Source organism: Vibrio sp. T11.5, from assembly GCF_027587155.1.
GTDB lineage: Bacteria > Pseudomonadota > Gammaproteobacteria > Enterobacterales > Vibrionaceae > Vibrio > Vibrio neptunius.
Window position 1 is genome coordinate 1 of the sequence record NZ_JAPPTP010000028.1, and the last position, 53,669, is coordinate 53,669.

The 53,669-nt window shown below is 44.7% G+C and carries 57 protein-coding genes and 2 pseudogenes; 13 read left to right on the forward strand and 46 right to left on the reverse strand.

What is annotated here, in order from left to right; translation table 11 throughout:
- On the forward strand, window positions 1-651 hold a 651-nt coding region (locus OH455_RS19940; protein ID WP_269982579.1), incomplete at its 5' end, for an IS110 family transposase.
- Window positions 652-1,079: 428 nt separating this feature from the next.
- On the opposite strand, the gene OH455_RS19945 is transcribed toward OH455_RS19940, so the two are convergent.
- On the reverse strand, window positions 1,080-1,355 hold the full coding sequence (locus OH455_RS19945) for a hypothetical protein (RefSeq protein WP_045978053.1): 276 nt from the start codon (window positions 1,353-1,355) through the stop codon (window positions 1,080-1,082).
- A 123-nt stretch (window positions 1,356-1,478) separates the two neighbouring features.
- Here OH455_RS19945 and OH455_RS19950 point away from each other — a divergent pair.
- From OH455_RS19950 to OH455_RS19965, 4 genes and pseudogenes are all read left to right on the forward strand, one after another.
- Window positions 1,479-1,628 (forward strand): annotated as a pseudogene (locus OH455_RS19950) (IS110 family transposase); the annotation flags it as partial.
- A gap of 84 nt (window positions 1,629-1,712) precedes the next feature.
- On the forward strand, window positions 1,713-1,997 hold the full coding sequence (locus OH455_RS19955; protein ID WP_269982580.1) for a type II toxin-antitoxin system RelB/DinJ family antitoxin: 285 nt from the start codon (window positions 1,713-1,715) through the stop codon (window positions 1,995-1,997).
- A complete protein-coding gene (locus OH455_RS19960) occupies window positions 1,994-2,272 on the forward strand; it encodes a type II toxin-antitoxin system RelE/ParE family toxin (RefSeq protein ID WP_269982581.1) in 279 nt (92 codons plus the stop codon). Before OH455_RS19955 ends, OH455_RS19960 begins: the two co-directional genes overlap by 4 nt.
- Before the next feature lie 147 nt (window positions 2,273-2,419).
- Window positions 2,420-3,949 (forward strand): transposase, encoded by a 1,530-nt coding sequence (locus OH455_RS19965; RefSeq protein ID WP_269982582.1) that lies wholly within the window; start codon window positions 2,420-2,422, stop codon window positions 3,947-3,949.
- A gap of 281 nt (window positions 3,950-4,230) precedes the next feature.
- Here the strand turns inward: OH455_RS19965 and OH455_RS19970 are convergent, their stop codons facing one another.
- Window positions 4,231-4,623 carry an SMI1/KNR4 family protein gene (locus OH455_RS19970; protein WP_269982583.1) on the reverse strand — a complete coding sequence of 131 codons (393 nt, stop codon included), beginning with the start codon at window positions 4,621-4,623 and terminating at the stop codon, window positions 4,231-4,233.
- 129 nt (window positions 4,624-4,752) lie between these two features.
- Entirely contained in the window at window positions 4,753-5,247 is a 495-nt protein-coding gene (locus tag OH455_RS19975; protein ID WP_269982584.1) for a DUF695 domain-containing protein, read from the reverse strand.
- Window positions 5,248-5,562: 315 nt separating this feature from the next.
- On the opposite strand from OH455_RS19975, the pseudogene OH455_RS19980 reads away from it, so the two are divergent.
- Window positions 5,563-5,847, forward strand: a pseudogene (locus OH455_RS19980) (site-specific integrase); the annotation flags it as partial.
- A gap of 78 nt (window positions 5,848-5,925) precedes the next feature.
- On the opposite strand, the gene OH455_RS19985 reads toward OH455_RS19980, so the two are convergent.
- The 5 genes from OH455_RS19985 to OH455_RS20005 form a co-directional block, all read right to left on the reverse strand.
- A complete protein-coding gene (locus tag OH455_RS19985; RefSeq protein WP_269982586.1) occupies window positions 5,926-6,237 on the reverse strand; it encodes a hypothetical protein in 312 nt (103 codons plus the stop codon).
- 182 nt (window positions 6,238-6,419) lie between these two features.
- Window positions 6,420-6,914: a hypothetical protein gene (locus OH455_RS19990; RefSeq protein ID WP_269982587.1), complete on the reverse strand. Its 495-nt coding sequence runs from the start codon at window positions 6,912-6,914 to the stop codon at window positions 6,420-6,422.
- Between the two features lie 563 nt (window positions 6,915-7,477).
- Window positions 7,478-8,152 carry a hypothetical protein gene (locus tag OH455_RS19995; protein ID WP_269982588.1) on the reverse strand — a complete coding sequence of 225 codons (675 nt, stop codon included), beginning with the start codon at window positions 8,150-8,152 and terminating at the stop codon, window positions 7,478-7,480.
- Between the two features lie 86 nt (window positions 8,153-8,238).
- Window positions 8,239-8,991, reverse strand: coding sequence for a hypothetical protein (locus OH455_RS20000; RefSeq protein ID WP_269982589.1), 753 nt, complete (start codon window positions 8,989-8,991; stop codon window positions 8,239-8,241).
- 112 nt (window positions 8,992-9,103) lie between these two features.
- Window positions 9,104-9,490, reverse strand: coding sequence for a hypothetical protein (locus OH455_RS20005; RefSeq protein WP_269982590.1), 387 nt, complete (start codon window positions 9,488-9,490; stop codon window positions 9,104-9,106).
- Window positions 9,491-9,666: 176 nt separating this feature from the next.
- Between OH455_RS20005 and OH455_RS20010 the strand changes: the two genes are divergently transcribed.
- Window positions 9,667-9,939 (forward strand): hypothetical protein, encoded by a 273-nt coding sequence (locus OH455_RS20010; RefSeq protein ID WP_157634086.1) that lies wholly within the window; start codon window positions 9,667-9,669, stop codon window positions 9,937-9,939.
- A 143-nt stretch (window positions 9,940-10,082) separates the two neighbouring features.
- Here the strand turns inward: OH455_RS20010 and OH455_RS20015 are convergent, their stop codons facing one another.
- On the reverse strand, window positions 10,083-10,664 hold the full coding sequence (locus OH455_RS20015; protein WP_269982591.1) for a hypothetical protein: 582 nt from the start codon (window positions 10,662-10,664) through the stop codon (window positions 10,083-10,085).
- Window positions 10,665-10,791: 127 nt separating this feature from the next.
- Between OH455_RS20015 and OH455_RS20020 the strand changes: the two genes are divergently transcribed.
- Complete coding sequence (locus OH455_RS20020) at window positions 10,792-11,481, forward strand: ArsR/SmtB family transcription factor (protein ID WP_269982592.1); 690 nt, start codon at window positions 10,792-10,794, stop codon at window positions 11,479-11,481.
- Window positions 11,482-11,628: 147 nt separating this feature from the next.
- The gene (locus tag OH455_RS20025) at window positions 11,629-12,348 is read left to right on the forward strand and encodes an SIMPL domain-containing protein (protein WP_269982593.1); all 720 of its coding nucleotides are present in this window, start codon (window positions 11,629-11,631) and stop codon (window positions 12,346-12,348) included.
- Between the two features lie 355 nt (window positions 12,349-12,703).
- Here OH455_RS20025 and OH455_RS20030 read toward each other — a convergent pair whose 3' ends face one another.
- The 13 genes from OH455_RS20030 to OH455_RS20090 all read right to left on the reverse strand — a co-directional run bounded on the left by OH455_RS20030 (window position 12,704) and on the right by OH455_RS20090 (window position 23,100).
- On the reverse strand, window positions 12,704-13,645 hold the full coding sequence (locus OH455_RS20030; RefSeq protein ID WP_269982594.1) for a hypothetical protein: 942 nt from the start codon (window positions 13,643-13,645) through the stop codon (window positions 12,704-12,706).
- Complete coding sequence (locus OH455_RS20035) at window positions 13,642-13,938, reverse strand: antibiotic biosynthesis monooxygenase family protein (RefSeq protein WP_269982595.1); 297 nt, start codon at window positions 13,936-13,938, stop codon at window positions 13,642-13,644. The genes OH455_RS20030 and OH455_RS20035 overlap by 4 nt, the downstream gene beginning before the upstream one ends.
- A gap of 365 nt (window positions 13,939-14,303) precedes the next feature.
- Entirely contained in the window at window positions 14,304-15,461 is a 1,158-nt protein-coding gene (locus tag OH455_RS20040; RefSeq protein WP_269982596.1) for a PKD domain-containing protein, read from the reverse strand.
- Between the two features lie 92 nt (window positions 15,462-15,553).
- Window positions 15,554-17,173 (reverse strand): ATP-binding protein, encoded by a 1,620-nt coding sequence (locus OH455_RS20045; protein ID WP_269982597.1) that lies wholly within the window; start codon window positions 17,171-17,173, stop codon window positions 15,554-15,556.
- Between the two features lie 10 nt (window positions 17,174-17,183).
- A complete protein-coding gene (locus OH455_RS20050) occupies window positions 17,184-17,888 on the reverse strand; it encodes a winged helix-turn-helix domain-containing protein (protein WP_269982598.1) in 705 nt (234 codons plus the stop codon).
- Window positions 17,889-18,163: 275 nt separating this feature from the next.
- A complete protein-coding gene (locus OH455_RS20055) occupies window positions 18,164-19,396 on the reverse strand; it encodes a hypothetical protein (protein WP_219347943.1) in 1,233 nt (410 codons plus the stop codon).
- 633 nt (window positions 19,397-20,029) lie between these two features.
- The gene (locus OH455_RS20060) at window positions 20,030-20,281 is read right to left on the reverse strand and encodes a TIGR03643 family protein (protein WP_045975802.1); all 252 of its coding nucleotides are present in this window, start codon (window positions 20,279-20,281) and stop codon (window positions 20,030-20,032) included.
- Window positions 20,282-20,348: 67 nt separating this feature from the next.
- Window positions 20,349-20,660 carry a hypothetical protein gene (locus OH455_RS20065; protein ID WP_269982599.1) on the reverse strand — a complete coding sequence of 104 codons (312 nt, stop codon included), beginning with the start codon at window positions 20,658-20,660 and terminating at the stop codon, window positions 20,349-20,351.
- Between the two features lie 110 nt (window positions 20,661-20,770).
- Window positions 20,771-21,184, reverse strand: coding sequence for a hypothetical protein (locus OH455_RS20070; protein WP_045975800.1), 414 nt, complete (start codon window positions 21,182-21,184; stop codon window positions 20,771-20,773).
- A 115-nt stretch (window positions 21,185-21,299) separates the two neighbouring features.
- Window positions 21,300-21,638, reverse strand: coding sequence for a DUF952 domain-containing protein (locus tag OH455_RS20075; RefSeq protein ID WP_206371972.1), 339 nt, complete (start codon window positions 21,636-21,638; stop codon window positions 21,300-21,302).
- 6 nt (window positions 21,639-21,644) lie between these two features.
- Entirely contained in the window at window positions 21,645-22,034 is a 390-nt protein-coding gene (locus OH455_RS20080) for a hypothetical protein (RefSeq protein WP_269982600.1), read from the reverse strand.
- Between the two features lie 71 nt (window positions 22,035-22,105).
- Window positions 22,106-22,390: a MazG nucleotide pyrophosphohydrolase domain-containing protein gene (locus OH455_RS20085; RefSeq protein WP_045975797.1), complete on the reverse strand. Its 285-nt coding sequence runs from the start codon at window positions 22,388-22,390 to the stop codon at window positions 22,106-22,108.
- 353 nt (window positions 22,391-22,743) lie between these two features.
- Window positions 22,744-23,100, reverse strand: a complete 357-nt coding sequence (locus OH455_RS20090; protein WP_045975796.1) for a PilZ domain-containing protein — start codon at window positions 23,098-23,100, stop codon at window positions 22,744-22,746.
- A 296-nt stretch (window positions 23,101-23,396) separates the two neighbouring features.
- On the opposite strand from OH455_RS20090, the gene rarD reads away from it, so the two are divergent.
- Window positions 23,397-24,287 carry an EamA family transporter RarD gene (rarD, locus tag OH455_RS20095; RefSeq protein ID WP_269982601.1) on the forward strand — a complete coding sequence of 297 codons (891 nt, stop codon included), beginning with the start codon at window positions 23,397-23,399 and terminating at the stop codon, window positions 24,285-24,287.
- A gap of 105 nt (window positions 24,288-24,392) precedes the next feature.
- Here the strand turns inward: rarD and OH455_RS20100 are convergent, their stop codons facing one another.
- The 6 genes from OH455_RS20100 to OH455_RS20125 form a co-directional block, all read right to left on the reverse strand.
- Window positions 24,393-25,739, reverse strand: coding sequence for a DUF1501 domain-containing protein (locus tag OH455_RS20100; RefSeq protein WP_269982602.1), 1,347 nt, complete (start codon window positions 25,737-25,739; stop codon window positions 24,393-24,395).
- Between the two features lie 5 nt (window positions 25,740-25,744).
- A complete protein-coding gene (locus OH455_RS20105) occupies window positions 25,745-27,229 on the reverse strand; it encodes a DUF1800 family protein (RefSeq protein WP_269982603.1) in 1,485 nt (494 codons plus the stop codon).
- A 598-nt stretch (window positions 27,230-27,827) separates the two neighbouring features.
- Entirely contained in the window at window positions 27,828-28,106 is a 279-nt protein-coding gene (locus OH455_RS20110; protein WP_206376482.1) for a hypothetical protein, read from the reverse strand.
- A 239-nt stretch (window positions 28,107-28,345) separates the two neighbouring features.
- On the reverse strand, window positions 28,346-29,764 hold the full coding sequence (locus tag OH455_RS20115; protein WP_269982604.1) for a basic amino acid/polyamine antiporter: 1,419 nt from the start codon (window positions 29,762-29,764) through the stop codon (window positions 28,346-28,348).
- A 334-nt stretch (window positions 29,765-30,098) separates the two neighbouring features.
- Window positions 30,099-30,323, reverse strand: coding sequence for a hypothetical protein (locus OH455_RS20120; protein ID WP_045975790.1), 225 nt, complete (start codon window positions 30,321-30,323; stop codon window positions 30,099-30,101).
- A gap of 87 nt (window positions 30,324-30,410) precedes the next feature.
- A complete protein-coding gene (locus OH455_RS20125; protein ID WP_269982605.1) occupies window positions 30,411-30,887 on the reverse strand; it encodes a Dps family protein in 477 nt (158 codons plus the stop codon).
- A gap of 216 nt (window positions 30,888-31,103) precedes the next feature.
- Here OH455_RS20125 and OH455_RS20130 point away from each other — a divergent pair, with 216 nt between their 5' ends.
- The gene (locus OH455_RS20130; protein WP_269982606.1) at window positions 31,104-31,970 is read left to right on the forward strand and encodes a patatin-like phospholipase family protein; all 867 of its coding nucleotides are present in this window, start codon (window positions 31,104-31,106) and stop codon (window positions 31,968-31,970) included.
- 81 nt (window positions 31,971-32,051) lie between these two features.
- On the opposite strand, the gene OH455_RS20135 is transcribed toward OH455_RS20130, so the two are convergent.
- The 7 genes from OH455_RS20135 to OH455_RS20165 all read right to left on the reverse strand — a co-directional run bounded on the left by OH455_RS20135 (window position 32,052) and on the right by OH455_RS20165 (window position 38,409).
- Window positions 32,052-32,390: a DOPA 4,5-dioxygenase family protein gene (locus OH455_RS20135; protein ID WP_269982607.1), complete on the reverse strand. Its 339-nt coding sequence runs from the start codon at window positions 32,388-32,390 to the stop codon at window positions 32,052-32,054.
- Window positions 32,391-32,474: 84 nt separating this feature from the next.
- Window positions 32,475-33,113, reverse strand: a complete 639-nt coding sequence (locus OH455_RS20140; protein WP_045975787.1) for a response regulator — start codon at window positions 33,111-33,113, stop codon at window positions 32,475-32,477.
- Window positions 33,106-34,461, reverse strand: coding sequence for a cache domain-containing protein (locus OH455_RS20145; RefSeq protein WP_206376479.1), 1,356 nt, complete (start codon window positions 34,459-34,461; stop codon window positions 33,106-33,108). Before OH455_RS20145 ends, OH455_RS20140 begins: the two co-directional genes overlap by 8 nt.
- Window positions 34,462-34,540: 79 nt before the next feature.
- Window positions 34,541-35,824, reverse strand: a complete 1,284-nt coding sequence (locus tag OH455_RS20150) for a TRAP transporter large permease (protein ID WP_045975785.1) — start codon at window positions 35,822-35,824, stop codon at window positions 34,541-34,543.
- A gap of 10 nt (window positions 35,825-35,834) precedes the next feature.
- Window positions 35,835-36,374, reverse strand: coding sequence for a TRAP transporter small permease subunit (locus OH455_RS20155; RefSeq protein WP_269982608.1), 540 nt, complete (start codon window positions 36,372-36,374; stop codon window positions 35,835-35,837).
- A 138-nt stretch (window positions 36,375-36,512) separates the two neighbouring features.
- Window positions 36,513-37,604 carry a TRAP transporter substrate-binding protein gene (locus OH455_RS20160; RefSeq protein ID WP_206371962.1) on the reverse strand — a complete coding sequence of 364 codons (1,092 nt, stop codon included), beginning with the start codon at window positions 37,602-37,604 and terminating at the stop codon, window positions 36,513-36,515.
- Window positions 37,605-38,037: 433 nt separating this feature from the next.
- On the reverse strand, window positions 38,038-38,409 hold the full coding sequence (locus tag OH455_RS20165; protein WP_045975782.1) for a hypothetical protein: 372 nt from the start codon (window positions 38,407-38,409) through the stop codon (window positions 38,038-38,040).
- Window positions 38,410-38,630: 221 nt separating this feature from the next.
- Between OH455_RS20165 and OH455_RS20170 the strand changes: the two genes are divergently transcribed.
- On the forward strand, window positions 38,631-39,308 hold the full coding sequence (locus tag OH455_RS20170; protein WP_269982609.1) for a DUF2982 domain-containing protein: 678 nt from the start codon (window positions 38,631-38,633) through the stop codon (window positions 39,306-39,308).
- A gap of 52 nt (window positions 39,309-39,360) precedes the next feature.
- Here OH455_RS20170 and OH455_RS20175 read toward each other — a convergent pair whose 3' ends face one another.
- The 9 genes from OH455_RS20175 to OH455_RS20215 all read right to left on the reverse strand — a co-directional run bounded on the left by OH455_RS20175 (window position 39,361) and on the right by OH455_RS20215 (window position 48,513).
- Window positions 39,361-40,017, reverse strand: coding sequence for an MBL fold metallo-hydrolase (locus tag OH455_RS20175; protein ID WP_045975780.1), 657 nt, complete (start codon window positions 40,015-40,017; stop codon window positions 39,361-39,363).
- Window positions 40,018-40,100: 83 nt separating this feature from the next.
- A complete protein-coding gene (locus tag OH455_RS20180; RefSeq protein ID WP_045975779.1) occupies window positions 40,101-40,640 on the reverse strand; it encodes a YcbK family protein in 540 nt (179 codons plus the stop codon).
- Window positions 40,641-40,824: 184 nt separating this feature from the next.
- On the reverse strand, window positions 40,825-42,378 hold the full coding sequence (locus tag OH455_RS20185; RefSeq protein WP_269982610.1) for a L,D-transpeptidase family protein: 1,554 nt from the start codon (window positions 42,376-42,378) through the stop codon (window positions 40,825-40,827).
- A 109-nt stretch (window positions 42,379-42,487) separates the two neighbouring features.
- Window positions 42,488-43,570: a DUF1513 domain-containing protein gene (locus tag OH455_RS20190; protein ID WP_269982611.1), complete on the reverse strand. Its 1,083-nt coding sequence runs from the start codon at window positions 43,568-43,570 to the stop codon at window positions 42,488-42,490.
- A complete protein-coding gene (locus OH455_RS20195) occupies window positions 43,560-44,591 on the reverse strand; it encodes an imelysin family protein (protein WP_269982612.1) in 1,032 nt (343 codons plus the stop codon). Before OH455_RS20195 ends, OH455_RS20190 begins: the two co-directional genes overlap by 11 nt.
- Window positions 44,592-44,600: 9 nt before the next feature.
- Window positions 44,601-45,989: a di-heme oxidoreductase family protein gene (locus OH455_RS20200; RefSeq protein WP_206371956.1), complete on the reverse strand. Its 1,389-nt coding sequence runs from the start codon at window positions 45,987-45,989 to the stop codon at window positions 44,601-44,603.
- A gap of 117 nt (window positions 45,990-46,106) precedes the next feature.
- The gene (locus OH455_RS20205; protein WP_269982613.1) at window positions 46,107-47,369 is read right to left on the reverse strand and encodes an imelysin family protein; all 1,263 of its coding nucleotides are present in this window, start codon (window positions 47,367-47,369) and stop codon (window positions 46,107-46,109) included.
- 167 nt (window positions 47,370-47,536) lie between these two features.
- Entirely contained in the window at window positions 47,537-48,175 is a 639-nt protein-coding gene (locus OH455_RS20210) for a GTP cyclohydrolase II (RefSeq protein ID WP_045975773.1), read from the reverse strand.
- Window positions 48,176-48,336: 161 nt separating this feature from the next.
- Complete coding sequence (locus OH455_RS20215; protein WP_045975772.1) at window positions 48,337-48,513, reverse strand: hypothetical protein; 177 nt, start codon at window positions 48,511-48,513, stop codon at window positions 48,337-48,339.
- Window positions 48,514-48,934: 421 nt separating this feature from the next.
- On the opposite strand from OH455_RS20215, the gene OH455_RS20220 reads away from it, so the two are divergent.
- A complete protein-coding gene (locus OH455_RS20220; protein WP_269982614.1) occupies window positions 48,935-49,702 on the forward strand; it encodes an alpha/beta hydrolase family protein in 768 nt (255 codons plus the stop codon).
- Window positions 49,703-49,779: 77 nt separating this feature from the next.
- Here the strand turns inward: OH455_RS20220 and OH455_RS20225 are convergent, their stop codons facing one another.
- Both OH455_RS20225 and OH455_RS20230 read right to left on the reverse strand, forming a co-directional pair.
- Window positions 49,780-51,150 carry an SPFH domain-containing protein gene (locus tag OH455_RS20225; RefSeq protein WP_045975770.1) on the reverse strand — a complete coding sequence of 457 codons (1,371 nt, stop codon included), beginning with the start codon at window positions 51,148-51,150 and terminating at the stop codon, window positions 49,780-49,782.
- Between the two features lie 412 nt (window positions 51,151-51,562).
- Window positions 51,563-53,122 (reverse strand): methionine--tRNA ligase, encoded by a 1,560-nt coding sequence (locus tag OH455_RS20230; protein WP_269982615.1) that lies wholly within the window; start codon window positions 53,120-53,122, stop codon window positions 51,563-51,565.
- Between the last annotated feature and the right edge of the window lie 547 nt (window positions 53,123-53,669).

Here is a 53,669-nt window from a genome sequence, read left to right on the forward strand (position 1 = left end):
TTGAAAGATCTTAAAGACGCTAAGTTCCAACTCAAGGGCTTCCTACTTCGCAATAATGTGCAAGCAACAGTGAATGACAACTGGTCTAAAAAGCATCTACGGTGGCTCACAGACCTCATCCTACCTCACCATAGCCAACAGATCGTTCTGCAAGAGATGATCATTACTATCAGTGAACGAATGAAAAGACTTCAGAGACTCGATAATGAACTGCTCCATCAGATAAAAAATTGGCGATACTATCCTGTCGTCAAAGCAGTTCAAGCCATGCGTGGCGTACGGTTGCTGGTCGCCCTCGGCACCATTGCAGAACTTGGTGATTTACGGCGGTTCGATCATCCCAGAAAGCTCATGGCTTACCTTGGCCTCGTTCCCACAGAAAGCTCTAGTGGCGGGAAAACTCGGCGTGGTAGTTTAACCAAATGCGGGAACAGTCGAACAAGACGATTATTGGTGGAAGGCGCTCATACCTACAAACATAAAGCCAATATCTCTATTGAGATCCAACGACTGCTTCAAAAAGGGAAGCATAGAAATGTTGTTGTCGTGGCCATCGCTAGAGAAATGATTGCTTATATCTGGGCTATCGCAAGAGAGGTTGTCGTAAGCGACGTCGATCCTAAAACTCGCATCGCAAGGCTACCTGCATGAACAACGAATTAGTGTTATCGCAAAGGATGAAGCATCGGGTGTGGCACAACCGCCGACGGCGTTAGGACGGCAATCGAGCGTAAGCTGTATTGAACCACGAGCATAGACTGAAGACAGGTGCCACGACGGAACAAGTAAGGTAGGCTCTGCTCACCAACGGTGAGTAATCCACGTATATCAGCATGAGAACTGACGACATTACTTGCTTCACCTATGCGGTAACACTACTACTGATTTATTAGTAAGGCTCTGGAAATGTGGGAGCAGAAACTTCTACTTTTTAACTGACAGTGGGGGTCATATCAACGCCGCGTTAAGTAGTGAGCGACGCTTCCACCTCACCTAAACCATTAACCGTAAACACAAAACTCAATTTGAACTGAGAACGCCGAGCGTTGGCAGTCCGTCTTAAGCAGTTTGTTATATATTCATTCTTCTAATTTATCGACTACCCATAGTGAATCCAGCGTAGAACGACTTGCACAGGTACCTGGTTCCAATGCCGTCAACTCATTAATGGTTGCGTCCTCTGCCACAAGGTGACCCACACCAATATGATGAGGGCGACCACTTTCTACGCATCCGTCAATACCACACAGAAACTGCCAATCTCCATCAAAGTCTCTTACAGAAAAGAGCACTGGCCTAGTTTTCTTAAATACATGCGCGCACACAAACACGCCATAATCGTTTCTAAATTCCATAAACACCCTAGAATATATAACATTCTTAATAACAGGCAGTCTCGTTTTTGTCTCTACCTGACTTTTTATCAACTTATCATAACTCATTAAAAACTATTGTAAATTCAGGACACACACCAAAAGCCTGTATTTAAGGCTACTTATGAACGATTACTTGCGGCAGGAAAACCTAAAAAAGTAGCGATAGTTGCCTGCATGAGAAAGATGGTTGTGACGCTCAATTCAATGCTAAGAGACGGCACAATGTGTGACAAAGATTGCGTCAAAAATTAACTATTGACGCCATAGTCTCTTGTTAGTTGCCCAACTACAAACCTGGTGCTAACATTTGTACACACACAAGATATGGAGCACATCATGGACACTAGAATTCAGTTTCGTGTTGATGAAGAAACGAAACGACTAGCCCAGCAAATGGCTGAAAGCCAAGGCAGAACACTAAGTGATGCTTGTCGTGAGCTGACTGAACAACTGGCTGATCAACAGAGAAAGACTTTATCTCACGACGCGTGGTTAACTGAACAAGTTAACTTAGCTTTTGAGAAGCTTGACTCAGGAAAAGCCACTTTTGTTGACCACGAGTCAGCTAAATCTCGTATGGCCGAGCGTAAAGCTAAAATCCGTAACCGAGGCAAGTTATGATTTTGTGGGAAGAAGAGTCTCTTAACGATCGCGAAAAGATCTTTGAGTTTCTTTACGACTTTAACCCCGAAGCTGCTGACAAAACCGACGAAATTATTGAAGCAAAAGTTGAGAACCTTCTAGAGCAACCTCATATGGGAGTCCAACGAGACGTAATTAGAGGACGATTGCTTATTATTCCTGAGATTTCAATGATTGTTTCCTACTGGGTTGAAGGCGATATCATTCGCATCATGCGTGTACTGCATCAAAAACAAAAATTCCCTGCGGACTGATTATGTCTACTGGGAAACTAACGAGCCTGTAGGATTTCTTCCTTACTCGTTCTCAATTCTGATCTTACCTATATTTCATCATGATATGAACTTGAACGCATCAACACCTTATGATCTAATCTAAATTATTCGTCATGAGACACGGTTATGCCCAACTTCAAAACCGATTACTCGCACCAAAACATGTTTGTCCCTGTCATCATCGATGAGCAACTCATCCCTGGCACTATCGAGTATGCGATAGCCCATATCGTCGATAATCACCTCGACCTATCACCTTTTGATGTCCACTATTGCAATGACCAAAACGGAGCGGCCGCCTACCCGCCTTCCATCATGCTCAAGGTTATCTTTTATGCCTATTCTCTCGGCATGCTATCCAGTCGACGCATTGAAAAAGCTTGTATCAACAATGTCACTTTCATGTGTCTATCTGGCGATGTCAGACCACACTTCACAACCATCGCTGCCTTCATCGCTAAAATGAAAGACACCATTGAACCACTCTTTACTCAAGTCTTGATGATATGTGATGAACAAGGTCTTATCGGGCGTAACATGTTTGCCATTGATGGATGTAAAATATCATCCAATGCCAGTAAAGAATGGAGTGGCACACACGAAGAACTCCAACGCAAAAAAGAGAAACTAGAGCGTGCGAGTCGCCGCATTATCGAACGCCATCAAAATCAAGACGCCCTACCTAACGAGGTTCTCGCACAAGACTTAAGACAAAAACAAAAGCTCGATAACAGCGCCAATAAAATAGGTACATTTCTCGCGAGTACCCACGACAAGTTAGGCTCTAATAACAAACCCATAAAAAGCAACATAACTGACAACGATAGTGCAAAAATGACTACCTCGAAGGGCACGATTCAAGGCTATAACGGCATTGCTATCACTGATGACAAACACCAAGTTATTTTGTACAGCCAAGTATGGGGCAGTGTCGGTGAGCAGCAAACGCTCAAACCTGCGGTACTCGCTTTAAACGAACAGATGGACAAACTGCCGAATTCTACCGAGCACACGATCAAGTTCACGGCTGACAGTGGCTTTCATAGCAAAGCCAATCTCAAGTTCTTGGCGGGCACTCCGTACGATTGTTACATCGCTGACACGGCATTTCGCAGCCGCAATCCACTCTTTCAAAGCAGTGAAACCTACCAAACCGAGCAAGCAAAGAAACGTAAGAAGCGGTCCAAAACAGGCAAAACCTGTTATCCCATTGCCATGTTCGAGTTTGACCAAGATGCGATGACTTGCCGATGTCCCGCTGGGAAGATGATGCGCCTTAGCAGCAAAAATGCCGTAATACGTGGAGAGCGAGGCGCTCAGTTTTGTGGCTACCTCAACGACTGTCGGCAGTGCATTCACCAATCTCAGTGTATGAGGAAGCCTCCCGGTAAACAGCAAGGCCGACAAGTCTTCTTTATCTACAAAAACACCAAAAACTTTGACCATATGCAAGCTATGAAAAGCAAAATTGATAGCCCAGAAGGAAGGCGGCAATACAGTAAGCGCCTTGGGTGTGTTGAACCCGTTTTCGGCAATATCACCGTTAATAAACAGATGAATCGATTCACTCTGAGAGGTAAAGAGAAAGTCAACGCACAATGGGCGATGTTTAGCTTGCTTCACAACATAGAAAAGCTGAGAAATTACATTCATTAGAGGGGGAAACCCCTCTAAAACCTGCCAGAACCAGCAACGACGCCTATATCTTAAATTATCACCGTAAGCACCAATATCACGGCTCAGTATTTAAGCCAATTTAGACAGGGAAAGTTGTCGAAAAATCAGGTGAAATTGGAGAAAAACCAAGAAATTCTACAGCCTCAACGCCCTGCTAAGTGGCTGACAACATAACACAAAACGTAAACAAGCCGCCGTAAACACAGAACAAACTTTGAAGTAAATTCGCCGAGCGTTGGCAGTCCGTCTTAAGCAGTTTGTTATAGCTTTCCTATCTTGGCAAATGAACTTGCAAGCAACTGAGTCTCTCCGGTTTCATGAAGCCAAATATAAACTTCTGGTTTGAACTGTGCTGATTCTTTTAAGAAAACCATTTGATCTCCAAGACCATTGCTGGCAATTGCCAATGCATTGTGTGGAAAGTTGCCAAAACCAGAACACGACTTGGTTTCTGCAATAATGTGGTTACACGTACGAGCTAGCCTATTTCGATCGGAGTTGTCCTTGATTGGGTAAAGCTCCCAATCATCTTCTTCAGTCGTTGCCTCCCCACCATTGTCAGTCTTCATTGATTCACGGTAATCATGGGGGAGCCTTGCACCAAGCTCAACCTCAGTATTAACTAACTGTTCTTCTGTTAAGTTGAATCCCATTTTTACTCCAAAGCTATAACGCCTGCTTAAGCGGCTGCCAATGCACGACACCCAAACAGACCACCGTAATCACCAAACCCAAACCGAACCAAAAACGCCATAGGTTGGCAGTCTGACTTTAAGCACTTGTTATGCTCGTAACTGCTTGAGGTACCAATTAACTTGTTCCCATTCTAGATCTTGTTCCATATGCCAATCAAATTGTCGCGGATAACGATAATGGTCAACAATGTGCTGAAGATGTTGATGCGCAATTTCAGGGTCATATACTCGCCATACTAAACGACGAGTGTTATTCCATGTTTCTCTCACAAGAAAGAGCGCATTACCACCCGCTTTAATCTCTTGGTCCAATTGTTCACAAAATGGGTCAACGATAGCTCGCTCATCTTCCGAAGGCATTCCGTTCTCGACTAAGCCATCAAGATCGATTATTACAGAAAGATGCCAGCCAAAAATTTCGCGATGTTCAAAACCATTGAGTCCAGAGTTCAACATACCTATGCATGGTAAATCATCTTTTTTCCATTCAAGTAAGGTGTAAGACTCTTCAGGAAGCACTATTCGGACTTCGTTTTCTTTTAGTTCTCTATCTTTACCCCTGCCAAATATTTTCCCGAACATGAAATTCCTCCTAGAACATAACATTCTTAATAACAGGCAGTCTCGTTTTTGTCTCTACCTGATTTTTTATCAACTTATCATAACTCATTAAAAACTATCGAATATACGTCATATTGCACACCCTACCATCACATAAAAACGAGACTGCGCGTTATACCAGGAAGGGAGAGTGCCAATCCTTTGATTAACAATAACTTACTTAATCTTCTGTTGACAATAGCGAGACTGAACTCTCAACAAAACAAGCCATTTTTCATACTCAAACCGAACTCAAACCCAATAAACTATGTAAATACACAGTTATGGAGCGTACAGATGGCAAGCAAATTTTTAGAAGAAATTCGACGACATATGCGAATGCGGGGATACAGTCTCAAAACAGAAAAGGCTTACTTATATTGGATTAAATACTTTATTCGCTTCAACAAACTAAAACATCCAAAAGATATGGGCGAAAATGAAGTAACGAGTTTTCTTTCTTATCTTGCCAACGAGCAGTACGTAGCAATCAACACTCAAAAAGTAGCGCTCAACGCAATTGCTTATCTTTACAATCAATTTTTGCAAACGCCGCTAGGTGATTTGGGATTTAGCTACGCCAACAATTAAATTCAGGACACACACCAAAAGACCCTTGTAAAATTAATGCAAGGCTTAACTTGGTGACGACCAGTTATTTTAGTTGTTCTTTAACGCAGTTGCGATTGGCTCCATTTTCAACTTATTCAGAAGGTATTCCAATGCGTCACTTTCTGAAGCAAATTCAACCCTGGAGTTTTTATTTCCTCGCTCGGCATAGAACACCTCCCATTTATCGCCACATAATTCTAAACAATACTTATCACTGGAAGCACCGTTTAAATTAAAAGCTGATGGGTCAATACCAATTACCTTGATAAGTTTTAAAAAATTGATTCTATCCATTTCACCGACAAACATAACACTCTTAACAACAGGCAGTCTCGCTTTTCTCTTTGCCTGACTTGCCATTACCCTATCATAAGTGACTAAAAATTAATTCAAACGCATCGAACCATACATCATATCAATATATAAAAGCGTGCGTGGGGGTATATTAGCAAGAAGAGTGAAAATTCTATTACTAACAATAATTTAGAGCAACCACCCTACCCCAAACTTCAGTGATTCTGTGCCTGCTCGTTGATGGCCAATCAACGCGAGGTGAGAGTTTGATCTTGCTTAAGCGTCTTAACGATCCCATCTCGCTGACTATCGCTCAATGGAAACCAACGGTTCTTCTGGATCTGCGGTTCAGACAGTACCTCAAGCAGTGCGTCTGGGCTGAGTTTCGCTTTCCCGTATGCCACCAGCTCAATCGGCTGCGCACACAAAGACTGCAAACGACAAATACATTGGTCAACGTCTTGGGTAAAACACAAATTATAGGCATTTTGGTTCTGCATCTTAACTAAACAAAGATCGGGAGTGCCACTAGATGGGGAGCAGTGCTCAGTAAAGCGATTGAGTTGCGCTTGTCTAATAATCGCTTCGAGCCAGCTATATTTAGACGTTTGTTTAGGGTCGGGCCCATTGAGCAGCGTCGATAAATCACGCATATGCGAGCGAATCGATTCAGGCTCGGTGTGAATGCGATAGCAAATTGAATTGAGAACCTTCAGAACGTGATCGTCTGTGAGCTTTGGCATGGTAACCTCCAACAGGAAAACATTTCCATCACCACACAGAGACCCCATAACAAAGGGTGGTGAACTGAACAAGGTTGATACTACCGCACACATGGAAACGGCCAGCCTCCCCGAAAGGAGCTGCCTCGCCCAGCCCACCGTAATACCGAATCGAAATGCGCATTAAGTCATGCGATTTAGATTTCTACAGATGTGCCTAGGCCGCACATGATGGAGGCTAAGGTTCAGCCGGCATCTATGCGCCATGTGTAAGGTGCGGGGTATCAATCCCGGCACTGGATTTTGCCAGTGCTTTTGCAGGATATCGCTGGGGTTCAGAAGAGTCAACGCTTTCAGCGCGTAGGCCGATTAACTGGTCAAAAATCAGTACCTTGTAAAGAGGTGTGTTAACAATGTGTCGAGTAAAGGATGAGGTTTAGACAAGGCCGTCACAGAAAACGGCTTCTATTGTTTAAGGCTGAGAAGAGATTCAGAACACAACAAAAAGATACAGCTGCATTTGGACATAAAAAACCAATGTTTTCTTGCTCAGCTATTAACTGAGTTTATTAAGCCGCCTTTTTCTACGGAGCAAAGTATCGAGCACACTCTGAAGCTGTAAGCCCAACACAAGTGACGGCTTTCTCATCGAGTGCCTTGCTAGTCTTCTTTTTATGCAGATCTTGAATAACTAAATACCCCCAATAACCTTGTCGCGTAGTGGCAATAATTTCTTCTCCAATCGAAAAATAATGAGATGCTATGTCGTTTGCATCATATTTAAGGTCTCTTTCTCCGTCGTTGATACACAAATACTTTATTGTTCCACCTTTAACGGAGCGTTCACCTTTACAAGTAACTATGAAGTTGATTTTAACAACCTCGTCACCTAGATATCTTTCATTGGGAGCTGTTATACCTATTCTTATTAAGATAAACAGCAGAAGAACAACAAGTGGTAACAAACGGGTTGTTGAATTAGGGCGCTTTCCAAAATTACCGTGTTCCACAATCATTGTTTCGGCGCGTTTAACTCTTCTAATTTTATAGATGTAAAAAATCGCTGTAAAAATGACTGCCAGGAAAGCTGAAAAATAAGTTAAAACGCCATTGTCGAGGGTATTTTGATATACCGAAAACCTTGCCTTAAACACGATAAACGAGACAAAAATCAATGGGGCTATAAATGTTATAATCTGAATACTTCCTCCTCGAGTGCTAACTGACTTGTAACATACCACAAAACGAATCCAAGCCACCTAAAACACAGAGCAAGCTTTGAAGTAAACTTGCCGAGTATTGGCCTTTTAATCAAACACTTACTTAAAGACAAGCTTCAAGTTTCTTATTCATATCCTGTTTTCTCGGAGGCTACAACGTCTTGCATAGGTAGCTCCTCGTATGTCATGACGTGAGTATGCTCACTCGGTATCAATATGACTTTCCCCCGAGGTCGATAGTTTTTGTTAGTCACTAGGTACATCTCATCAATATCCATACCCACATTTGAAAACTTGCCTATCACTATCACGCTCATACCTTTTTTAGCGGCGGCCCAAATCTCTTTGTCTCCGTAGCAAATACGCTCAAACCTTTCTAAATATAAGCCACCTTTGCACGCCGGTTTTGCTCCTGTTATAAATCGACTTGTTTTCCCTTTCACTGCTAAATGCAACGCCGCTTCCTTACTATTGTAAATGTGCACGACTTGCACAAAAAGGGTTAACACGCCGGCAAAAAGGAAGCCGTGTATCATTAAAAAACCCACAAATGAGTAGCACAACTCTTTGCAAGATAATTTCTCATCTGAAGAGCACTGTTTTCTAACTAGCCACGCAAAGCAGACTACGCCAGATGATATATACAGCATCCAGTTGATATCCACTATCTGCTCTGGCCAATCAAACTTATACCAATTGTCTGGCCACATAAGAACCACAAACCCAATCAAAGACAGCATCGTCCAAATAAAAACCAGTCCGCCTAACAATGTCTTGGGTTTTATTCGTGCTATCAGCAGTTTCCAACCACTTTGGTCGTTGTTGTCCAAATTTATTGTTTTTTTGTCCAATCCCATATGTTCACTGAGTTTAATCATGGTTTCGTCAAGGTCATCTCTAGGTCAGCCAACTGGTGAACTAAATTATTCCAGACCACCAAATGTAACCAGTCATCTGGATTGGGAAACGTCATTGCCAATCTTGCCATTACTACCAAATATTAAGTACCGTAATAAACCTGCGCTTTTCAACGGAGTGCCTGCCAATCATTTTAACTTGCGAAGGAACAAAGCTATTTTCTTTGTAAACGGGTTGGACCTCTAAGCGATTAATCAGCTTATCCTTGATTAAACTAAGTACATTCTGTGTATTTTGTTCGTGTGCCGCCGAAATATCTTCAGGGACGAACACGATATTCCTAGGTTCATTTTTGCCACCTAATTCAGTCGGTAAGAGCAGCACTTCAAATAATTGTCCTTGCTGTACGAGTTTCAATGCTTTTTCTCGCGTATCTACCTCAGAAAAATCAGGAGTTGGTTCTGCATTAACCACAGCAATCAATAAAAAACTGAAAGCCACTGCGATGAGCTTTTTCATGTATTCTCCGTTAGGTTTTAATTAGGTCGTGAGCAGCGACAATCGCAATTGTGCTGCAAACACTGAAGCGGGTACATACCGAAAGTGACAAACGTTGCGAATCCGCTTAAATAGATTGCTAAATGCAATCGATTAATTATCCTTTCTATTCAATCACTAAACAACCGAGCTCAACAATGGAATTCGAAGATTTAGCCAAGATACTTTGCAGAGAACTCACGCTAGAGTCAAAATCAGGCCATACTTTCAACTGGAATTATCGAGGTGATAATAAAATTGCCATAAAACCACAAGGTTTTGATACTAACGCACTGACGTTACGTCAAACAACATCAGACTTGGTTATTGAAGTCACAGACTCTGGAACCAATGACTACTTGTATAAAGAAACCAGTATTACAAAGGCGACTGCCCTCGGCCTTAAAGCACTGTCAAACAAAATCAAATAGTCATACCTATATCACCGGACGTTACCGAAATAGCGAGACGAGATAGATAATTTTGTTGTTTGAAAAGCATTGGCTGCTATCGCAGCCAATAGAGTGTGGTAGCCTTAAAACGGGCTGAAAGCAGATATGTGTTAGGTGTAAATCTAATTGAGTAGTCGCTCTTCATCACCTTGCTGTTGATGATAGAACTTTGCTTCTTCTATTTTTTGCTTTGATTCTTCTTCAGTCAAAACTTCTTGCTCAGCTAACCATCTGAACTTATTGATTTCATTAGTTAGATCATTGTCAACGTTAACATCGGCATACCAAGCTAGGAGCTGTGCCTTGCGTCGACTCATTAATTCGTTAACGATAGCATCATGCTGTTTATCATGAATGATGTGCAATCTAGCATTGTCAGTTTTGTATATTGTGTAGGTAACTTTTGATATTACTGACCAAGCCAAACAAGCGGCGCCTATAAGAATCCACATCAGATCGATATAAAGTGACTCTCGAGTAATGCTACCGTAAACACTCTGGAAGACTCCAATGACAATCCAAAGCAACCCAACATTCCTTAACCACTCGTTTTGTTCAATGAACTCAGAGCTTTTCTTAGATAAATCACCATAGTAAAGGTCTATATCACCTTTTTCTGTTGACTCTTCATAAGCGTAATTTAATTTATCTTGCTCGAAACTAAACGTATATTTAATTTTGCCTTTTTTTTGTACAACTTCCATTCTTATGCCTTATATAAATATTGCCGTACAATTAGACCAATAAATACGCGAGCAAGTCAATGATGGTTCGCCATTGAACCTAATGCCTTACTAAGTTGCCGTTGAAAACTCGATAACCAAGGAAACCATGGAACCGAATATTGCCATTTTGGCTAGCCTCATCGGCGATCAAGCACGCGCTAGGATGCTAACTGCGCTGATGGGAGGCCAAGCGTTAACAGCCACGGAGTTGTCACTAGAAGCAGACATCACCGCCCAAACGGCCAGCAGCCATTTGAACAAGCTGGTGTCAGGTGAACTGCTCGTCGTGCGCAAGCAAGGTAGGCATAAATATTTTCAGTTGAAAGACGCCCAAGTTGCCGAGTTATTAGAGCAGTTGCTTACCGTCACTGCTGCAATCCCTCGCCTGAGGGGAACAACCGATCCACGCCTTAGACGTTCACGCGTGTGTTACGACCACTTGGCTGGCGAACTCGGCGTCCGCTTGTTCGATGCCATGGTCGAGAACCAATGGCTGGTTGAGACAAGTCATCACGCCCACCTAACCGACAAGGGTCGTCGCCAGTTCGAACGTTTAGGGGCGGATGTTGAAGCCCTGACCACTGGCCGGCGTCCTCTTTGTAAAGCCTGCTTAGATTGGAGTGAACGGCGTAGTCACCTTGCGGGCAGTTTAGGTCAATGGATACTGGACGATCTCCTCAAACGCCAGTGGGCTAAGCGTGATTTAGACTCGCGAGCGATAACGTTTTCGCCACAGGGCTTAACTGCTTTTAGCAACAACTATCAACTGGGCACGGACAAGACGAGCGCAGACTGAATCACGTTTTATTTCTTTAGCTTTATAGATCGAAAGTCGCTATGTCGAGAATAACGGCAAATCTTAACCTTTCTATGCCACATTATTGACATGCCTTCGTTATGATAGTGATTCCATCGATTGACATCGAAGCAAAAAGGAGGAGAGATGGAGCGAATGTCCACTAAGTCATCAATGTGGTTAGGGCTGTGCCTTATTATCGGTTTGGGCGTACTAGGGTTCTTTATCCAGCAAACCGCTATCCAGTACAAAGCGTATGAGCGCGTTGTTACCGTTAAGGGGCTATCAGAACGTGAATATCCTGCTGACACTGTAATTTGGCCGATTCAGTTCACCGTCGCAGGTAATGATATGACCGCCCTGTTTAGCGACATTGACAAACAGACGGCCCTTGTTCAGCAATTTCTGAATAGCAAGGGAGTGGAATCATCGAGTGTTTCGCTGTCATCCCCTGCAGTCACTGACCGTAAAGCCCAGCAATACGGCGGAGAGACAAACATTGAGTACCGTTACTTAGCTACCCGAACCCTCACCGTGTACAGCCAGAATATTGAAATGGTGCGGACGGCCATCAACGAAATCGGGGAACTAGGCAAGCAAGGTGTGTTGCTCAATCAAGATCCCTACACCAACCGTGTCGATTACAGTTTTACTCAGTTAAATGACATCAAACCCGACATGATTGAAGAGGCAACCAAAAATGCGCGTGAGGTAGCCGAGAAATTTGCCAAAGATTCCGACAGTTCGCTGGGGAAAATAAAGCGTGCCACACAAGGACAGTTTTCAATTTACGATCGTGACAGTAATACACCGTACATTAAAAAAGTACGTGTCGTGTCAACCGTGCAGTACTACCTGTCTGATTGATCAGTCAGTCACTGATACAACAAAGCCAGCGCGATTACGCTGGCTTTTTTTATACTCGGTCGTGCACAAAACGTTCATGAATATTGCACGACAACCAGCAGTACAAACCAGACCAAGGGCAAACATTGGGCAATCCATTCCACACGCTTAGCAGCTCTCGTGGCGACTGTCATACTCTCATCCTGTTACCGTTAAAAAGACGGTAACAGTCTAGACAGTTTTTTTAAATTTATATGAGCAGTTGCGCATATAAATTTAAACAATAATTATCACTTCTAACAGTATAAGCGCTGGCCGGTATACCACACCCGTCGCCGTTCTTAGCTGTCACGCTCCGCGAATGGCCATTGTGTGTTTACTTGACTGCATGCATACGCTGTTGAAGCATTCTGACCCGAAAAGGATAATCGATAGTCGCTATCATCCGGTGGATGAAAGTGGCAGTCCCACCCGAACAATAATGCGCTCCACCTTCCAACAATAAACTTCCGGCTTCTTGCCCTACTTTTAAATCGAGCCCATAGCATTGCTCACCACCAATGAGTGACTCCTCAGCCGAAGAGAAGTACAAGACGTCAAGAGCGTATTGATTGACCCACTGTTCATTCTCTTCTGGTATTCCCTCAACTGGCACGACATTTTTTACGTACAACACTGGCAATTGCAAATAGGACTGCATTCCCTCACTGCGTAGCTGGGGGCCATCACGTTGTCCTCCGATAAGGTTAGGTTCATTATCCTTTAACCCGATACACGCGACTTCATGAAACAACGGGTTGTTGTCGCGCCAAGAGGCTGGTATCGCAGACAGACTCTCGTAGCCCGCGATCGGACAGGGTTCAGGAGACACAAACTGAGTATCTAATGCTCGACTACATTGGTTCACATTGGTTTGCAGCGCGCTTTCTGCCCTGGGTGAATAACGTGAACGATCACTCACCATCCAAGAATGATACACCTCATCGTCCAACGACAAACAGGCTAAAAGCTGGTTGGTTTTGCGGTAATAAAGCATCAAATCGCTGATCAACCAGAGCCCCTCATTGAGGACAGCGTCCGACTTTTGCGCCATGGTGTAGAAGTCGCATTTCTGATCATAAAAGGTACTGAGTTGGTGGGCTGCATCGCCGACTTCATTGGCCTGATAAGCGACCAGTGCGCTATTGCGTATAGCGCGGATCTCGCCAATCTCGCACGCTGCGCTCAGTGCCGAGGTGAACATACCAATTGCCAAGACAACCCATCTTATCCAGTGCCAATCACCCAAGTGGAAGTGGCTGATTTGTTGTGCTCTCATCGTGTACGATCTTCCACTTCGTCAAACGTCTCGACACTGACCCGCTCACCCAACTGGCGCATAGGGCGCATGGACTCAGGGTCGCTTTGTCCCCAAAAGGCCTCCCAGTCTTGGCGAGTTTGCCATTTAGCGATAGTGAGCACCTTGTCTGGCGTTTGCGTCGACCGGTATAAGGCGCTGCCAAGCGCGCCCGGCACCGTTTCATGTATGGTGTCCGTCACTGCTTGCCAAGCAAGCTGAAACTCGGTCATCTTCTCAGCGGCGACACGCCATTCGTAAATCACTCGAAACACCCTAAACTCTCCTTATCTTTGTTTATTGAACCCTGTCTCAATGCGGCGGAGGCTGCCACCTTGCCCTATCGGATCTTGATGGTCGTGAACAACGGCGCGCCTTTCAGTGTGGGTGAGCTTAACGGTATTCTTCTTCTCAACCCATCATAGGGCTAAAAGTAAGTATCTTTTCCACTTACCTTTAGCCTAAACCCCTGACAATCCTATCAAATTTCTTCAAATTCAGGGGTATCTTTCGTTCTCAAAACAGGAAAATATCGATAAACAAACGGGAGTATTGGCAATACTGAAGCAGACCACACTGATAGCCTGAATGGTTCCCGCTTGCCGCAAACTATGCCGCGGCGGCGCGCAATTATCATGGCTTAGAATGAGACAACCGAGTCAACATACGGTGACATGACACCCCAAAGTCTCGTCTCTAGCCTTCCACTACCCTGTCCTAGTGCCCAGTCTGGGTAAAGCAACACGGACGCTGCCCCTGCCTCTTGTGCGGCCAAAAATTGCGTTAACATCGAGCTCTCTTGGCTATCAGTCCGGACAGGCTTGCCTGCTAGCAGCTCGTTGGCAGGGAGCGTATAACACTCAGGTTCTGCCGAGCGACGCCACAAACATACCGATGTGTCTTGGTAGGCAAAAAGCTTAAAAAGAGTCAACCAAGTCTGCAGGTCAGTGTCATAAGCCGTCAGGCCCGTCAATTCCCACTCTTGAGCATTAGGGTATAAGTGAAGTTCATTGAGGATGGCTTGTTCAAGTTGGTGTGGTTGCCCACTGGGTATCCCTAGGATACGCAACGTCACGATACCATTGGCGCTGTGACTCTCTACCCATGCCCCCTGCTCCGTATTCGGTAAGATTGTCTGCTCACCTTGTACCTGTGCTCTAAGATCCATCAATAGCTGGCCCCATTGTGCCTGTGAGTCAATGGCACTGGCTCTAAGCAAATACGGCTGATAGAGTTGTTGCCATTGGTCTTGAATTGCCTCGTACTGAGCATAGTGATCGGTCACGGATGTCCACATAACGTCAAAGTCATCGGCATAACCGCGTGTGTTCGCTGCCTTGCTTTGAGCGACAGCCTCATGCAGAACAATGGTCACAAGGTCGGTGTTAGTTCGGCCGAGACTATCTTTGGCGTAAAGTTCAAACTCATAGGTGCCCGCTGCAGTTGGGTTGAGTGCGGTCGCTGTTAGCTCGTCCTCATTCAACAATGCCAATTGCTGAGGCCCCGATACCTGACGCCAACGCGTGTCTTTGATCGAATAAAGATAAGCAGGATAAGTCTTAGCGGATCCGCTTAAGGTTAGGCTGTCGATCGGCAGGGTATGAGCTTGATCACTACCTGCATTCACTGTCGGTTTGACGTACTTTTCGCCATCACTAACATCGCCGCCACAGCCAACCAATAATGCCAGCACCAGCGTAGACAATAACCGCCGAATGGTGGCCAGCAGCGCGCGCTTTGGTGAGGCAAAGAATAAGCGAGGGACGAGGCTGATTCGCGTCGAGAGTTTGAGTTCCATGTGAGGTCCTTTTGAGTCACTGAATAAACGTTGTCTCAAAATTACATTCACACAAAGAATAAATCGTTGGCGTTTTATGGACCGATTGTGTCCTATTTGGTCACAAACTCTTCGTCCTCACTAGGGCGTGACGTTTGGCAGGGCCAGCGTAACTCAAACTTCGCTCCGCCAAGAGACGATGTGCCCACCTGAACACTGCCCTCATGCCACAACATGATTTGCTTGACAATGGCCAGTCCCAGGCCGTGGCCTTTGCCGCTCGCGCGCGTTTGGTTATCGAGTTGAACAAAGGGCTCAAACAATCGCTCAGCATCCTGGTGTGAGACGCCAACGCCATCATCTTCCACCCCGATCACGTAGTCACTCTCGTGTTGTTCAAAGGTCAAGCGTACTGTCGTACGGGCATATCGCCCAGCATTTGAGAGCACATTTTTCACCGCTCGCATCAGCCCCGTGTGATCGATAAACAGGACATGTTGCTCTAAGGTATGGGGGGACAACCACTCCACCGTCAAATGCGGATGCACCAAGCGATATTCTTCCACTTCTTGCTGCAATGCAGGAACCAGGTGGGCGTGCGAAAACTGGCGCCAATCCGTCATGCGACTGTAGCGCGCCAAGAGCAGATTTTGGTTGATCAAGTGATCCAAATCCTCAATGCTGTTTTGCACTGAACGTTGGTATTTAGCTTTTTGCGCGACGGCAAGCGTATCATCCTCAAGCATTTCTAGCGCAAAACGCAGACGGTAGAGAGGGGTGCGCAAATCGTGAGCAATCGCATTGGTCAATTCTCTCTGACCTGCGATCAGGGTTTCAATGTTATCGGCCATGGTGTTAAAAGAAACGCTCAATTGGGATACCACAGACAATCGACTCGCTTTCGCCCGTTGGGAGAGCTGCCCGTGGCCGAAGGCATTGGCGGTAACCACTAAGCGCTTCAGGTCACGCCACAACGGGTACACCCAGATCACCAAGGCCAGTGAAACAGACAGAAAGAACAAGCTGCCAATGGCACTGGTGAGTTTGACTTGGGTGGTCTGCGACAAATGATCTGCCACCTGCAACCACACCCCCGGTACAACAGGCGCTAGCAGTTCGACCAGCCCCTCTTGGTTGAGATAACTCACTGCCTCACCCGGAGCAAAGGCAATTGCCTCCTGCGCTTGAGGCTGTAATTGATCGTCTCTCATCAAGCTCACCACAAACGGAATGGAAGCGGTTTGCACAGCCAAATGTTCCTCCCATTGCGAGGAAGGCTGCGCGCGCAGAGATTCTGCCATCAGGTACAAGGTACCTTTCGCCTGATTCAGCGCCGCCTGCTGCGTCGATTCATTGAGGGCAAAATAGATCAGTTGCTCACTGTCCCCTACGCGCTGCAACAGCGCCATTGGGTCACCGTAGAGAAACGTGATCCGGCCTTCGACTAAACTTGGATACTTAACCTCGTTGTCCTGATATTGCACTAGGGGTTGTAACTTGAGCGGATAAGCAAAGTGCTGCGCGTATTGCTTTACCACAGACGGCCATTGTGTTTGCGGATAAGTCAGCAGCGTTTGTGTCATTGTCGAGACATTGTTCGCGTAGATTTGCTGATAGAACTCTTCAGAAAAGCTTTCGTTGAGACGTTGAATGGGGCTCCACTGTGTAGGGATGAGAAGCAGAATAATAGGGACAAAAACCGCTAGCCAAAGCACAGAAAACGCGCGGATCATGTTGGGCTCCTTAGCTGGCAACACACAGTTGGTATCCCACGCCGCGCACCGTCTTGATCAGTGCCGGATCATGGGGGTCATCATTGAGTGTTCTGCGCAAGCGAGAGATACGCCGGTCAATCGAACGATCCAGCCCATCGTACTCAAAGCCACGGATACGCTGAGCAATGTCATCTCGCGATACCACTTGCCCCACATGCTGAGCGAGCAACAGCAGCAGCTCAAATTCCGAGGTCGTTAGCTTCAGCGCTTGTTGGCTAAGGGCGACACTGCGATGTTGCAGATTGATGACCAAGTCTCCCAGCCTGAGTTCATTCGTCTCTTCTCCACCCAAACTTCGAGCATGACGACGGAGTAAAGCCCGTATGCGAGACAGGAGCAACCGCGGCTTGACCTGTTTAACAATGTAGTCATCGGCGCCCAGTTCTAAGCCCATGACTTGGTCTAAGTCATCGTCTAACGCCGTTTGCATTAAAATCATGCCCTCGAAATGCGGCCGGACAGCACGACATACTTCCATTCCGCTTTGTCCCGGTAGCATGATGTCCAGTACTACCAAGTCAGGGGAGTCCGTAAGAATGCGGTCGACAGCTTCCAAGCCATCGGTCACTATGGTTACGGAAAATTCGTAGTTCTGCAAAAAATCTCTGATCAATTCAGCGAGTTCTACGTCGTCTTCAACGAGCAGGACTCGATGGGCCGATTGCACCGTCATAGCCACCTTCCAGTGAATGCTTTTAGTGCAAACTATACATTTATAAGATGCTAATCAGTGTGACCATTTGTGACCAATCCGCAAACTTGTGACACGTCTTGGACAAATGCAGGGCTCGATAGCCTTGATGAGAGTTTACCTACTGGATGTAACCCACCCCATAGTTAGGGCGAATCGATAAAAAACGCTCAACCTAGGCATGTTGAGCGTTTTATTTAACCGCTTTGACACTAAATGTCATTATGCAGTCTTGATTGAAGAGTAAGGTAATCTGCCTAGAAATCTCGATTATTGACTTCGATGAGCTCCAAAATGAGTTGACCTTTTTCCCCTACGTAATCCATGCTGACAGCACCAGACGCTTTCTGTGTGATCGTATCTGCCGTCGGCACCGCTCGTCTCACACCATGTCCGGTTTGGTAGATCGAGTAGTACCAAGAGTCAACCAGCGCATTGAGCTTGCCGACAAAAGCCTTATTTATTGCTTTAACACCAGCGTGTTTTTCCGTGTCTTTGACGCTCTTGTAGAAGCCTAACCAACGATTTTTCTGGGGCACACCTAACTTATTACTGATATGGTGGATTAGAGTTCCCGGCCGGATAATACTGCCTGTGGCCACGACAACTAAACCTTCCAGTAACAAGCCGGGGGAATTTCTCGCTAGGTTTTTACCCCCAGTCTGCACACATGGGATATTAAGCGACATGACTTTCAGCTTTTCTTCATCAAGACTAAAACTGGTGTTCATCAGCTTATCTAGGTATTTTTCGTGACGCTTCAAATTGTGCTGGTTAGAGGTTCCACCTGATTTGTGTTGATTATAGTCACCAAAAGTATCGACTGAGTTACCCCATTTTAAACGGTGCTTATCTTTGGCTTTATGAAATAGACAGATCACTTTTCCTTTGCGGATACACTCGCCGACACTTTTGTGCCAGTAGTCAGACGTAGGCATAAGTTGCGGACCAAAATCGTTGGCGATCCGTTTTACAATCGGGAACGCATTACCTTTGTATACAAACTTTACGACGATGGGTTCTTTTTTGCATGCCGCTAAGATAAATAGCCGGCGTATTTCTTGTCTCGCATCCACCTTGTCGAAGGTGACACCGCCATGAAAACCATAAATCTTGCCTTTCTTCTCTTTGACGCGGATGTCGAAGTAGCGAATTCCAGCTTTAAACTGACTCGCTAAGTTAAGGGTTTGGGTAACGGTGCCGCCACGCACGAAAGTGGCGATATTACGGGTAAAGAAACTGCCGCGATAGGCGAAAGTCATGGCATCATGCGCACCGGGCAGAGTATAGGTAGCAAGAGGTCTATCAGCCAAAACTCCGCCTCTGGATACCAGTTCTTTAATCCAGTTATCCAGCTTAGCTACATTAACGCCATGAGTACGATTTAGAAAATTGTAACCTTTGAATCCAGTGTTCATATTGGTAACAACGGGCAAAGTTTGTAAGCCATTACGGTAATTTCGAATTGCAGTTGCTAAATTATTGTCCACTTTGACCTCTCTATATTCACACAAAATGCAGCCCAAAGGTTTGAGGAGTCACAAACCCATCGTAGCTTTAAAATGATTTTTATCGATAAGTATTGGTGGCGAATCTCTATTCGTAAAGGCACTCTATTTAAATTTTCACCCCATATGAAACTAGATAAGTATAATGTTAATAGTGAAATAAAGACCCGCTTTCGCCGGCCTCACTGACCTTTGCTGTTGTTTGACTAAAGGTTGTAGCAGTATAGGCAAATTCATAGCGACCGAAGAAAAGTGATTTATTTCGCAAACTAAGCTGTAGCTCTAAAATCATTTTAAACCACAGCTCGATATGCACTTTATTTAATAAAATACAACTTTCAATTAAATCAATACATTATTAAAAGCTATCAAATAAATTACCCATTAATTAGTCAAATTCATTCTGCGATTAATTTTAATATATTGAATTAAAAGCAGATATTAATGCATTGTAGAAATCTCGCCCTGATGCTGTTCAAACGATATCGCGGATGCGGCTAGATACTAAAAAGACGTCCTCGGACGTCTTTTTATGTCAATGCGGTGTTGAGTAAGCAAGGCAACCAAAGTTCGATAGTCAGCTGTACTTTTTAGCTGCTTCTTGGCTGCGGTCCGCTAGCGCGGCTTATACTGAGTTGGGCAGTAACCTCGAGTCACGTCTGGGCTGCGTAACTTGTTATGTTTTGTCTTACGACCTGACACACGTTCACGCCACAATTTAAAGCTACTCGGTTTGAGCCGTCTGCGCATAAACTGAATCACGCTAGATTCATTCAACCCATATTGAGATTCGATGGCCTCAAATGGCGTACGGTCTTCCCATGCCATTTCTATTATTCTCGACTCTATTTCTGAGGTCAGTTGCATTTCCCATCCCTTGTTTGTGAAAACGACATTTCTACGACCAAAATTGAGCCTTGGTTCAAATGCAAACTCAGTATTCCTCAGCAATGATCAGTTGATCATCAGATTCTATGACGATAAACGCCACTGAATGCGGTTTGTGACGAAAGCCGACAGAACAAATAGCCATTGAGCCCGAACCACATGTCACCTCGGGGTATTGTTGACTATAAGAAATATCGCCTTCTTGATGAGGGACAAGCTGCCAACCTTTGGCCAACAAATCATGTTTTACCTCCTCGTAAGCCTTACCTTTAAATTGAGAAAAATCGATGTCGTTGGCGGCTGCTGGTACCGTCATTGCACACACTGCCGCTAAAACGATAGCAAACTGGAATTTCATTCTATACACCTTTAAGGTCTAACTAAGGAGTGGATTATTTGCCAATATGGCGTAAGGGCTGCCGCTCATCACACTCTGCCATGCACCCCGATGACACCTTGGCCAGCCTGTTAGCTGGCTGATTCTAACGCGCGCTTAAGATCTCCGATATCTTTACATCCAAGATAAACCGTTTTGCCTCCAGCTAATGTGAGTTTTAGAGCTTTGCCGACTGAAACATTATATAACCAACCATCTTTTAACATACGAACTCCAATGCCTTGATACCACTTAGTGTCATAGGATGACATACCGGTAATATTGACGACATCGACTTCCTTACGAAGAAAACCAAGCCCAAAATACCAGCTCACTTTATTTGCGTTTACCTCGACTGTCATGGAGTAAAATAATACCCCTATAACAAAATTGATTGTCAACGCAATAAGCGCACTGGCGATAGAATCAGAGGTTGCAACAATCACCCCACTTAGAATCAAAAGAAGAGTGATCAATACGGTGTTTACTTGTGTTTGTTTATACATAGTTGGTTAACTCCTTTAATTCACATCACAACAAACTCGATATTAAACCGAAATAAGTATTGCCGAGTGTTTCTAGCCCTAAATGAGGTTACGGTGATATCACCCTGGTTGATTTCTAGTGAGTGAACTTCAACTCACCGTTCGCATCCGCGATTAAGTTGATCGTCTTAATGACGGCCCGCTTACACAGTGAGCCATATAGATGCGGATAGCGTTCTCCATCGTCTTGCGTACCTACGGGTGGCTCATCTTTTAAGCATTGAGCGACAGCGCTTTTATTGATTTCAAGCAGGTAAATCTCACTCACTCCAGCAAAAAAGCAGTCAATTATTTTTTGTACTTGTTCTTGGTATGCTAAATGAATAAAACCTTCTGTTGTCAAAGATTCCGGTGCGTATGTGTCGCTGTTTTGATATTTGTGGTATTCACTTTTCGTCAGTATGTGATAAAGCATATGGTTCTACTCTTGCTGTATATTGGGCGATGAGGGACACAGAGTCTTGACTAGGGCCTCGGTAACGTCGTCAGAGATATACTCATCCGATTCTTCTTTTGTCAGAACTATCGAGGTAAAGAGTAAACCCGTGTTTTTGGTTGTGACCCTTGATAACTGGCAGTCAACCTCCACCGTCGCCTCAAATGAGCCTGACTTACCTTCACGAACAATATTAATGTCGCTCAGCCGCTTTAAGTCGCCACTGGCATACCAAGTGTCAGTATACGGCCCGCCGACTTCATCTACATAGACAAGCACATTATCAAGATTGGAGGTGGTATCTTGTGCACCTACGGGGATTTGCAAGCCACTGACCAGCAGCGCAACCATGCCAAGCCTAGCGATTTTATACATATATCATCTCAAATTTTTCCGTTAATGCGCTTCGGTTTATCAGCCTATCGTATGGCAGTTAACTCAGCACACTATCGGTTGTATTTAGCTTTGTTTAACGTTTCTTTAAGTTGATGTGTGTGTTCTAGATTAACACCATGAATATTGGCTATGGCACAAACATAATACAGCACATCATACAACTCTTCGGCTATCGAACCTTTTAACTCTTCTAGTGAGGGTTGGCCACTTTGACCTTTGCGGATTGACTCAGACAATTCACCCACTTCTTCTATTAACTTTAAGAAGTAGTGCTCGGACTGTTCTGGTGCATGATCAAAGCTTTTAATGTGATTTTGTAACTCAGATAGCTTCATAACATCCTTTATTCATGTTTTGTTCAACACCATTTAACCGGAGTATGCGAGTTCGCCCATCATTTTAATCGATTTTCAGTGAGTGTTTCTCGACAACGTCTTAAGCGAACAACTCGAAAATTGCTGCCTAGATAAACTGCTCAAGCTGATAGATGCGCACGCCTGCTTTGTCTTATAGACTATTTAAGCGATTGAATTTTAAGTTAACTATACGGTTGTTACAAATAGAAATCGTGTGAGTCGATGGGTGGCTCACGGTTGTCATTTGCGCTTTGTCTTTTCTATGCTTGAAGATAAAAAACCGCCGCAATCCATGCGACGGTCGTTTGTTGTTTGTTTTTCAACGCAGTGGGTTAAGCAACTTCTGTTACTGGTCGAGAGAAATAAGTTGGATACGTCTGGCGAATATGGCGCTGCTCTTCAACCATGTTTTTAAAAGATGGGCCTTTTTTCAACTTAACAATCACCTCGTTTTGATCAAACCGAAGCACACTTCCTTCAAAGGCTACTTGCTTGTTATTGTGTAATTGAATCGTGCCAGACATGGATAATCCTTTATACCAGTTGGTAAAGGTGTTCTTTACCACTCGAATCCCACCCTCAGACACTTCGGTAACATGAAACAATTCATTAGAAATACGTACGGAAGGTCTCGCCCTTCTGGGGTACTTCAATCGATAATATTTGCGTTTTTGTTCAAAATCACTCATCACAATCTCCTATTACTTCGAGTGATAACGTCCCGAAGAGTCTTACGTACCTAGTCACTGACCGTCATTCAGATTAATCAAATTTCCCGATAGTATAACTGTCGACTATTGAAAGAAAATCTTTAGTGCTAGTTTTTGCGCTTGTGATCTTGGCTCGCCATACAACCTTTCACCCATAATCCGTAAACCACTGATTTTAAATAACTAAAAACCTAAAAAAGTCAGTATTACAAACCGCTTTACAACACGAAGTTTTGCGCATACATTGCACACATCTTAATCATTAGGTTCATTCCATGTCACAACAACGTACTGGCAACTGGATGGCTGCGTTGTCATTCCTTTTGTGGGGTTTATTGCCACTCTATTATCAATATCTCCCCAACGCCGCTCTGGACGAATTGCTGACCGTTCGATTGGTCGCATCTGTACCCTTTGGCGTTTTGATTGTGTTGTTGGTCACTAAAAAAATGCCCGACTTTTCGGCTATCGTGCGTGATCGCCGATCCTTAGGCATCACTTTGTTAGGCAGTACCTTAATGTCGATTTCTTGGTGCGCTTTCACATGGGCCATCACCAACGATCGCGTTATCGATGCCAGTTTGGGCTTTTTCATCAGCCCATTAACCATGACAGCACTGGGTGTATTCGTATTGGGTGAGAAACTGTCGCTGGGCAAAAAAGTGGCGTTGATTCTGGCGACCACCGGATTAAGCTATCAGGTGATGCAATATGGGCAAGTGCCGACTATCGCTCTGACTATGGCGATTTTCTTTACTTTGTATGGTTGGTGTAAGAAGAAAATTCAATACGAATGGAGCACCTGCCTATTCGTTGAAGCGCTTGTACTATTACCGTTTGCACTCGGTTACCTTGTATTTAAAGAAGTAACCGTTGGAACAGAATCGCTGCACTCAGGCTGGGCAGCCTTTGCTCTGTACGTAGGTGCTGCGCCTGCCACCTTGATCCCTCTAGTGTTCTATTCTCTTGCCATTCGTTGGACCAGTATGTCCACGGTTGGATTGATGCAATACATAGAGCCGTCGATCCAGTTTCTTTTGGCGATTTATTTGTTCGGCGAAGTTTTCGATGAAGTCAAACTGGTGAGCTTCAGTCTTATCTGGGCGGGCTTACTGTTCACGATCGCAGAAAGTGCCAAGAAGCGAATGGTTCTGAATCGCTCATAAAAATCCAAGTGCATCAAGTACACTTGGATTTTGACAGCTGTCGAGGGTCGTTCAACCGCTCACTTGGGCTTTAACAAATTACTTAGGTACTTACCTCTTTCAATATCAACAAGCTTTGAACAGAGGGAGAGTCTGAGGTTGGATTGAATCTGTCAAAGTGTTGTCCAGCGCTGGGAACAACTGATTAATGCCTGTCTCAGATAGCCCTAACCACGCCATTAAGCTCGCATGAAGTTGATCTGAAGAGACAGTTGGAATCACGCGACCACGCGAAAGCAAGTAAGGACTGGTCTCAGATAAATCCGGATACTCACCGACAATGGCTTGCCCTGCCACACTGCCTCCCAAGACTAACGCATGGCTAGCCCAGCCGTGATCAGTCCCATCTGTGCCGTTTGGAATCAGGGTTCGACCAAATTCAGAATGGGTAAAGGTTGTCACTTGCTCAAACAAACCATTGTTTTCCAGTGCCAATTGGAAAGCGGCCATCGCTTCTGCCAGTTCTTGTAGCAAAGCCGTTTGACGGCTGATTTGAGCTGAGTGGGTATCGAACCCGCCCAACTTGCAACTAAAGTACTGTGCTGGATGTTGGAACTGGTCCTTATGCAGTAGCAGTTTAAAGACGGCTTTCAATTGTTTACCGATGCTCGTTGCTGGAAATACGTCTGGGATCTCGGCATTGAGAATGGTACTAAACTGCTCGTACATTTTGGTTGAGTCGACAGCAACGTCTGCATAATGAGATTGGAAGATATTGCTGTAACTGCCAGTACTTTGCAGTTTTTCGAACAGATCGCGCGAACGTTGATCGTTGAAAATATTGCTGGGTGGCTTAGAACCGACCGAGTTGGATTGGGCTTCAATACAGTTCGTCCACACTTGTGTGCCCCCCATATCAAACATCGGTGACAGCTCGTTCAAACTACGCAGCATAGAGCCAAGCTCGGTGGATGTCTTCGCGCCAAAACCTTCTTTCGACAGCGACTTAGTGGCGTGAGATTGAACCATAGTGGATTGATGTGAGTGACTGAACAGGTGTACTGGACGAGTGCTTTGATCATAATTGACATTGTTGACGCGTTGAGTCAATGGACCTAGGTTCACTACAGGTACAAGGTTAGCACTGTCCCAATAAGGTTTGAGAGCAGCCATCGCTGGGTTAAGTGCCAGTTTGGCCTCGTCGTTGATTGCGTCTAAGTCAATACAGGTTGTCTCATCTATGGCCAAGTCGCCACGCAGCGCACGGTATTGACTGTTGGCATTAGCGGCGGTTGGGATGAGCATGTTGTAGCCATCGTTACCTCCAGCAAGGTCAATACCAACAACGGCACGATATCCGTTTTGGCATTGATTAAACGAGTCAGCAAAGGCGGGAAATGCCGCGAGATTCAGCGCAGAAACACCCACACCAGCGGAACCGGCTTGTAAAAATCGACGTCGAGTTAAGTTCATGATGGTTACCCCTGTGTGATGAATTCTGGTGAAAGCAGTGCATTCATGACAAGATTCTTGATCTCTTTGTGCGAGTCAGATTGGCGACTTGGGCACTTAACAAGGTAATCGATGTAGCATTGGCGTGCTTGTTCACTCATTCGGTAAGCAAACAAATGTTCGTTAAGGTAATCCACAACACCTTCGTCATCAAAAGCAAGATAACGAATGAATAACTCCTCATCCATGTACCAATCTTGCGCTTCTTCTTCGAACCGAGCAATCAGCCCATGGAATTGCCTGCCGTACTGGTAGATGTCGTGCCATTGGTACACATTGAACTCGGGCGCAACCAGACCATTAAAATCAGGGTGGTTTGGCGCATCATCCGGTTGGTAATAATAGAACACAGAAGGGGCAGCTAGCGGTAACGTTCGGTTATACCAATTAAACTGTTTAGGCCACATCATCACACTGTCACGTCGCTTTACTTGCAGTGCGCGCATCGCATGGGTAAATACGGACAATGGATCACGTAGTTTGCCTACTGTGTTGCCAGAGCGCAGAGCGTCTTTGTCGGTTAAAATCGCAATCACTAAAGTTTGCATATCACCACCGGAACGCTTGAATGCACGGCGTACACGACGAATATAGCCCGCTCTAGGGTTACTAGTCACAAGCTTGTTGATGAAGAATTTGCTCACAAAGGTGTAAAGCGTGTTTTGGTTCATCAACCGTTCAATCACAGCTTCAAGTTCGTCTTCTGCACTTACGCCAGCCGGGAACTTCTTACCAAGAATGCGTTTTTCGCCCATGTCGTGTTCGCCACGTGGCTCCATAGGCTGGCTGTACTTGTCGTTACCGCGAATGTCGGTAAATTTCCAACCTGTAAACACACGAGCTAGCTCTTCAATGTCTTCTTGGGTGTACGACGCGACTTCTTTACCTTCTGCGTCTAAACGTACCTCACCGTTGTTACGCAGTTTAACTGGCCCAAGCGTGAAAAGTTGTAGCAGTTCTCGTGCGTAGTTTTCATCTGGAGCTGTGAGCTCATTAGAAACGTTGTTTACGAAGGTCAGGTATTCACCCATGATTGGCGATGTTGACACAAAACGAATCACATCACGGAAGTTAGCAAACGCATTATCGAGCAACCCATCAAAGTACTGGCACATGTAGCGACGCTTAGAGGCCGCACTCAATGCCGGATCTTTTACGCTTACCACAAACAGCTGAGAGAGCGTATATGCGATACGTTGGCGCAGAATATCTGCTCCTTCGACCGTCATACGCGTCCAACTGCTGGCGTAATATAGACTTTGCCATAAGTCGGGGACGTTGAGCTCATCTTGCTCAAAGTGTGCTAGCCAAGAGGAGGAGGGAATAAGTGTTTGTTGAGCGACCCAATTTGCAATGCTTCCTGATTGAACAAGGTCATTAATGTCACGCTGGGAACCCCCGAACGTACATTGTTGCAGCGTTCGTGCTGCGTCTATGTAAGCCTGATTCATTGTTATTTCCAGTCGTTGTTTTATTTTGTTAGTTAAGGCGTCCTTCTATACGGCGATATTTAAAAGCACGCAGCACCTATAAATCGTAATTGAGATTTTTGATATCAATAATGTAACAACCACAGATTTACTGTGACTTTGCTGCATAATCTAGGAATCAAAGGGGGAGTTTTTAATCAAAGGAGACTTATTTTCTTGCACCAGTTACTCGGCAAGACGGGGACGAAAATAAACTATTTGGCAAAGCTTGAGGCGAAACAATGGGAAAGCTCTCTTCGAGTCTGAGATCCACGAATTTTGCTCGATTTATGATACGCAATGTAGCCTGCATACACCAAGCAGACAGTGTTAGTCATTAAACTGATTGGAGTCAAAACTCCCTTATCTATGAAATAGGCAACCCACAACCTTCATATGGACAATGTTTAATCTCTACAGTGATTTTTAAAAAATACAGATAATACCAACTGAACTGCCCCTCAATAATTGGTTGTCCACTTATTGAGGGGCAGTTCAAGCCAGAGAAGGTTAAAAAAAGAAGTTTAAATCCGTCTTGGCCACAGTAAGCAGCAAGACAGCATAATTGTCACCAAGTTCGCTAAGCCTCAACCTCTCGCGGTACGTTGTTTGAGTTCCCGCAAGAGGTTAATGCCTTGCTACCCACAGGTAGTAGTGTGTAACTGATATTCAATGCATCAAAATGGTCCAGTAGTGTCCGATATTGGCGACAATGAAAGCCCTTTGCTAATGCGACATCCATGCTGCTTTCATAGTTTTTTCCATCTCTTTTTATTTCTGTTACGTAATGACTGAACCAAACCACCTGTCCCGTCGCCCTATCTTTTTGCTTGATATGAACTTTTAGCACCCACAGCATCGTGCACTGATTCTCTTTCTACGGTCGGCTATACTTGGCTAATCCGAGCAGCCCATCCCGGTTAAAAAACACGATACTATATATGGATTACTCCCTCTAACACTGTCATTTTTATGTTAAAACCACTGGCGGTAAAAAAGGCGGTATATCGCCCCGTATCAATAGCTCCAACATAGAGAGCTTCATTACTCAAGCTAAACCGCCTTAATCAGCTTTGCGACTCAATGAATGGGAGTGATTTAAAATGAAAGGTTAAGCACGTCTTGCCACAGTAGACCAATCGCCAGCAAAGCCACCACACTCAGTAAGCCAACCCCCGCCTTCTCTTTACCTTCAAACGGATTGATACCCTGCTCTTTCTTGGCCCGAACAAAGAAAACCAAGCCTGGCACATACAGAATCGCGGAAAGTAACAGATAATTGAGGCCAGAGGCATACAACAACCAAAACCCGTATAAGGTCGCCCCTACCCCTACAGCAAGTAAACTGCCGCGATTTTTTTGTTCAATGGCCAACTTAAGCACATAAGCACCGACCAAAAAGTATGGTACGAGAATCATTTCGGAAGCGATGATCAATAAGGTGTCATACGTGCTACCCGCAAACATGACAAAAATAAGAGAAATCTGCACCCAGATGTTGGTCAATGTTAACGGCCTTACCGGACTGCCAGCCTTGTTTAACTTCGCATAACTGGCGGGGAACATTTTTTCTTTAGCGCACAAATAAGGCGCTTCAGATGCTAAAACCGTCCAGCTCAAAAAGGCACCACACACCGACACTAACAAGCCAAGACTTATGATGTATTGCCCCCATGGACCAAGGATATAAGTCAGCACTTTTGCCATTGATGGGTTTTGATAATGCGCCAACTCAGTGGGTTTAATCACTCCCATCGAAAGCAAGGTCACCAATACATAGATGGCTAACGCGGTGAGTAGACCCAGTATAGTCGCTCGGCCAATATCCTTACGATTGCGAGCTCGGCTAGAGACCACTACTGCGCCTTCAATACCAATGAACACCCAAACCGTCACTAGCATGGTGCTCTTTACTTGCTCAAGCAACGTATGTTCTTGCCCAAAATGCAGGCCAGTGAAGTCAACGGCAAAGGTATCCCAGCTAAACGCAAACAGCGCGCAAAGTATAAAAACGAGCAGTGGTATTAGCTTGGCGTATGTCGTAACCAGGTTGATCAAGGCAGCCGTTTGGACGCCACGCAATACTAACCCATGTACCATCCACAGAAGAGCAGAAGCCCCTATGATTGACACCCAGGTGTTACCTTGGCCAAAAATCACGTTATCGGGCGTATCGAATAACATGCCTAAGGTGCTAAACACAATGACCAGATAGGAGACGTTGGCAAGCATAGCGCTGAGCCAGTACCCCCAAGCAGAGCAGAAGCCGACAAAATCACCGAAGCCTTCTTTGGCATAACCAAACACACCGCTCTCTATATGAGGCTTATGGAACGCAAGCTTTTGAAATGAGAATGCAAGGAAGACCATACCGATTCCAGTGATCGACCAACCCATCATGACTGCCGCTGGACTCGCTACAGAGGCCATATTTTGTGGCAAGCTGAATACACCAGCACCTATCATTGAACCAATGACGATGGCAGTGAGAGAGCTTAGCCCGAGTTTATTGTTCATTTATATCCCGGATTTTAAATTTAACGGTTTCGCCAATAGCCATATTACGAAGAAACCTCAATAAGCGGCAGAGCTATTGTGACTTCTATCGCAAACAAAGGCTGACTATCAGACACTTCATTGTGACCGATCAAACCAAACTCACATGTTAATATTTAATTTTGCAATTTTAAATATAAATAGAATTTAATGCCAATAAGCAAGGCAACTTTCAGGATAGAGATACTAGTAAATTCTTCCAGTTAGAAAATACCACTAGAGGGGATTAAAAATGAGCCATAATATCAGCAAAGAGAACAAAAACAGGGCCTCAATAGCCCTGTTTTTACGTTGATTAGTGAGGAGTGCCAGCAGGGTCAAAGCCGAAATCTGACTGTTGGTAAATGTCGGCCAGCGCTTTTTCTTTTTTCGACTTGGTAGAGCGTCTTGAAGCACCAACATCATATGCTTCCTGTGACTCCAAAGCCTTTTCATGCGCTTTTGCTGAGCGAATGAATTCCGGGTTATTTAGCGCCTTCTGACGTAGGCGATTGACACGTTCAAGGGTTTCCAACAACATAACTCACCTCCATATTCTGTATTTATATACAGTATAGATATCCTCACTAATAACTCAAGTGAATACTGTTTATTTGAACAGTTATTTTTACTGTAAGTAAGCGTTCAGCATCCACATCAGTTTTTCTTGCTCTCGAATATAATCCCCCATTAAAGCTGCCGTGCCCTCATCTTCTGCATCTTCGGCTTGACTTAAGACGGTACGCTGTTGTGTCAGAAGAACACTAAAGCCGTGGACTAAGCCTCTCACACACTCTTTCCCCGTTGTCGCATTTTGATGTTCCTCAATCTCACTTTTTTCCAAATACTGGCTAAAGCTGTGATCCGGTGTCGAACCTATGGTAAGAATACGCTCTGCTAGCTCATCAATTTTGGTTTGCAGGTCTGTGTAAATCTCTTCAAACTTGACGTGTAGTTCAAAAAACTGCTGGCCTTTAATATTCCAATGATAGCCACGCGTGTTCATGTACAGTACCTGATAGTGAGCCAACAACGCATTCAACTCAGTCGCCAATGCTTGTGATTTTTCGTTGTTCAGGCCGATTAAGTTAATTTGGTTTGTCATCATGCATTCCTCGTCAAATTCAATGTTGTTAAGCTGTTGCCTTTCAATGACTTCACTTTACTTATTTACAATTGATAGTTAAAAACGTTCATACCTATACATTTAATAGGCATTAACTATCTATAGGTTTTATCTATTTCAATGATGTTTAGAGCCGATTATCCTCAAACGTTAACGAGAGTTAATCTGTACAAAATTATTGGTTGAGGAAACATTGTGAAGGCTCTTGTTGTTGAAGGCGGTGCTATGCGTGGCATTTTCGCTGCCGGTGTACTTGATACACTGATTGACACTGACTATTATCCCTACGACTTTGTGATTGGTGTATCGGCGGGCGCGTCTAATTTGCTCGGTTATCTGGGAAAACAATCAGGACGTAGCTATCGAGTCATCACTGAACTGGCAACGGATCCTAAGTTCTTTAGCCCCAAACGGTTCATCAAAGGCGGCGATTTAATCGACGTTCATTGGTTAGTCTCTGAATCTGAGCAGCGATTCCCTTTAGATAAAAAGCAAGTGTTTGAAACGGCGCCTATGCTGGCTGTGGCAACGAATATTAATACGGGGCAAGCCGACTATTATCAGCTGAATCACAACAATCTCAGCCAGATCATTGAAGCCACCAGCGCACTGCCTATCGCCTATAAAACAACGCCTTGTTTTTCCGGTGGATGCTATACAGACGGTGGGGTGGCAGATTCGATCCCTGTTGTGGAAGCGTATCGACGTGGAGCAACAGATATCACAGTGGTACTGTCCCACCCGCTCAGTTATGAGATGCCAAAGCCTAAGAGCTCTTGGGTGATCAAACGTTTACTGCATAAGCACCCCAAAATTGCCGAGGCGCTGACGAAACGGGCACAGGGCTACAATCAAGCTTTGACCTTTATCCGCCATCCTCCTCAAGGGGTAAAAATCAGGGTTATCGCTCCCCCAGAAAACTTCTCCGTCAAGCGACTAACCATGAACAAGCTAGCACTTGATACAGGTTACTTTATGGGTATCGAAGAGGGGAAAAAACATGGGGCTAGCCGAAAAGGCCTATATGGCTTAGATAGAGAAAATTGTCACTTTTGTCTGTAGTAAAAGAGCACCGATGGCGCTCTTCGGTATGAGCTTAAGCACTAAAGATCGATCACGTAGTGACCGACGTTAGAGTCATCGCTAGAACGACGACAGGTTCAATGCGACGGGTTCGCCCAACCAATAAGCAAACTCGGTATGGTCTTTGAGATCATTATCTGTCAATGCGTGGACCAAAACAGACAGGTTGCCACGGGCTTTATCTAACCAAGGGATCAAAACATCGAAGTCATCGGATGTAAACGTAACAGAAAAGCTCCACATGGTGTGCGGGCCGACTAATTTCTGGTTGAAACGTCCAACCGTGAGCTCTAAATCAGCGCTGATCCGCTCTCTTAACTGGGCGGCGAAATCGTTACTGTCCGCATCAAAGTAGATATGCGCGTGGTAATCTTGATGGGTATTTTTTGGATAGGTCATAACAATAAACCAGACGTGTACGATTCGTTCATCCTAGCACGTCACCGATATCAACTCTCTAACACTTACATTCATTACAATTGGCTAACCAAGCAACCCTTGCTCAACGGCGTATTTAGCCAGTTCAGCAGTGCTGTGTAAATCCAGTTTCTGTTTAATATTTTGGCGATGTGTTTCCACGGTTCGGTAGCTGATGCTCAGCAAGGCCGCTATCTTTTTACTGCTATTCCCTTCGGCAACAAGCTTCAGCACCGCTTCCTCACGGCGACTGAGCGGATTAGGCTTCTGTGCCACTGGGATCACTTGTTGTGAAAACAGAGTTTGTGTCACCGATTCACAGAAATACGTCGATCCTTGGTATACGGTTTTAATCGCCTGTACCATACGCCGAGCGCAAATCTCTTTAAGCATGTACCCTACTGCTCCCGCCTGCATGACTTGCATGATGTATTCACGGTTATCATGCATGGTCAGCATCAGAACTTTTATATCAGGCAGCTCTTCTTTAATAAGACGAGTGGCGTCAATACCATTCATCAGAGGCATGCTGACGTCCATCAACACGACATCAGGTGTAAGTGCTTTGACTTTTTCAATCGCCTCCAATCCATTGCTGGCGGAACCAATCACCTCTATTTCTGGCTCTAATTGCAGCCGAGCGATAAATCCATCTAAGACAACCTGATGATCATCGACGATCACCACTCTGATCGGTTTATCCATATACTAGTCCATCTAATTTCAACAGTACGGTCATTTCTGTACCAAACCCCGGCTCACTTTCGAGTTCGAAGTCTCCACCTAAAAACTCTACCCGTTCACGCATATTACGCAGACCGATTCCTGACTTCCTTAACGTTGAATCCACATCAAACCCCACACCGTCATCACGAATGATTAATTGCAGCCGATCGCCCAATTGCTGCAATATCACAGTAACCTGCTTGGCTTGCGAGTGCTTTTCTATATTGGTCAGTGATTCCTGCGCCACTCGGTAAAGTGTTGTCGCTACCTCTGATTTTAGCCTGCGCTTGCTGGTTGACAATGATGCCTCAACCTCAACACCTGAATGCGCTTTAAAATCGGTCAACAAGGTCGTCATCGCCGCTTCAAGGCCTATGTCATCAAGCGCACTGGGCCTTAGCTGATGGGAAATATGCCGAACTTCATTGATCGCCGTCATGAGTGAGTTTTGCGACTTAGCCAAGTGTTGCTTTTGTGTATCGTCATCCAGTTTTGTACCGAGTAATTCCAAGTGACATTTACTTGAGATCAATAGCTGGTTTATGCCGTCATGAAGTTCTCGTGCCAAATGCTTTTTCTCATCTTCCTGAAACATCACGGTTTTATGGGCCAGCTCTTTCAAGCTCTTATCGGCCAATCGATGTTCATGTAAATTGACCGCTAGCGCCACAACCAAAATGACCGCAATCGTGACAGCGACAATCACAATCAATGAAAAAAACGTCGTTTCGATGTTGTCATTAACCGCTAATTGCAGGTTAGCCACTTCCTCTGTCACATCTTCAATATAAAGCCCAGTACCGATCATCCAATTCCACTTACTTAACCAGGCGGCGTAGCTCAGTTTGGGAACACTTTCTCCTGTTGATGGCTTTTGCCACAGATATTGATGAAAGCCACCGCCTGACTGCGCCTGTGCAAGCAAAGATTCGATTAATTGATTGCCATTTTCGTCTTGAATGTGCAGCAGGTTTTGTCCCACCAGTTCCGGCATAATAGGGTGGACCAAATTAGTACCGTTCTGATCATAGACAAAGAAGTAGCCATCCGTGCCGTACTGCAAACGACTAATGATCGCTTTGACCTGTTGTTTGGCTTGCTGCTCTTCAATATTGGGATCGTTGTAAATATGCTCGATCGCATCAAAGGCCAAATCAACCAGATCCTTAAGTGCTGATTCTTTTGACTTAATGAGGCTGGTATGAAAGATTTCTACTTCTTTATCACCCAACGTTTTGGTTTGATAGATAGCGATCCAACTGGTCAGCGCCATCACTAATAATAGTGGTAGCAAGCTCAACAAAATCAACTTAGCTTTTAGAGGCATTCCTTCTCCCATACTAAAAAGCTGCCCATACGAGCAGCTTTACTTTAGCAAGAGTTGTTACATTTCTGTAATCGGGTGATCACATTCCATAGAATCCAGGGAAGACTAGCAGTGATGCCAGTACAAGGATCTGAATAACAATAAATGGCATCACACCACGGTATATATCTCGTGTCGTAACGCCTTTTGGTGCAACACCTTTGAGATAAAATAGGCTGAAACCAAACGGTGGTGTCAGGAAAGAAGTCTGTAGGTTCATCGCAATCAAGATCGCAAACCAAGTCATGTTGATTCCCATAATTTCGGCAACAGGAGCGATGATTGGCACTATGATAAAACAGATTTCGACAAAATCGATGAAGAAACCCAGAACCAAAATAACCAACATTGTGATGATCAGGAAGCCCCACTTTTCTCCCGGTATTTGTAACATCCATTCTTCCACCAGATAGTCACCACCAGTGTAAGTAAATGCCATAGAAAAGGCGGTCGCACCCAGCAGGATCGCAAACACCATAGCAGTCACTTTCACTGTCTCTTTCGCCGCCTCATACACCATGTTGAAGCTGAATTGTTTGTACAATAGAGAAAGGACTATGGCACCCGCCCCACCAAGAGCGGCCGATTCTGTTGGCGTTGCAACACCAGCAAAGATGGAACCGAGAACAACCACAATCAACGCTAATGGTGGGATCACAGCTTTAAGCGCAGCAATGACTTCTTGCTTACGGCTGACGGATTCATCACGCGGGATCGACTGGGCAGCTTCAGGGGTTAACTTGGCGTAAATCAAAATATAGAGAACGTAAGCGCCAACTAAAACTAAGCCCGGCCAAACGGCTGCTTGGAACAGATCACCAACAGGCACGCCCAAAACATCACCGAGCAGAATCAAAACAATAGATGGCGGAATGATCTGACCTAAGGTGCCTGATGCACAAATGGTTCCGCAAGCCAAGCCTTTGTCATAATTGTACTTAAGCATTACCGGCAAAGAGATAAGCCCCATCGCGACAACCGATGCTCCAACCACACCAGTGGAAGCAGCCAACAAAGCGCCTACTAACACGGTGGAAATCGCTATACCACCACGTACCCCGCCAAACAATTTACCCATGGATTCAAGCAGTTGTTCCGCTAAACGTGTTTTTTGCAGAACCAAACCCATAAAAACAAATAATGGCACTGCCATTAGTACCGTATTCTCCATGATGGATTGGATACGGTATGGCATGAAGGCAAACATCTCCATGCCTTCCGCCCAAACACCAAAAATAAGCGCGATACCACCAAAGGTAAACGCCACAGGGAAGCCAAGTAGTAAAGCAAACAAGGCCACAAAAAACATTACAATACCGACCATTGTTGTTTCCTTACTTTTGTTCTGTTGAGTTGGCGTAAACCAAATGCGGATTAAAAATCTTGTTTAGTGAATGGACCAGTAAACCAACGCCGCTGATAGCCATCAACAAAAATGACAGAGGGATCATAGCCTTGATAATCCAACGGTATGGCAAGCCACCCGGATCACCGGAAGTTTCACCTAGAGCGAAACTTTCTTTAGCGAAGTCAATGCCATACCAAGCCACCAGCAAACAAAACGGGAAAAGAAAAACCAAGGTACCAATGATATCTATGATCGCCTGCGCTCGATGGGACAGGCGCTCGTAAAACAGGTCAACTCTGACGTGCCCCCCTGATTTTATGGCATAAGGAACACCCAGTAGGAATACGGCAGAAAATAAGTGCCACTCCATTTCCTGAAACGCAATGGAAACATCATTGAATACGTAGCGCATCACCACATCGTATACAACGTTGGCAAGCAACAGGATAAACAGAATACTGGATAACCATCCTAGGAAATCACCGAAGCGATTAAAAATACGCTCTATATAGATTAGATTTCTCATTCCCTACTCCATGGAACGTTGAAATGACTCCGCTGGGCCGAAACCTGCGGAGTTTTGTTATGGGCTCTTCACACTGTGAGAGCGTTTTCTTGGGCTTTTTGTTGCCAGTGACATCAAACTGGCAACCCGTTGCTAAGACTATTGCTGTGCCTGGCTGTTGAGGTAAGCACGGTGAGAGATGTCAGACCAAGGTCGCACCTGTTCAATGTAAGCGGCTTGAGACGCTTGGATCTCTTTCGCCATCTCGTCTTTTGCGGCATGTTCTTTAAGCAAACGATCGTTTGCTTCACGCAGTGCACTCATGACTTCAGTGGGGAAATTTTTGACCTGAACATTCGGGTACTCAGACTGAATTGAGGCCCAGTTTTTACCACTTTCATGTTTAGACTGAGTGTACATATCGTAAGCGGCTGTCTTCATTGCCACCTGAAGAATCGCTTTCAGATCATCAGGTAAGCGATCCCAGCTGCGTTTATTGACGAGGAATTGCAGCTCAGTCCCTGGCTCATGCCAACCTGTGTAGTAGTAAGGCGCGATTTTGTGGAAACCCATGCGTAGATCAAGTGATGGACCTACCCACTCAAGGGCATCGATAGTGCGGCGTTCAAGCGAAGTGTAAAGCTCACCTGGTGCTATATTGGTTGGTTTAGCCCCCAGCTCTGCCAGAATCTCACCTGCAAAACCAGGAATACGCATTTTCAGACCTTTTAAGTCTTCGACAGAGTTGATCTCTTTCTGAAACCATCCCCCCATCTGTGTATCAGTATTACCACCCGGGAACGACATCATGTTATGCGGAGAATAGACTTTTTCCATCAGTTCCATTCCGCCACCGTAGTAGAACCATGCATATTGTTCTGTTGGTAGCATACCGAATGGCATTGACGTGAAGTAAAGTGTGTTCGGCACTTTCCCTTTCCAGTAGTAGGACGCGGAGTGCCCCATGTCGTACTGACCGGATTTGACCATATCAAACACACCAAGCGGGGCCTTATGTTTGTTTGCAGAATCGATACGAATCTGCAGGCGACCATTCGACATTTCTTCAGCCATCTTCGCCATGTTTTTGGTGGCATCACCAAAAATTGGGAAGTTCGGCCCCCAAGTTTCCGCCAATTTAAGGCGGTATACCTTTTCAGCCGCGCTAACGGATGTCGCAGCAACGGCAAGTGCAGCCGCCATCGCTGTACCTTTTAGTACTCGTTTCAAAGATTGTCTGATGAGACTCATGTTCACGTCCTTTGTTAGATTCAGTAACTTTCCAATTACTTTCTGTTCCATTACAGAGTGGTTTATCTACGGCGAATTGGAAATCAGCGCGAACACGGATAAAAATTAACAAACTCAAACCTGCCACCATTTAAAAAGTACGTATTTATACGTAGGAAAAATGGTAAACATGTTTTAAGTCTCTTTTAATCATAGAGTTATGATTTATTTAATCGTCACGATTTATTGAATAATACGTAGGGAACAATGCGGCGTGTGGATACGGAGAAAGATTTTATAATTGTGACAAATATTAAATATTGATAGATGTGACGGTAAATAAGTTCCTCTCAGTCCTTAAACGAGAAAAACCCCGACATAACGTCGAGGTTTTTCTAATTTATTCAAACGGCAGAGTCGACTGTCGTTGAAAAGAAGTCGCTAACAGGATCGATTAAACGGCTTTGTAGATAACTTTATTGCCTGCTAACTGCTCTTTTGCCACTAGGTTTTCTTCTAGTAGTTTTTTCAGCGCGCCCGTCGCCCATGAAGCCGCTTTTGCTTCTTCTTGACCTGCTGCAAGGCCGATGCCTTTCGGGTTAATGCCTTCTGCATTTGCAACAACAATATCTAATACTTGTTGCTGCTTAGGAGTCAGTGCAACGCTAACTTCTTTAGCCGTGACAACTTTCTCCGCTGCTGGTGCTACAGCTACTTTTTTCTCAACTACAGGCTTAGCTTTCTTTGTTGCTTCTACATTTGCAACTGTTGCCTTGACGCGTTTTTGCAATTTCATCTGCACTTTACGCTTATGAGCAAGTCTCATCGAGTTTCTCTCCATTTCACTGCATACGGAGCAGTGGTGAAAATTTGAAGCGCGATTTATACCAAAAATTTGCAGCTATTTACAGGGTACGAGGGGCTTTATCGAGCAAAAATGCGTGATATGCTGTCATCAGACTACAATTTAATCAGTACCTATTATGATCCTTTTCATAACTACTGAATATATAAACAGAGGTTTAGGTCATCGTCAGGGAGTCGTAAATGCAGACTTTACATCTCACTAATCAACCGATTCGGCTCTCGTCACCGATCGCAAAACTGGTTGCGACTATTGCATCCATTGTACTGATTTCAATCGTGATGTTTTCAGCTGACTTTCAGCAAGCGGTGTTAACTCTAATCACCATTTTGTCATTGCTCGGTTTTGGCTATCTGACGATTCTCAAGAGCAAGGTCGCCTATACCCTGACTGCCACTCATTTCCAACAGCACTTATTCAAAGGGGGCTGGGTTGTTAAGTGGAGCAATGTCAGCAAAATTGGCATTTGCCATTACGATCAGGAAGGTTGGCAACAACCTCTGCCTTGGATCGGCATTAAACTCAAACACTATTCACCCTATCTTGATAGCATTTGCCCACGAATCACCACTGAGATCCTGCTTAGTCAAAGAGCCTTGCTGTATCTTGGCGCTAAGCAGAGGCAACAAGGCACCCAATTTGAGGACATAGTATTGGACTCTAAACCCTATACCAACACGCAAGGCGAACAGTATTCAGGGTTGCAAGCAATGTTGGCCAACAGAATGCGCTATCAGAGAAGTTACTTTGATTATGATATCTTCATTTCTGCACATGACCTAGACCGTTCTGCCGAAGAATTTGTCGGGCTAGCGAGACGCTATCTTGCCGCTGCAGAGCCTGAAGAAGAACACCAATAATAGAATGGAAGACAGTATAAGAAAAGGTCGCGTTAGGCGACCTTTTCAGTGGTTAATAAAGCGGCATTTCATCGGCCACAAATGGATTGGATGCGCGCTCTCTGCCAAAAGTGGATTCAGGGCCATGGCCTGGCACAAATCGAACATCATTGCCAAGCGGCCAAAGTTTGGTTTTGATTGAATGTATCAAGGTGTCGAAATCCCCCTTAGGAAAATCAGTACGCCCAACCGATCCATTAAACAAAACGTCACCAACAAAGGCCAGTTTCGCTTCTTCACTGAACAGCACCACGTGACCCGGCGTATGCCCTGGGGTGTGGTAGACATTAAAGACTTGCTTACCAAACTCTACCGTATCACCATCATTCAACCATTTTTGCGGCTCGAACGCTTCAGTGAGTGGAAAGCCAAACATCTGACTCTGCCCAGCCAGACCCTGAAGCCAGAAGTTATCATCTTTGTGTGGTCCAACAATTTCAATGCCACCCAACTCAGCAGACAAAGACTCAGTGCCGCCAACATGATCCAAATGGCCATGGGTTAGTACCAAGTTGGTGACTTTAATACCCAGCTCTTTGATCAGAGCGGCCAGTTGTTTTACATCACCACCTGGATCGACCACGACACCTTCCATAGTTTCGTCACACCACACGATGGAGCAATTTTGTGAAAAAGAAGTGACGGGCACCACTTGGTACTTCAGAGACATATTGAAACCTTACTGAATATCTAAACTGGCGAAACTATGACATTTGGTAAGGTTTTTGACAACCTTGTGTTACACAATCTCGTCTACCAGCGACGAACTGGTCCGGTATCAATGTGAACAAAGTGACTTCTCGGATAATAGCCGACGCCTCCCGCTTGAAGTTCAATAGCGGCATCACGGACCTTTTTCAGATCTACACCTTCGAGCCGAAAGTCTATCGCCTGTCCCAGCATATGGTAGCTCTTCTTGGCCACCCCACTCGACTTAGCACGCAGTACTTCGTTAGTCTTTGGAGAACGGTAGCCTGAAATGATCTGCACTTCTGCATCCACCCCCAGTTGAGATTGAATCAAGGAGATCTGGTCGAAGAGGAACTTGTCCATCTTGTGAACTTCATTACGGCGGAAATCGCGACAAATATTGTCAATACGACCCAGTTCATTCGCTACATAATCTCGACCGTCAAAGTAACACGATTCCAACGCCTCTCCTGTGTGAAGGTTGTTAAATGCCAATGCTCTAGGTTGGTCCGGAAGAGAAGCAAACGCGACAGAGGGGGTACAGCTGGCTACTACTAAACCACTACCAGCTAATTTGATAAAGTCTCTACGAGAAAAATCCACAGGAAAAAGCCTTCATAAAATCGTTAATGGAAAGGTGTCGGACGGGGACACTACCTAACTCTAATATGAAGTGCAAATGCATAAACCGTGCTCATTCAAAGGATTTGAGCGTAGATTTTTGCTTAATGCTTGACCTTATTAATAAAAAACATTGTTGTGAGAAAATATTATTTTTTGTTCAGAATCACCCTTTGCCGTAACTAAACCGATCCCAACGGTAAATATCTTCCCGGTAATGGACCTTGCCGCCTTCTGACCATGCCGTCTGATAAATGATATGCACTGGGACTTGCTGTTTGAGCGGAATCGCTTTGTTTGCGGCGATCTCCCCTTGTTCTAAGGTCGACATATCCAGCCCCTGACTCTCTAGAAGAAGAGAAGCAAATTGATCGGCGTGTTCGATACGAATACAGCCCGAGCTGAACGCTCGACTTGCTTCATCAAACAAGTTTTTACTCGGTGTATCATGGAGGAAGATAGCACGCCGGTTTGGTGTGTTAAACTTGTACAAACCCAAGGCATTTTTATCGCCTGATAGCTGCGTCATCCGATAGGGAAACGCACTCGGCCGCATATTAGGCCAATCAATATCTTCCGGGTTGATCTGCTCTTTTGAGCCCCACTTAGGCACAATCGTAATATTCTGTCTGATCAAATACTCCGGGTCCTCTTTTACTTTGGGAATGATGTCTTCAACCATGATTTTCCAAGGAACATTCCATGTCGGATTGAGAATGAGCGAGTCTAAGTTGATGGTCATCATAGGCGTGGGTCTCGCTCTTCGTCCAACCACCACCTTAGATTCAAACACCTCCTGACCTGAATACCAGTATTTCATTTCAAAACCCGGCACATTCACGACTATGATGGTGTCATGTTCGATGGGCCACAATCGGCTCCGCTCTGCATTGAGAGCTAAGATAGACAGCCGCTTAGTTGGGGTAGTGTTTAACCACCGAATCGTGTCAGGGCCAATCACCCCGTCTTGCGTTAAGCCATGGAGCTGCTGAAACTGCCTGACCGCCGCTTCCAATGTCACATCATACCAATCAATATCTCGCCTAACATTAGAAAGGTCGACGTCCACCATTTCCATTCTGACTAACAATACCTCTCTATTTTTAAGAGTGTCTCCTACTTGCCTTAACCCTTGCTGTTTATATTTAGGAAGATTCAGCTCTTCAAACTTGACCACATGCAAATAGCTGTCAATGAGCTTCTGATAGTCGTCACTGTCAGGGGTATAAACTTCGATGAGTTCGCTGAGCTGCTGATACTCAACGGCAACGGAAACCGCAATCAAATCAGACTGATTCAACCTTGGTAACGGTTTGTAGAGCTTGGATTCGAAAAACCAATAGTAGCCGAGCACTCTGGCTTGCTCAGCGTAGCTAATGTAAAGCAGCAAAGTGTCCGTTGCGAGAAGGTCATATTCATGCCAGCGATTACTTTTCCGATAGTACTCAAGGTACCTCAACTGACGAGCAAACAGTGGGCTGAATCCCGCACTAGCGATGATTTCGAGTTGGAATTCAAGGCGAGAACTTTGTTGTAGATCAAACCAGATCAACTGATTGTTATTGCCCTGATAAACTTGTTCAACATCTTGAGAGTATTGCAGCACTCGAAGGACGTGACTGTCTGTCTCCAACCAACCAATACGCTCAAAGTAGCTACTGGCCCAAGTCGGTAGAGGAATCATGATCAGCAGTAATAGAAGGGGGTTAAGTCTAGCCATCTTACTCTCCACTCTAATCGCCCGAGATCAAAGTATGGCAGAGAAATAAGAGGCTAGGATGAAATGTTGATGAGAATATTAATTTTCCCAAGCTTTACAATGCAGTAGGCTAAGAAATCATAGACCAGTGGTTATCCCATTGAATTCCCGATTGATTTTTCTTCTTCTCTTGTGGTGAATATTGAGTGACCACGCCGCCAGCCCCCGAACTCACTCGGAAAAAGCCGTTTTGCACAACGACACCAGAAGCGTCTGGCAAAGAAGCCAATTCGACCATTTTTCCGGTTTGTTTAGACCAGATTCCGTAGCAGTTTCCGCGAGGTGATGTCGCTAAGATCCACTCTTCAGTTGCCGCTATACTCGCAATGTAATGATTGAATCTTGCCCATTGTTCTGGCTCCGCTTCTAGTGGGATCATTTGACCACCTTGGGTATGCATGGCTAAAAGAGAGGGGTATTCGTCCGGCTCACCACGATACTGCTGACCACATAGCACAGTTTTGTCGCCGTCATGCGCGAGATGTCGAATACTCAAATGGTGATCGGGTAAAGACACCTGTTCCGTTAGCTCACCGTTGGAGTCCAAATAGCTCAGGCTAGGTTTCATGGTCGCTATATTGAGCGGTTGTCTGCCATTGGTATGCACACCGCCAACACCAATGGCCAGTGAACCATCTGGCATAGCAATCACTTCATGAGGGCCAAGGCCAAAGTGAGTAAACTCTGCGACCTTGTCATATCCAGCCAGTACATCATAAACGCCAATAATGCCTCGACTGGTGCCACGTTCTCCCTCCGTTGCGTACAGCCACTTTCCGTCGTTTGAGTACACGCCATGACCGTAATAATGGCGATTTGAACTGGCAGCAGAAGATTTGATCACTTCACCAGTCAAGTAGTCAAATACCACGAAGAACGTACCAGGCCGACGAGCAAACGCCACCGCATGGTTGAGTTGCGAGTTTGTCGCAACGCCGTGCCCCCTTGCCGGAAGAGGTACCTGTCTTATCGGATAACCAAACTCATCCGCGACCACAACCGAGTATTTGTCTCGCCCATATAAAGAACAACCTATAAGTGATGGCTGGCCCACTCTCTCTGACGTGCTTGCACAACCTAAAGGTAGCAAAGGCGCAGCAGCGCCAAACAGCGCTGCTTTGAGGAGAGTTCTTCTTGTGTTATCAGTCACCATCAGTTGCGTTAAACCCTATTACAACACCAAGCTCAATCGCCACTTCTTCGTGGATAAGGTACTTCAACTGCTCCAACTTATTATATTGAGCGTAGGCTTTACGATACCCCTCCTTTGTCTGCAACATTTCAAACAAGCTTTCATTGGTTGGCCATGTGACTAAGGCGGTATCAAACTGTTGGGTGATGCTGTCAGCGAGCTGCACTTTCCCGCGCTTGCGTAGCAACGCATCCAGCCCATCGCCTTCTGCTAGGTACAAGGCCTGCATCCCCACAATGTTAGCCTTGAGGTTAAGCATTGACGTTTCTGAGCGCCAAGACTCGGCAAAATATGGTCTTGGTTTACCAAAGTTAGCCAAAGGACGGCTGAGTTTTTTCATACTGTATTCAAGTTGATTAGACAGCAGAGAAATGTATTCAGACGTCCATGCTTTTTCGTCCAGTTCAACCCAAGGGTTCGTCTGCCATGCCGTGGCAATGCTCTGAGCATTGAGAGCAATGTTTTCAGTGATCGCAATACCAGTTTGGCAGACAGTGTGTGATGAGCTCAAAGAAGAGGCTTGATCATACAACAGCCATTCCACCGAGCCTAGGCCTTGGACCGTTACGCTCTGCTGCGAAATCTGCTCTTGCGTCCAGGCTTGATCTTGGCCGGTAAGAGCGGCCATTTTGCGACCCGTGGTGTTTTTCTTGTCTGGCCAGAACTGTATATTCCAGCTTTGCTCAAGGGCTTTTTCAGGCCCTCTTTCCTGACCTTGCAGTGCCATCCAAGCCATCATGGTTTGATGCCATTGCGATTTGAGTGACGGCAGTTTTGTTTGGTCTGCACAATAAACGGCCATTAGGTCGGCCAGTTTGTCAGCTTGATTTGAGAAAGTATGCGCGGCTGCAAACTCTACTTGGTAAACGCCCTGACTAGGATGAGAAGTTTTTTGGGCAATAGGCGTTGGGCTGGTAGTTGACTGACAACCCGCCAGTAGCATCATCGAGGCAGCCATTGCTGATAAAGAAAAGATCTTCATCGTGATTCCTTACAATGAATTCAAGAAAGCGATCAATGCATCGCGCTCTTTTTGATTGAACTTGAGAACGGTTTGTTTCGCCGGCTCAGCTTCACCGCCATGCCACAACACCGCTTCCATCAGGTTACGTGCTCGGCCATCATGAAGGAAATAGGTATGGCCGTTCACTTCTTCTGTATAACCGATACCCCATAATGGCGCAGTTCGCCACTCACGTCCATTCGCCAAATACTCTGGCCTGTTGTCTGCTAACCCCTCACCCATATCATGAAGCAGCAGATCGGTGTAGGGATGAATTTTCTGATTCGACAGAGCCGGTAAACCTTCTCTTGTCATGGTTCTCACTTCGCTCTTATGGCAGCTATCACAACCTGCTTTGGCAAATAAACGCTGACCGAGCTTAACTTGCGGATCATTAATATTACGACGAATCGGTACGGCTAAGTGCTGAGAATAGAACTCAACGAAATCAAGAATGTTGTCGCTGACTTCTGGGTCTCCACCGTTTGGCAATTCAGCACAAATCGATTGCTTTGACGTGCAGTTCTCATTGGGGAACAGGTTGCTGGTTAGGCCGACATCACCGTTGAAAGCCGCAGCATTTTGTTGCATCAGCGTAGGTTGCCCAGACTTCCAGCCAAAGCGACCAATGGCGAAATCATTCTTCTGTACATCCCATACTTTATTGGCTTTGCCAGAAATACCATCGCCATTGGCATCATTTTCATCCGCCCAAGCTTGTAGCGTTTCATCGGCAATACTCTCTAATAAACCTAGACCAATCATTGGTGGAGCGATGCGCGCCGAAAATTGAGTCTCTGGATGCATCTCTCCATAACCCAGATCAGTAATTTTGAGCTTTGGCTTACGTAATACGACTTTTGTTCCGTCAGCAAATGTCACTGGTACGTCTGAATAAGTGATATTGATCTGCCCTTCTGGAGTTTGATCCTGAAGTGAGAAGTCTTGAAGTTGACCGCCATACGTGGGTTCAGGGATCACTCCGTCTTTGATGAAGGCTTTTTTCTGCTCGGGCGTCATCGCAGGAATGCTCAAACGAACCAACATAGAGACCGCATGAATATCATTCTCTTCCGGTGGATGTCCCCGACCATCTTTGATGTGACAATTTTGACAACCATTGGTATTGAATAAAGGCCCCAAACCATCACGAGCATCCGTCGAAGCAGGGGCTTGCACCCAAGGATTGCGGAAAAAACTGTTACCTACACTGAAATCCAGACGCTTGGTCATTGGAAGATTTCCAGCAGGTAAAGAAAATGCGTTGGCACCTTCTTTCTTCACTGCCGTGCCTCCACCTGATTTCACTTCATACGCGGAAACAGATGCACTGAGCATCATCACAGAGGCCAATAAGGACTTTTTATACGACTTCATACCAATAGTTCTCGGGCAAAACACCAACACTTTATTAAGAAATATTCTCATTAAAAGTGGGGTTATAGAAACAGCAAAAGGGCTCACTAAGAGCCCTTAAAATTAATTAATTGTTTTTTAGAATTCGTGGTCAGCTGTGTCTGGGTTCAGGCTGCTGATACCAACAATTTTCGCCGCACGTTCAATAGACGCAGTCTGAGCAACTAGAGACATGATTGTCTCGTTTACTAGGGCGTTACCTTGTGCATTACCCGCGGCAATTAGCTGGTCAAAGTACTGACCTTTCTTCTCTGCCGAAGTCACCAGTTGGCCAACTTGAGAACGCGTTGTATCAAACTGGTTTTGGATTTCCTTCGCGGCTGTTTTGTCTTTCTGAGCCACGAGGTCTGCGATGCTTGGACCAGATAGAAGCGTACCGTCTTCACGTTTGTACAGACCAGTGTATACGTTATAGATACCCTGCTCGTTGTAGTAGTGAGAGTTGTGCGTGTTGTCAGAGAAACAATCGTGCTCATCTTCCGTCGAGTTGGCTTCTAGAGCGACTTTCATACGCTCACCCGCAAGCTCACCTAGCGACAGAGAGCCCATACCGAATAGCATTTTACGTAGGCCGTTGTCCGCAGAATCGTTCAGAAGTTCTTCACGGTAGTTACCTTTTGCATCTGAAGACCACTGTTTCTCCATCCACTCTAGATCTTGAACAAGTAGATCAGCAGCGGCTTTTAGATACTCACCACGACGGTCACAGTTGCCATTAGTACAACCTTTACCAACAACAAAGTCAGTATAAGCACGCTCACCAGCACCTGCGTTAGTGCCGTTTAGGTCTTGACCCCATAGTAGGAATTCAATCGCGTGATAACCTGATGCAACGTTAGCTTCAGAGCCACCCACTTCGTTTAGATCAGCGATCGCTTCTGGCGTCAGTTGGGCCACATCAAGTTGACTAGCACCAATTGTCAGTTTTTGGTTGGCAACGATATTTGCACTAGCGCCTTCGTTACCAAGCTCGTATTGATAGTCTGCTGCAACGTAGTCGATCAACCCTTCGTCAAGTGGCCAAGCGTTTAGCTGACCTTCCCAATCGTCAACGATCGCGTTACCAAAACGGAATACTTCAGACTGTTGGTATGGTACGCGAGAGTCGATCCAAGCTTGTTTTACTTCAGCAAGTTTCGCAGCGGAAGGAGCGGCAAGGAAAGATTCGATAGATTGGTCTAGTGTCTTAGCTGTCGTTAGGGCATCAGCAAATACAGCGTGAGCTACATCCGCGTAGTGCTCGACGACTTGCTCCTTTGTCACGTTTACAGCAAACGCAGAGCTGCTCGCAATAGCAAACGAAGTTGCTACCGAGCACGCTAAAAGTGATTTTACATTCATTGAAAAGCATCCTTGTTGAGCTTAATAATTATTCTGCATCATAAGTGCTAATTATTCTCATTTGCACTCATAGCCGCAAATAATACAAACTTACATTTTTTTTGCAAGAGATATACAAAAAAGCCTCACGAAAGTGAGGCTTTTATCAAAATAGATTATTCAACAGGTTACAGCTTAAGGTCGTGCTTACCGTGAGATACCTTAGCTTGCAGGTAGCCTTCGTTTCCGTCTTTAATATGTGCCGAGGTATTGACAGTATCTTCAATTTCAACACCATGCGCTTTCAATTCACGAATTTTTTTCGGGTTGTTGGTAATCAAACGAATTTTATCGACGTTTAACGCCTTGAGCATCTGCGCCGCTTCAGTGAAGTCACGCAGATCATCGCCAAAACCAAGATGATTATTCGCTTCATAAGTGTTCATCCCTTCGCTTTGCAGCTTGTATGCATCAATCTTATTATACAGGCCGATGCCTCGACCTTCCTGACGCAAATACAGAATAATGCCACCGGATTGAGCCATTTTGTTAATGGTTTCATCTAGTTGCTCACCACAATCACATCGCGAAGAGTGGAACACATCGCCTGTCAGGCATTCTGAGTGTAAGCGAACTAAGGGGCTGGACTGAGTCTTATCGGCTTGTTTGAAAATAACCGCTACATGCTCTTTGTCGGTCTTGAGTCCTTTGAAAGAGAGAAGCTCTGCTTCTATATCACTGTTTTTACCGACTTTAAAATCTACTCTGGCTCTAACTTGCGCCATATCCCTACTCACTTGAATCTTACTATCTTCTATTTCTATCATTTTAGAAATCTCTTATGTGACTAACTATGGGGACTGATAGTCTATAAATCAATGGTCAGATCACCTTTTTGTTATAATATAACATTTTAATTTTGAGACAATAAAAAACCTCGTCGAATTGCATTCGCGAGGTCGATTATGAAAATAGACGAATAGTAAGACTAGTGGTTATGTTTTTTCTTCCACATGGAGAGCTCTATCCAAAGTGCCTCAAGCACTTCAAGCTCTTCCTCAGTCAATAGAGAGAGTGTGGGTTTAGTTTGTGGCAAAGAATAAGCTTGCAGCGCACTTATTTGAGCGTAAAAATCTTTGCGTAACTGAGATATGTTTGTATCCACTACTGTTTCCTAAGTTTCTCTCTAAAAACCAGCAAAAAATGACCAATTAAACCTTTTTTCTCAAAAATGATAGCAAATTACATAGATTGCGCAATGACATGAAGTGTTTTTGAGCAATAAATCACATTTTATGTATGGATATAGCCTTTACAATTCAATAAATTGCTTGATCAAATTTGATCTTTTAGCAGCATTGCGCACCATGAAAAAGATCATTGTCGTCAGGCTAATTTGTAACTAGAGTACTGATGCCATCGCTTTCATTGTAGTTAAGAGCAGACAATATCCAAGAGCTAGAACGTGGTTGCTGCAATGGTGTCCATTCTGATGCCAGCGGTCTAGATAAAGGCGGTTAGCGATTTTCTGCAGTCTGATGGTTAATCATGTTTAGAAACGACTGGTCTAGATAGAAGGAACTTTAATGCAAGATGTTCTAGTCGAAAAAAGTCATATAGGTGAGATTGTATATCTTCTTTACGCTCAAAAGGAGTCGGTAAATAATCCTTTGGTCATCATCTGTCATGGGTGGAATAACGACAAATATGAGGGTTCTAATCTGGCTTTAAACTTAGCCCTACAGGGTTACTCTGTTATCTGTTTCGATGCGGATAAACACGGCGAAAGAGATGATGGTAATGCTCAAAACGTGACTACTCATTCGGACTTTAGTAAAAGAATGGTGGGTGTGATCAAGCAGAATTCAGATGATATCCATACCCTCATTGAACACTATCAAGAAGATAGTCGGATTGATCCCTCAAGGATTGCGGTTGTGGGGATCTCTATGGGGGCAATGTCCACCTTTTATTCTTTGGCCCAAAACAAACGGATTAAAGTTGCAGTGCCCGTTCTTGGATCTCCTGATTTTGTCGGTTTGGAAAAATTTGCCTTAGAAACCGATTCCGTTAAAAAGCCCCTTGGTGATGATGAGAAGCTAGCTATCCAGTATATGGCAGACATTGATCCTTGTTTGTACCTCATAGAAAATGAACATCGCCCTATGTTAATCATAAATGGCGCGAAAGATGATTGGGTTCCTGCCAACTTCGCTCAGAATTTTTATGAAAAATTGAAAACTAGGTACGCTAACAATAATACTGAAATTGAGTTCAAATTAGCTGATGAATCGCATTACTTTTCTAACCATATGCGTGATCATACGATTAAATGGTTAAAGAAAAACTTGTGAGCTAAAAAAGGCTGATACCAAGTATCAGCCTTTCGATTGTTTTGAAACGGCATTCAGAGCGTTAAGCTCATACCGCCTTATTGTTGTGCGACTTTTTTGGTTTGTTCCATTAAGCCAAGAGCACCAAATCCAGTAATCACATCAAGGTTGGTTTTCAGGCCAGCTTCTGCACCACCGCCGATGTAGTTTTGTGGCATCTGCACTTGGAAGTTTTGCAAATTCTTGTACAGAGAATTGGCCACATCGCGGTTCAACTCTGCTAAGTAGACTTCTCGGTTTGCACCCAGTGCTGAGTATTTTGCTTTTAGCACGTCCGCTTCTGCACGACCTTTTTCACGAATGGCTTTCGCTTCAAATTCTGCAGACAACGCATTGGCTTTTTGAATCGCTAGGTTAGCTTCTGCTATTGCTAGCTCCTTCTCTTTTTCTACCTCAGCGAGTCGCTTGGTTTTCTCTACTTCAACAATTTCACGCTCTGCAATCTGCCTCGCCACTTCAACCTCTTTTTGCTGTGCGATGATCGCAAGCTCTTTACGACGCTGAGCATCTTGGACTTCACGAGTACGCTGGATCTCTTTACGCAACTGCTCGGTCTCTGCTTGCGCCTTCGAGGTTTCTTGTTCCTGAATAGCACGGATGCGATCGGCAACTAAGCGCTTTTTGTCTGCCAGTAGTTGATCAAGTTGCTTTTCAGGCTGCGGATCACCGATAGTCACCTGCGTCACTTGGATACCATATTGTTGTAATGGGTTATCCTGACGGATTGGGCGACCCGTATCATCGGAGACAGGCACCGTCTTCCAAACCAGTTGGTTAGTCCGTTGCAGTTGGTTCGCGTTTGACTGATCGATGCCAACAGGAGCAAGATCTAACTGTTCTACTTCTACCTGACGACGTTCAGTCAAGTAAATACCTTCACGTAGCTGGTCACCCAATTTAGATTTGAACTGGTTTAAACCGCCTTGGAAAAACTCTTCACCCGTATATTGAGTGGCCGTAATCACAGTCACGTTACGCGCATTTTTTACCAACAGTGCATCAATCAGATTGTTGTTGTTGCGAAACTCTCGGTGCATTTTTTTGACAGATTCAGGATCATTGCTGAGCTTAAAACGGAAGGTAACGGGTATCTCACCGATATAGGTATCAGCGAAGCGAACCTGAACCGAATCAAGACGTTGATAAAAGTCTTCGCCTTTGTTGTTACCAAATGACACCGTGACCAATTGGTCGTATCTGGTGATTTTGGATAGAAACGGCATCCGAAAATGAATACCAGGCTCAGTGAACACATCCAACTCACCGGTGAGGTTGTTCTGATGCACATAACTATAACCAGCATCGGTCATCAGAACTGAACTATTAATTGTTAAGCCTATTGCTAGCAGCGGTATACCAAATATGGCTGCTTTCAATCCTTTACGTAATAACTGACGTCTTTCTTCCACTGTTTATTCCCGTTCTAAATATTTGTTACAAATTTAAACGTTTATTATATCTATTCGATATTCTTCACACACTAAGCAAAGTAACTAATCTGATAGGCATTGTGTTTGAATAGACTGGCATTTTGTTCCAACAACTTTATCTAAGCCAAGACAACCCCTTAATCTGCATGGTACTTAACCGAAACATGTATTCCAATTGAAACTTAAATTTAATCCGATAAATAATGTTTAAATTTATCGAATTGTGTTTAATGCACATTAAAATAAAAACAAACGAAAAAAATTTCATATTATTAATCATCTTTATGGCTGTCGATTATATAAATTTATGGCATTTTTATTAAGCAAGACTCCGAGCTATTTATTGAACTATAAAAGAATTGCCCTTTGTTATCGGGCAATTAATAAATAATTAAGCAATCTCAACTCGCTGCCAGTGGCTATTCGCAGATTTAACGGCTACTCCTTCAAAAACCAACCTCCCCTGCCTCAATACCGAGCATGGCTGCTCACCCAACTCAGCGATAATTCGTTGGCTCAGTTTGGGGATTATAGGTGACGATAACCATGCTAACTCGCGTATAAAGTTGGTGACCACTAAACAGGTCTGCTTCGATTTATGCGCTGGTTGCCCTTTGCGGACAAGCCACGGGGCACGATGGTGGAAAAAACCGTTCAACTCCGCTAGTAGCGCTAGAATAACTTTGGTTACTTGGTGGAGATCGCCATCTTGATAAGCATTAACTATGTCCTTCAGGCATGGTGTTAACTGGTCTACGAATGTCGCACACTCTAGGTCCAGTTGACCGACCTCTTCGAGAGTTATTTTTCCAGCGAACACTTTAGCAATTAAAGTGTGATTCCGTTTTACCAAATTAGCCAGAGTGTTGAGTAAATCTGCGTTGATGAGCTCGGCGAATTCATCCAAGACGACGTTACCATCTCGATAAAGCGGTTTTTGACGTACCAGAGCATAACGTAGTCCATCGGTGGTTAGCTGCTTTGCAAAGACACTAGGGTTGACTGTGGTCTCAGGGTTGGACTTAGAAATCTTTTCACCGTCAATGGTCCACCACCCATGCACAATGAGCTTTTTCGGTAGAGGGAGATTTAAAGCCAATAGAAAAGCGGGCCAGTACACTGCATGGAAAAGCAGAATGTCCTTACCAAGAATGTGTTGAGTATTGGCTATGTCAGCCTTTTGCGCACCTGTACGTTGTATAGCGGTAATGTAACTAAATAAGGCATCAATCCAAACGTATACAGTATGCTGATGATGGCTTGGAACCTGAATACCCCACTTGTTGTTGATTCGAGAAATTGATAAATCAGCCAGCGGCGCTGACTTCAATTGCTCTATGATTGTGTTCTGAAAGTGTTGCGGCGCAATCACGTTTGGATGTGTTTGATAGTACTCTATTAAAGCTATGCGGTACTTATCTAAGCGAAATAAATAAGTTTGTTCTTCGACCTGAACGACGGGTTGTTTGTGTACTGGACAGAGGCGATTATCGACGAGCTCTCGTGGTGGATAATATTGTTCACATGCTACGCAATACTCACCCGAATATTGCCCAAGGTAAATATCGTTCTGGCTTTCTAAGGTTGTCCATATATCCTGAATATGTGCTTGGTGGTCTTCTGCTGTTGTACGGATAAACACATTGGGTTCTATTGCCAACTGCGGCCATAAGGCCTGAAAAGTCTTCGAGGTTGCGTCTACAAATTCTTGTGTCGATTGCTGTCGGGATAAAGCGGTCTGCGCAATTTTCTGCCCATGTTCATCCGTTCCCGTGATTAACCTACTTTCCGATCCCAAGAGCAAAGAAAATCGGTGAAATATGTCAGCGATAATGCCGGAGTACGCATGCCCTAAATGTGGCTCGCCATTGGCATAAAAAATAGGAGTAGTGATAAAACATTGCTTAGGTAATAGTGAGGGTTTAGTGGCAATTGATTGCTTTAAGCTCATCGTATAATCTCCTTTGATTCCATTGCAATAGTCGGAAAGAGATCTCGATTTCGGCTTAGTTGCACCACCTTTCCAACAATATGTTCAGGAATGGTGATGCAGTGAATAGTTAATTTAGAACACGCAGCCCATCCCTCCCAGCATTCGCTGAGAAGGCATGTTCATCATGATATTTGTTACAAAAATATAGGCCATTGGTTGTACTGTTTTTGTGTTCTTATCTTCACTCTATCAGAGTGATTTTTATCCAACAAGCGTTTCCTTCTCTTCAAACTTCAAGGCATCTGGCAAATTCTTACTCAGTGAGACATCGAAGCCAACAAAATGGAATTGGCCTTGATCACCTCGGTATTGATTGCCAGTGAGCGGTTTTGTGACTGGCTAACAATAAAACACAACCATACCTGTTCAGGTGTAGTGATTTCAGTACGTGTAAGCTCAAGGGGCTGGGGTCAACACAGATTTTGGAGGAAAACATGCCTTGGAAAAGTGTTAGCCGTGAAGAGTAATATACTACTTTAATTAGCATTAATTACATATAACGTCA

What these genes read in the sequence shown, in the direction of transcription:
- rarD (WP_269982601.1), top strand. Translation starts at nt 23,397, where the DNA reads ATGTCACAACAACGTACTGGCAACTGGATGGCTGCGTTGTCATTCCTT.
- OH455_RS20190 (WP_269982611.1), bottom strand. Translation starts at nt 43,570, where the DNA reads ATGGTGACTGATAACACAAGAAGAACTCTCCTCAAAGCAGCGCTGTTT.
- OH455_RS19945 (WP_045978053.1), bottom strand. Translation starts at nt 1,355, where the DNA reads ATGGAATTTAGAAACGATTATGGCGTGTTTGTGTGCGCGCATGTATTT.
- OH455_RS20050 (WP_269982598.1), bottom strand. Translation starts at nt 17,888, where the DNA reads ATGACGGTGCAATCGGCCCATCGAGTCCTGCTCGTTGAAGACGACGTA.
- OH455_RS20015 (WP_269982591.1), bottom strand. Translation starts at nt 10,664, where the DNA reads ATGGAAGTTGTACAAAAAAAAGGCAAAATTAAATATACGTTTAGTTTC.
- OH455_RS20010 (WP_157634086.1), top strand. Translation starts at nt 9,667, where the DNA reads ATGGAATTCGAAGATTTAGCCAAGATACTTTGCAGAGAACTCACGCTA.
- OH455_RS20210 (WP_045975773.1), bottom strand. Translation starts at nt 48,175, where the DNA reads ATGATAGAAATAGAAGATAGTAAGATTCAAGTGAGTAGGGATATGGCG.
- OH455_RS20000 (WP_269982589.1), bottom strand. Translation starts at nt 8,991, where the DNA reads ATGATTAAACTCAGTGAACATATGGGATTGGACAAAAAAACAATAAAT.
- OH455_RS20045 (WP_269982597.1), bottom strand. Translation starts at nt 17,173, where the DNA reads ATGATCCGCGCGTTTTCTGTGCTTTGGCTAGCGGTTTTTGTCCCTATT.
- OH455_RS19990 (WP_269982587.1), bottom strand. Translation starts at nt 6,914, where the DNA reads ATGCCAAAGCTCACAGACGATCACGTTCTGAAGGTTCTCAATTCAATT.
- OH455_RS20140 (WP_045975787.1), bottom strand. Translation starts at nt 33,113, where the DNA reads ATGGATAAACCGATCAGAGTGGTGATCGTCGATGATCATCAGGTTGTC.
- OH455_RS20085 (WP_045975797.1), bottom strand. Translation starts at nt 22,390, where the DNA reads ATGAAGCTATCTGAGTTACAAAATCACATTAAAAGCTTTGATCATGCA.
- OH455_RS20155 (WP_269982608.1), bottom strand. Translation starts at nt 36,374, where the DNA reads ATGAGAAATCTAATCTATATAGAGCGTATTTTTAATCGCTTCGGTGAT.
- OH455_RS20005 (WP_269982590.1), bottom strand. Translation starts at nt 9,490, where the DNA reads ATGAAAAAGCTCATCGCAGTGGCTTTCAGTTTTTTATTGATTGCTGTG.
- OH455_RS20175 (WP_045975780.1), bottom strand. Translation starts at nt 40,017, where the DNA reads ATGTCTCTGAAGTACCAAGTGGTGCCCGTCACTTCTTTTTCACAAAAT.
- OH455_RS20160 (WP_206371962.1), bottom strand. Translation starts at nt 37,604, where the DNA reads ATGAGTCTCATCAGACAATCTTTGAAACGAGTACTAAAAGGTACAGCG.
- OH455_RS20040 (WP_269982596.1), bottom strand. Translation starts at nt 15,461, where the DNA reads ATGGAACTCAAACTCTCGACGCGAATCAGCCTCGTCCCTCGCTTATTC.
- OH455_RS20200 (WP_206371956.1), bottom strand. Translation starts at nt 45,989, where the DNA reads ATGAAGTCGTATAAAAAGTCCTTATTGGCCTCTGTGATGATGCTCAGT.
- OH455_RS19965 (WP_269982582.1), top strand. Translation starts at nt 2,420, where the DNA reads ATGCCCAACTTCAAAACCGATTACTCGCACCAAAACATGTTTGTCCCT.
- OH455_RS19970 (WP_269982583.1), bottom strand. Translation starts at nt 4,623, where the DNA reads ATGGGATTCAACTTAACAGAAGAACAGTTAGTTAATACTGAGGTTGAG.
- OH455_RS19960 (WP_269982581.1), top strand. Translation starts at nt 1,994, where the DNA reads ATGATTTTGTGGGAAGAAGAGTCTCTTAACGATCGCGAAAAGATCTTT.
- OH455_RS20105 (WP_269982603.1), bottom strand. Translation starts at nt 27,229, where the DNA reads ATGAATCAGGCTTACATAGACGCAGCACGAACGCTGCAACAATGTACG.
- OH455_RS20135 (WP_269982607.1), bottom strand. Translation starts at nt 32,390, where the DNA reads ATGACCTATCCAAAAAATACCCATCAAGATTACCACGCGCATATCTAC.
- OH455_RS20020 (WP_269982592.1), top strand. Translation starts at nt 10,792, where the DNA reads ATGGAACCGAATATTGCCATTTTGGCTAGCCTCATCGGCGATCAAGCA.
- OH455_RS20080 (WP_269982600.1), bottom strand. Translation starts at nt 22,034, where the DNA reads ATGTATAAAATCGCTAGGCTTGGCATGGTTGCGCTGCTGGTCAGTGGC.
- OH455_RS20220 (WP_269982614.1), top strand. Translation starts at nt 48,935, where the DNA reads ATGCAAGATGTTCTAGTCGAAAAAAGTCATATAGGTGAGATTGTATAT.
- OH455_RS20070 (WP_045975800.1), bottom strand. Translation starts at nt 21,184, where the DNA reads ATGTATAAACAAACACAAGTAAACACCGTATTGATCACTCTTCTTTTG.
- OH455_RS20075 (WP_206371972.1), bottom strand. Translation starts at nt 21,638, where the DNA reads ATGCTTTATCACATACTGACGAAAAGTGAATACCACAAATATCAAAAC.
- OH455_RS20060 (WP_045975802.1), bottom strand. Translation starts at nt 20,281, where the DNA reads ATGCAACTGACCTCAGAAATAGAGTCGAGAATAATAGAAATGGCATGG.
- OH455_RS20115 (WP_269982604.1), bottom strand. Translation starts at nt 29,764, where the DNA reads ATGAACAATAAACTCGGGCTAAGCTCTCTCACTGCCATCGTCATTGGT.
- OH455_RS20125 (WP_269982605.1), bottom strand. Translation starts at nt 30,887, where the DNA reads ATGACAAACCAAATTAACTTAATCGGCCTGAACAACGAAAAATCACAA.
- OH455_RS20185 (WP_269982610.1), bottom strand. Translation starts at nt 42,378, where the DNA reads ATGGCTAGACTTAACCCCCTTCTATTACTGCTGATCATGATTCCTCTA.
- OH455_RS20170 (WP_269982609.1), top strand. Translation starts at nt 38,631, where the DNA reads ATGCAGACTTTACATCTCACTAATCAACCGATTCGGCTCTCGTCACCG.
- OH455_RS20165 (WP_045975782.1), bottom strand. Translation starts at nt 38,409, where the DNA reads ATGAGACTTGCTCATAAGCGTAAAGTGCAGATGAAATTGCAAAAACGC.
- OH455_RS20230 (WP_269982615.1), bottom strand. Translation starts at nt 53,122, where the DNA reads ATGAGCTTAAAGCAATCAATTGCCACTAAACCCTCACTATTACCTAAG.
- OH455_RS20120 (WP_045975790.1), bottom strand. Translation starts at nt 30,323, where the DNA reads ATGTTGTTGGAAACCCTTGAACGTGTCAATCGCCTACGTCAGAAGGCG.
- OH455_RS20195 (WP_269982612.1), bottom strand. Translation starts at nt 44,591, where the DNA reads ATGAAGATCTTTTCTTTATCAGCAATGGCTGCCTCGATGATGCTACTG.
- OH455_RS20110 (WP_206376482.1), bottom strand. Translation starts at nt 28,106, where the DNA reads ATGCTGTGGGTGCTAAAAGTTCATATCAAGCAAAAAGATAGGGCGACG.
- OH455_RS20100 (WP_269982602.1), bottom strand. Translation starts at nt 25,739, where the DNA reads ATGAACTTAACTCGACGTCGATTTTTACAAGCCGGTTCCGCTGGTGTG.
- OH455_RS20205 (WP_269982613.1), bottom strand. Translation starts at nt 47,369, where the DNA reads ATGAATGTAAAATCACTTTTAGCGTGCTCGGTAGCAACTTCGTTTGCT.
- OH455_RS20145 (WP_206376479.1), bottom strand. Translation starts at nt 34,461, where the DNA reads ATGCCTCTAAAAGCTAAGTTGATTTTGTTGAGCTTGCTACCACTATTA.
- OH455_RS20065 (WP_269982599.1), bottom strand. Translation starts at nt 20,660, where the DNA reads ATGAAATTCCAGTTTGCTATCGTTTTAGCGGCAGTGTGTGCAATGACG.
- OH455_RS19985 (WP_269982586.1), bottom strand. Translation starts at nt 6,237, where the DNA reads ATGGCAAGTCAGGCAAAGAGAAAAGCGAGACTGCCTGTTGTTAAGAGT.
- OH455_RS19955 (WP_269982580.1), top strand. Translation starts at nt 1,713, where the DNA reads ATGGACACTAGAATTCAGTTTCGTGTTGATGAAGAAACGAAACGACTA.
- OH455_RS20030 (WP_269982594.1), bottom strand. Translation starts at nt 13,645, where the DNA reads ATGAGAGCACAACAAATCAGCCACTTCCACTTGGGTGATTGGCACTGG.
- OH455_RS20150 (WP_045975785.1), bottom strand. Translation starts at nt 35,824, where the DNA reads ATGGTCGGTATTGTAATGTTTTTTGTGGCCTTGTTTGCTTTACTACTT.
- OH455_RS20090 (WP_045975796.1), bottom strand. Translation starts at nt 23,100, where the DNA reads ATGAGTGATTTTGAACAAAAACGCAAATATTATCGATTGAAGTACCCC.
- OH455_RS20025 (WP_269982593.1), top strand. Translation starts at nt 11,629, where the DNA reads ATGGAGCGAATGTCCACTAAGTCATCAATGTGGTTAGGGCTGTGCCTT.
- OH455_RS19975 (WP_269982584.1), bottom strand. Translation starts at nt 5,247, where the DNA reads ATGTTCGGGAAAATATTTGGCAGGGGTAAAGATAGAGAACTAAAAGAA.